Annotated in this window: 67 protein-coding genes and 1 tRNA gene (2 of these 68 only partly in view); 57 read left to right on the top strand and 11 right to left on the bottom strand. The window is 55.0% G+C overall.

Going from position 1 to position 56149, the window contains the following annotated elements; all coding sequences use genetic code 11:
- Both H7B90_RS33580 and H7B90_RS00975 read left to right on the top strand, forming a co-directional pair.
- A protein-coding gene (locus H7B90_RS33580; protein WP_185133987.1) for a hypothetical protein crosses the window boundary here: on the top strand, window positions 1-107 show its 3' portion. Its footprint begins 184 nt before the window's first position; only the last 107 of its 291 coding nucleotides appear in the window; its start codon lies beyond the left edge, outside the window; it ends in the stop codon at window positions 105-107.
- A gap of 355 nt (window positions 108-462) precedes the next feature.
- Window positions 463-1461, top strand: a complete 999-nt coding sequence (locus H7B90_RS00975; RefSeq protein WP_246578596.1) for a phosphodiester glycosidase family protein — start codon at window positions 463-465, stop codon at window positions 1459-1461.
- Between the two features lie 138 nt (window positions 1462-1599).
- Here H7B90_RS00975 and H7B90_RS00970 read toward each other — a convergent pair whose 3' ends face one another.
- The 5 genes from H7B90_RS00970 to H7B90_RS00950 all read right to left on the bottom strand — a co-directional run bounded on the left by H7B90_RS00970 (window position 1600) and on the right by H7B90_RS00950 (window position 8101).
- Complete coding sequence (locus H7B90_RS00970; RefSeq protein ID WP_185133985.1) at window positions 1600-2208, bottom strand: DUF3298 and DUF4163 domain-containing protein; 609 nt, start codon at window positions 2206-2208, stop codon at window positions 1600-1602.
- Between the two features lie 220 nt (window positions 2209-2428).
- Entirely contained in the window at window positions 2429-3382 is a 954-nt protein-coding gene (locus tag H7B90_RS00965; RefSeq protein WP_185133984.1) for an SPL family radical SAM protein, read from the bottom strand.
- Window positions 3383-3458: 76 nt separating this feature from the next.
- Window positions 3459-5381, bottom strand: coding sequence for a sensor histidine kinase (locus H7B90_RS00960; RefSeq protein WP_185133983.1), 1923 nt, complete (start codon window positions 5379-5381; stop codon window positions 3459-3461).
- Window positions 5378-7366 (bottom strand): sensor histidine kinase, encoded by a 1989-nt coding sequence (locus tag H7B90_RS00955; RefSeq protein WP_185133982.1) that lies wholly within the window; start codon window positions 7364-7366, stop codon window positions 5378-5380. The genes H7B90_RS00960 and H7B90_RS00955 overlap by 4 nt, the downstream gene beginning before the upstream one ends.
- 72 nt (window positions 7367-7438) lie before the next feature.
- Window positions 7439-8101 carry a response regulator transcription factor gene (locus H7B90_RS00950; RefSeq protein WP_185133981.1) on the bottom strand — a complete coding sequence of 221 codons (663 nt, stop codon included), beginning with the start codon at window positions 8099-8101 and terminating at the stop codon, window positions 7439-7441.
- Window positions 8102-8392: 291 nt separating this feature from the next.
- Here H7B90_RS00950 and H7B90_RS00945 point away from each other — a divergent pair, with 291 nt between their 5' ends.
- Window positions 8393-9628 (top strand): HD-GYP domain-containing protein, encoded by a 1236-nt coding sequence (locus tag H7B90_RS00945; RefSeq protein WP_185133980.1) that lies wholly within the window; start codon window positions 8393-8395, stop codon window positions 9626-9628.
- A 76-nt stretch (window positions 9629-9704) separates the two neighbouring features.
- Window positions 9705-9780 (top strand) — tRNA-Thr (locus H7B90_RS00940).
- A gap of 120 nt (window positions 9781-9900) precedes the next feature.
- Here H7B90_RS00940 and H7B90_RS00935 read toward each other — a convergent pair.
- Window positions 9901-11373: a site-specific integrase gene (locus H7B90_RS00935; RefSeq protein WP_185133979.1), complete on the bottom strand. Its 1473-nt coding sequence runs from the start codon at window positions 11371-11373 to the stop codon at window positions 9901-9903.
- A gap of 134 nt (window positions 11374-11507) precedes the next feature.
- Here H7B90_RS00935 and H7B90_RS00930 point away from each other — a divergent pair, with 134 nt between their 5' ends.
- Complete coding sequence (locus H7B90_RS00930) at window positions 11508-11669, top strand: hypothetical protein (protein WP_185133978.1); 162 nt, start codon at window positions 11508-11510, stop codon at window positions 11667-11669.
- Here the strand turns inward: H7B90_RS00930 and H7B90_RS00925 are convergent.
- From H7B90_RS00925 to H7B90_RS00905, 5 genes are read right to left on the bottom strand one after another with little or no spacing between them, the layout of a single operon-like run.
- Complete coding sequence (locus tag H7B90_RS00925) at window positions 11653-12609, bottom strand: DUF6414 family protein (RefSeq protein ID WP_185133977.1); 957 nt, start codon at window positions 12607-12609, stop codon at window positions 11653-11655. The two genes, H7B90_RS00930 and H7B90_RS00925, sit on opposite strands and share 17 nt — an antisense overlap.
- A gap of 14 nt (window positions 12610-12623) precedes the next feature.
- Window positions 12624-12923, bottom strand: coding sequence for a hypothetical protein (locus H7B90_RS00920; RefSeq protein ID WP_185133976.1), 300 nt, complete (start codon window positions 12921-12923; stop codon window positions 12624-12626).
- A gap of 11 nt (window positions 12924-12934) precedes the next feature.
- Complete coding sequence (locus tag H7B90_RS33575; protein ID WP_376701709.1) at window positions 12935-13144, bottom strand: DUF2614 family zinc ribbon-containing protein; 210 nt, start codon at window positions 13142-13144, stop codon at window positions 12935-12937.
- Between the two features lie 47 nt (window positions 13145-13191).
- The gene (locus H7B90_RS00910) at window positions 13192-13887 is read right to left on the bottom strand and encodes an ImmA/IrrE family metallo-endopeptidase (protein WP_185133974.1); all 696 of its coding nucleotides are present in this window, start codon (window positions 13885-13887) and stop codon (window positions 13192-13194) included.
- A gap of 60 nt (window positions 13888-13947) precedes the next feature.
- Window positions 13948-14343 (bottom strand): helix-turn-helix domain-containing protein, encoded by a 396-nt coding sequence (locus tag H7B90_RS00905; protein WP_185133973.1) that lies wholly within the window; start codon window positions 14341-14343, stop codon window positions 13948-13950.
- A 139-nt stretch (window positions 14344-14482) separates the two neighbouring features.
- Between H7B90_RS00905 and H7B90_RS00900 the strand changes: the two genes are divergently transcribed.
- The 52 genes from H7B90_RS00900 to H7B90_RS00650 form a co-directional block, all read left to right on the top strand.
- Entirely contained in the window at window positions 14483-14719 is a 237-nt protein-coding gene (locus H7B90_RS00900) for a helix-turn-helix transcriptional regulator (protein ID WP_185133972.1), read from the top strand.
- Between the two features lie 13 nt (window positions 14720-14732).
- Complete coding sequence (locus H7B90_RS00895) at window positions 14733-14996, top strand: MerR family transcriptional regulator (RefSeq protein ID WP_185133971.1); 264 nt, start codon at window positions 14733-14735, stop codon at window positions 14994-14996.
- 23 nt (window positions 14997-15019) lie between these two features.
- Window positions 15020-15460 carry a DUF2538 family protein gene (locus H7B90_RS00890; RefSeq protein WP_185133970.1) on the top strand — a complete coding sequence of 147 codons (441 nt, stop codon included), beginning with the start codon at window positions 15020-15022 and terminating at the stop codon, window positions 15458-15460.
- A 122-nt stretch (window positions 15461-15582) separates the two neighbouring features.
- Window positions 15583-16089, top strand: a complete 507-nt coding sequence (locus H7B90_RS00885) for a helix-turn-helix domain-containing protein (protein ID WP_185133969.1) — start codon at window positions 15583-15585, stop codon at window positions 16087-16089.
- Between the two features lie 12 nt (window positions 16090-16101).
- Window positions 16102-16263 carry a hypothetical protein gene (locus H7B90_RS00880; RefSeq protein ID WP_185133968.1) on the top strand — a complete coding sequence of 54 codons (162 nt, stop codon included), beginning with the start codon at window positions 16102-16104 and terminating at the stop codon, window positions 16261-16263.
- Window positions 16264-16338: 75 nt separating this feature from the next.
- A complete protein-coding gene (locus H7B90_RS00875) occupies window positions 16339-16623 on the top strand; it encodes a hypothetical protein (protein WP_185133967.1) in 285 nt (94 codons plus the stop codon).
- Window positions 16589-16879, top strand: coding sequence for a hypothetical protein (locus H7B90_RS00870; RefSeq protein WP_185133966.1), 291 nt, complete (start codon window positions 16589-16591; stop codon window positions 16877-16879). Before H7B90_RS00875 ends, H7B90_RS00870 begins: the two co-directional genes overlap by 35 nt.
- Window positions 16812-18800 carry a hypothetical protein gene (locus tag H7B90_RS00865; protein ID WP_185133965.1) on the top strand — a complete coding sequence of 663 codons (1989 nt, stop codon included), beginning with the start codon at window positions 16812-16814 and terminating at the stop codon, window positions 18798-18800. Before H7B90_RS00870 ends, H7B90_RS00865 begins: the two co-directional genes overlap by 68 nt.
- 1 nt (window position 18801) lies before the next feature.
- Window positions 18802-19956 (top strand): hypothetical protein, encoded by a 1155-nt coding sequence (locus H7B90_RS00860; protein ID WP_185133964.1) that lies wholly within the window; start codon window positions 18802-18804, stop codon window positions 19954-19956.
- Entirely contained in the window at window positions 19953-20660 is a 708-nt protein-coding gene (locus H7B90_RS00855; protein WP_185133963.1) for an MBL fold metallo-hydrolase, read from the top strand. Before H7B90_RS00860 ends, H7B90_RS00855 begins: the two co-directional genes overlap by 4 nt.
- 14 nt (window positions 20661-20674) lie before the next feature.
- Window positions 20675-21289 (top strand): hypothetical protein, encoded by a 615-nt coding sequence (locus tag H7B90_RS00850; protein WP_185133962.1) that lies wholly within the window; start codon window positions 20675-20677, stop codon window positions 21287-21289.
- Between the two features lie 171 nt (window positions 21290-21460).
- Complete coding sequence (locus H7B90_RS00845; RefSeq protein WP_185133961.1) at window positions 21461-21628, top strand: hypothetical protein; 168 nt, start codon at window positions 21461-21463, stop codon at window positions 21626-21628.
- A complete protein-coding gene (locus tag H7B90_RS00840) occupies window positions 21615-21824 on the top strand; it encodes a hypothetical protein (RefSeq protein WP_185133960.1) in 210 nt (69 codons plus the stop codon). The genes H7B90_RS00845 and H7B90_RS00840 overlap by 14 nt, the downstream gene beginning before the upstream one ends.
- Window positions 21758-21970, top strand: a complete 213-nt coding sequence (locus H7B90_RS33570; RefSeq protein WP_376701708.1) for a DUF6906 family protein — start codon at window positions 21758-21760, stop codon at window positions 21968-21970. Before H7B90_RS00840 ends, H7B90_RS33570 begins: the two co-directional genes overlap by 67 nt.
- 13 nt (window positions 21971-21983) lie before the next feature.
- A complete protein-coding gene (locus H7B90_RS00835) occupies window positions 21984-22730 on the top strand; it encodes a hypothetical protein (protein ID WP_185133959.1) in 747 nt (248 codons plus the stop codon).
- Window positions 22717-23058 (top strand): hypothetical protein, encoded by a 342-nt coding sequence (locus tag H7B90_RS00830; protein ID WP_185133958.1) that lies wholly within the window; start codon window positions 22717-22719, stop codon window positions 23056-23058. The genes H7B90_RS00835 and H7B90_RS00830 overlap by 14 nt, the downstream gene beginning before the upstream one ends.
- A gap of 2 nt (window positions 23059-23060) precedes the next feature.
- Window positions 23061-24485 (top strand): replicative DNA helicase, encoded by a 1425-nt coding sequence (gene dnaB / locus H7B90_RS00825; protein WP_185134005.1) that lies wholly within the window; start codon window positions 23061-23063, stop codon window positions 24483-24485.
- Complete coding sequence (locus H7B90_RS00820; RefSeq protein ID WP_260410630.1) at window positions 24482-24892, top strand: RusA family crossover junction endodeoxyribonuclease; 411 nt, start codon at window positions 24482-24484, stop codon at window positions 24890-24892. Before dnaB ends, H7B90_RS00820 begins: the two co-directional genes overlap by 4 nt.
- 8 nt (window positions 24893-24900) lie before the next feature.
- Window positions 24901-25272 carry a hypothetical protein gene (locus H7B90_RS00815; protein ID WP_185133957.1) on the top strand — a complete coding sequence of 124 codons (372 nt, stop codon included), beginning with the start codon at window positions 24901-24903 and terminating at the stop codon, window positions 25270-25272.
- A gap of 11 nt (window positions 25273-25283) precedes the next feature.
- Window positions 25284-27041 (top strand): DEAD/DEAH box helicase, encoded by a 1758-nt coding sequence (locus H7B90_RS00810; protein WP_221481864.1) that lies wholly within the window; start codon window positions 25284-25286, stop codon window positions 27039-27041.
- Window positions 27042-27198: 157 nt separating this feature from the next.
- A complete protein-coding gene (locus H7B90_RS00805; protein ID WP_185133956.1) occupies window positions 27199-27588 on the top strand; it encodes a hypothetical protein in 390 nt (129 codons plus the stop codon).
- Window positions 27589-28125: 537 nt separating this feature from the next.
- Window positions 28126-30174 (top strand): DNA cytosine methyltransferase, encoded by a 2049-nt coding sequence (locus H7B90_RS00800; RefSeq protein WP_185133955.1) that lies wholly within the window; start codon window positions 28126-28128, stop codon window positions 30172-30174.
- Between the two features lie 13 nt (window positions 30175-30187).
- The gene (locus H7B90_RS00795; RefSeq protein ID WP_185133954.1) at window positions 30188-30997 is read left to right on the top strand and encodes a DNA adenine methylase; all 810 of its coding nucleotides are present in this window, start codon (window positions 30188-30190) and stop codon (window positions 30995-30997) included.
- 324 nt (window positions 30998-31321) lie between these two features.
- Window positions 31322-31678: a hypothetical protein gene (locus tag H7B90_RS00790; protein WP_185133953.1), complete on the top strand. Its 357-nt coding sequence runs from the start codon at window positions 31322-31324 to the stop codon at window positions 31676-31678.
- Between the two features lie 207 nt (window positions 31679-31885).
- Window positions 31886-32254 carry a hypothetical protein gene (locus H7B90_RS00785; RefSeq protein WP_185133952.1) on the top strand — a complete coding sequence of 123 codons (369 nt, stop codon included), beginning with the start codon at window positions 31886-31888 and terminating at the stop codon, window positions 32252-32254.
- A gap of 1194 nt (window positions 32255-33448) precedes the next feature.
- Window positions 33449-33793, top strand: a complete 345-nt coding sequence (locus H7B90_RS00780) for a hypothetical protein (protein ID WP_185133951.1) — start codon at window positions 33449-33451, stop codon at window positions 33791-33793.
- Window positions 33794-33837: 44 nt separating this feature from the next.
- Complete coding sequence (locus H7B90_RS00775; protein WP_185133950.1) at window positions 33838-35118, top strand: site-specific DNA-methyltransferase; 1281 nt, start codon at window positions 33838-33840, stop codon at window positions 35116-35118.
- 129 nt (window positions 35119-35247) lie between these two features.
- Window positions 35248-35499, top strand: coding sequence for a hypothetical protein (locus H7B90_RS00770; protein ID WP_185133949.1), 252 nt, complete (start codon window positions 35248-35250; stop codon window positions 35497-35499).
- Between the two features lie 24 nt (window positions 35500-35523).
- A complete protein-coding gene (locus H7B90_RS00765; protein ID WP_185133948.1) occupies window positions 35524-36138 on the top strand; it encodes a tyrosine-type recombinase/integrase in 615 nt (204 codons plus the stop codon).
- A 261-nt stretch (window positions 36139-36399) separates the two neighbouring features.
- Window positions 36400-36858: a hypothetical protein gene (locus tag H7B90_RS00760; protein WP_185133947.1), complete on the top strand. Its 459-nt coding sequence runs from the start codon at window positions 36400-36402 to the stop codon at window positions 36856-36858.
- Between the two features lie 28 nt (window positions 36859-36886).
- Window positions 36887-37663, top strand: coding sequence for a phage terminase small subunit (gene terS / locus H7B90_RS00755; protein WP_311772659.1), 777 nt, complete (start codon window positions 36887-36889; stop codon window positions 37661-37663).
- Window positions 37660-38922 carry a PBSX family phage terminase large subunit gene (locus H7B90_RS00750; RefSeq protein ID WP_185133945.1) on the top strand — a complete coding sequence of 421 codons (1263 nt, stop codon included), beginning with the start codon at window positions 37660-37662 and terminating at the stop codon, window positions 38920-38922. Before terS ends, H7B90_RS00750 begins: the two co-directional genes overlap by 4 nt.
- A gap of 16 nt (window positions 38923-38938) precedes the next feature.
- Window positions 38939-40432 (top strand): phage portal protein, encoded by a 1494-nt coding sequence (locus tag H7B90_RS00745; protein WP_185133944.1) that lies wholly within the window; start codon window positions 38939-38941, stop codon window positions 40430-40432.
- Window position 40433: 1 nt separating this feature from the next.
- Window positions 40434-41489 carry a phage minor capsid protein gene (locus tag H7B90_RS00740; RefSeq protein ID WP_185133943.1) on the top strand — a complete coding sequence of 352 codons (1056 nt, stop codon included), beginning with the start codon at window positions 40434-40436 and terminating at the stop codon, window positions 41487-41489.
- Window positions 41482-41709: a hypothetical protein gene (locus H7B90_RS00735; RefSeq protein WP_260410629.1), complete on the top strand. Its 228-nt coding sequence runs from the start codon at window positions 41482-41484 to the stop codon at window positions 41707-41709. The genes H7B90_RS00740 and H7B90_RS00735 overlap by 8 nt, the downstream gene beginning before the upstream one ends.
- A gap of 48 nt (window positions 41710-41757) precedes the next feature.
- Window positions 41758-42519, top strand: coding sequence for a hypothetical protein (locus H7B90_RS00730; protein ID WP_185133941.1), 762 nt, complete (start codon window positions 41758-41760; stop codon window positions 42517-42519).
- Window positions 42520-42617: 98 nt separating this feature from the next.
- Window positions 42618-43331: a scaffolding protein gene (locus H7B90_RS00725; protein ID WP_185133940.1), complete on the top strand. Its 714-nt coding sequence runs from the start codon at window positions 42618-42620 to the stop codon at window positions 43329-43331.
- Between the two features lie 15 nt (window positions 43332-43346).
- Complete coding sequence (locus H7B90_RS00720) at window positions 43347-43724, top strand: head decoration protein (protein WP_185133939.1); 378 nt, start codon at window positions 43347-43349, stop codon at window positions 43722-43724.
- Between the two features lie 27 nt (window positions 43725-43751).
- Window positions 43752-44891, top strand: coding sequence for a major capsid protein (locus H7B90_RS00715; RefSeq protein ID WP_185133938.1), 1140 nt, complete (start codon window positions 43752-43754; stop codon window positions 44889-44891).
- Window positions 44892-44946: 55 nt separating this feature from the next.
- Window positions 44947-45252 carry a hypothetical protein gene (locus tag H7B90_RS00710; RefSeq protein ID WP_185133937.1) on the top strand — a complete coding sequence of 102 codons (306 nt, stop codon included), beginning with the start codon at window positions 44947-44949 and terminating at the stop codon, window positions 45250-45252.
- 10 nt (window positions 45253-45262) lie between these two features.
- Window positions 45263-45649, top strand: a complete 387-nt coding sequence (locus H7B90_RS00705) for a hypothetical protein (RefSeq protein ID WP_185133936.1) — start codon at window positions 45263-45265, stop codon at window positions 45647-45649.
- Window positions 45646-45978 carry a hypothetical protein gene (locus tag H7B90_RS00700; RefSeq protein ID WP_185133935.1) on the top strand — a complete coding sequence of 111 codons (333 nt, stop codon included), beginning with the start codon at window positions 45646-45648 and terminating at the stop codon, window positions 45976-45978. Before H7B90_RS00705 ends, H7B90_RS00700 begins: the two co-directional genes overlap by 4 nt.
- Entirely contained in the window at window positions 45956-46408 is a 453-nt protein-coding gene (locus tag H7B90_RS00695; protein WP_185133934.1) for an HK97-gp10 family putative phage morphogenesis protein, read from the top strand. Before H7B90_RS00700 ends, H7B90_RS00695 begins: the two co-directional genes overlap by 23 nt.
- A gap of 1 nt (window position 46409) precedes the next feature.
- Window positions 46410-46814 carry a minor capsid protein gene (locus tag H7B90_RS00690; protein ID WP_185133933.1) on the top strand — a complete coding sequence of 135 codons (405 nt, stop codon included), beginning with the start codon at window positions 46410-46412 and terminating at the stop codon, window positions 46812-46814.
- A 3-nt stretch (window positions 46815-46817) separates the two neighbouring features.
- The gene (locus tag H7B90_RS00685; protein WP_185133932.1) at window positions 46818-47369 is read left to right on the top strand and encodes a hypothetical protein; all 552 of its coding nucleotides are present in this window, start codon (window positions 46818-46820) and stop codon (window positions 47367-47369) included.
- Window positions 47370-47441: 72 nt separating this feature from the next.
- The gene (locus H7B90_RS00680) at window positions 47442-47849 is read left to right on the top strand and encodes a hypothetical protein (protein ID WP_311772656.1); all 408 of its coding nucleotides are present in this window, start codon (window positions 47442-47444) and stop codon (window positions 47847-47849) included.
- A gap of 299 nt (window positions 47850-48148) precedes the next feature.
- Window positions 48149-51952, top strand: a complete 3804-nt coding sequence (locus H7B90_RS00675) for a hypothetical protein (protein WP_185133931.1) — start codon at window positions 48149-48151, stop codon at window positions 51950-51952.
- A complete protein-coding gene (locus H7B90_RS00670) occupies window positions 51945-52769 on the top strand; it encodes a distal tail protein Dit (RefSeq protein ID WP_185133930.1) in 825 nt (274 codons plus the stop codon). Before H7B90_RS00675 ends, H7B90_RS00670 begins: the two co-directional genes overlap by 8 nt.
- A gap of 15 nt (window positions 52770-52784) precedes the next feature.
- Entirely contained in the window at window positions 52785-55232 is a 2448-nt protein-coding gene (locus H7B90_RS00665) for a hypothetical protein (RefSeq protein ID WP_185133929.1), read from the top strand.
- Window position 55233: 1 nt separating this feature from the next.
- Window positions 55234-55419 (top strand): hypothetical protein, encoded by a 186-nt coding sequence (locus H7B90_RS00660; protein WP_185133928.1) that lies wholly within the window; start codon window positions 55234-55236, stop codon window positions 55417-55419.
- Entirely contained in the window at window positions 55412-55561 is a 150-nt protein-coding gene (locus tag H7B90_RS00655) for a hypothetical protein (RefSeq protein ID WP_185133927.1), read from the top strand. Before H7B90_RS00660 ends, H7B90_RS00655 begins: the two co-directional genes overlap by 8 nt.
- Window positions 55542-56149 carry the beginning of a phage tail spike protein gene (locus H7B90_RS00650; RefSeq protein ID WP_185133926.1) on the top strand. The gene runs 2470 nt beyond the window's last position, so only the first 608 of its 3078 coding nucleotides appear in the window; the start codon lies at window positions 55542-55544; its stop codon lies beyond the right edge, outside the window. Before H7B90_RS00655 ends, H7B90_RS00650 begins: the two co-directional genes overlap by 20 nt.

Below are 56149 nucleotides of genomic sequence, written 5' to 3'. Positions count from 1 at the left end.
TCGTATTCATCGCCTTCGCGTTCTATGCGCTACCGCTGCCCCGGCTGCAACGGAAGGAGGAGAACGTCGGCGGGGAGGGGGCGGGAATCGGCGCGAATAACGTCTGATCCGGCGGCATGACCGTCCGGATTTCCCAGGAAATGCTGTCGAACGGAATCGACGCTTGGAGCCGGAAGGGAGGATTGGCCTGATTCTCGTCGCGGTACGAAACATGTTGCGCGTCCGCTCCGTCTATTAGGTGTAATTTCGGGAACCTACGTTCAAAAGGAGCGTGCGTGAATGCCGCCGTTATCGACATCGACCTCATCGCCAACCCGAGCGCCCGCCGCCAAGCGATCCCCGAGCCCGACCGGCCCTCGACAGACGAGCCGTTCGAGGACGAAGAAGCGCCGTCGGCGTTTCGGTTTTGTGCGAGTCGTCGGGTTCTTGATTCTGCTCTCTCTGTTCTTATCCATCGCCTTCATGGTCTGGTTCTTCCTCACTCCGTCGGGCACGGCGCTGCGATATCGGGCGGCCGACACGATCATTACGACCCGGCACCGCGAATGGGCGAAATATCTCGTCGGAGAGCAGGGGCTCCGGGAGAGGGTCGCCGAGTATGCCCGACAGTTCGAGGAGATGGGCGAGGAGAAGGATACCCATACGATCGCCGTTCCCGGCGCGGATCCGGGAGATCCCGAAGCTTCCGAGGAGCCGAGGCCGCTCGCCCAGATCGAGACGATAGACGGCAAGGGCTATCACGGCTATCTGCTTAGCGTCAGCGATCCGAAGAAGATCCGGCTCGTCGTTCCGAATAAGGCGGGGCGGGGCGAGAAGGTTAGCAGCATGGTCGAGAGAACCGGCGCGGTCGCCGGGGTCAACGCGGGCGGCTTCGCCGATCCGAACTGGAACGGCAACGGCTTCCAGCCGATCGGGCTCGTCATCTCGCAAGGGCGGGTGTTCTACCGCGACCTCCCCATGGACAAGAGCACGCAGATCGTCGGCATCGACAAGGACGGGAAGATGGTCGCCGGCCGCTATTCGATCAACGAGCTGCTGGACATGGGCATCTCCGAAGCGGTCAGCTTCTCGCCGCGGATTATCGTGAACGGCAAAGGCTTGATCAAGAACCACAGCCAAGGATGGGGGATCGCTCCCCGCTCGGTCATGGGGCAGAAGGAGGACGGAACGATTCTGTTCCTCATTATCGACGGCCGCCAGCCGGGGTACAGCATCGGGGCCGACCTGTACGACGCGCAGCAGATCATGCTGGATCACGGCGCCGTCATCGCCGCCAACCTCGACGGCGGGTCCTCGACGGTTCTCGTCGGCGAAGGCGGGGAGATCGTCAACCGGCCGTCGACGAAGGGCGGGCGTTATCTGCCGACGGCGTTCCTCGTCTTCGACAATCCGGAATCGGTGAGCGTGCCGAACATCTGGGAAGGCTTGACGGCCAAGGACATCGACCCGGCTAAGTGGTAGAGAGGCAGCCAGCCTCCCTAATAAAGGGTGAAAGAAAGGGTGAGGATTCCGGCTTGGCGAGGCCTGTCGGCTGCGGAATCCGGCGCAAGCAAGCCGGAAGGCGGCGCGGGGAGAAGCTCCCTTGCGCCGCCTTCGCCGTTAATGAACCATCTGGCCGAGAGGCCCTTCCTCGTCGATGATGTCCTCGATCTCGTAGACGGAGATCGGGAAGTACGGGAATCCCCATGCGTAAGGAACGATCGCGTACAGGGGGAAGTACACGACGAGAGCCTTGTCGGCGATGTAGAAGTCCTGGTCCTCCGTGATCCCCGGATAATCCCCGAGCAGCGGAAGGTCGCGGGCCTTGATCTGGGCTTGAATGATCGCGTCCAGCCGCTGCCGGTAGTTGCTTCCCGGCTTGAACAGGTCTCCGAGCTTGTAGGAGCGCCCGTTCTCCACGTCGAACGTGAGCGATCGCTGCAGCGTGTTGCCGTGGGCGCCGCCGGTGAACGCATAGTTCAGCAAGGACAGGCTCAGCACCCCGCGCTGGTTGTTCTTGATCTCGAACGTGCCGTCCATCTCCTGAATATCGGGGCTCGGGTAGCCCTGAGCCTTCATCAGGTCGTGCGTCGTCTTCAGAATGTCGTCGTTCATGACCTTCCGGGCGGTCTCGTTCGTGCCGCCGGCGATGACAGGCACGTTCACCTTAATATGCGGTTCCGCGATGCGGTGAATCTCGATCGGAACCATCAGAGTCTGTCCGTTCATGCGTCGCTCCCCTTCGTCGCTGGGCGTTTGTCGTCACAGCTTATGCGGAAGGAGCGGCTTAGGTTCGAACGGGCGAGCCGACCGGGGCGGAGCGGCGGAGAGGACGGACCGGATGGATTCGATCGGAAGGCTCGGGCCGGTCAAGATCGATCGAAGGCTCGGGCCGGGCAAGGAAGGTCGGAGCTCCAAAGGGGCGGGAGGGCCGGAAGCCGCCGGAGGATCAGAACAGCGTCAACTGAACGGGGGCGGCATCGTCGCAAGCCGCCGCCGGCTCCTTCGCCTTCGGGCGCGAGGGAGGGCCGTACAGCGAGGGGCCGCCCGCCTGCCGGGCAAGCCCGTGGCGGGCCATCTGTTCCGCGATGCGCGCCTTGGCGGGCCGCGTGTACGAATCCGGCAGCCGGGAGGAGCGCCAGAACAGCCGGCCGTAGCGTTCGGTCAGATGGGGATGCGACTTGGCGAGGACGGAGAAGAACCAGCTCTTCACTTCCGGCGTCTCGAGCCGGAGGTAGGAGGGCATCAGCTCCCGCACCCCGGCCTGCGCGCATTCGGAGATCAGCTCTTCGGTGAGCTCCGGCGTATCCGTCAAGTAAGGCAGAATCGGGGCCATGAACACGGTCGCCGGCACTCCCGCTTCCAGGAGGCGCCGGGCGCAATCAAGGCGCAGCCTGGGCGACGGGGAAGCGGGCTCGAACGTGCGCCAGATATCGGCGTCGAGCGAGTGGATGCTCAGATTGACGGAAGAGCCCGGCATCCGGCTGAGAAGGTCCAGGTCCCGCAGCACGAGCGGCGAGCGCGTCGTGATGCTGGCGGCGACGCCGAACTCCGCGAGGGCCTCCAGGCAGCCCCGGGTCAGCTTCATCTTGCCTTCCAGCTGCTGGTACGGGTCGGTCGCGGTGCCGATCGCGACATAGGACGGCAGCCGGCCGGAGCGCGCCATCCGCTTCAGCTGGGCGCGGAGAACCGCGGAAGCGTCCTCCTTCCAGAAGATGTGGCGCTGGAACGCGTCGTCCGCCGATTCCCCGAGGTAGGCGTGCGTGCTTCTCGCGTAGCAGAAGCTGCAGCCGTGCTGGCAGCCGCGATACGGATTGATCGACCAGTCGAACGGCATGGACGGGGCCTTCACGGCGTTCAGGACCGTCTTCGCTGCCATCGGTTCGTAAACCGTCTGTCTCATCCCAAGCTCAACCCTTCCTGTTGCTATCGGTTGAGCTTAAGTATACCAAACAAATGTTCGCGTATCCAATGTTAAATTAAGCCGGAAGCGTCAGCTCCAGGATGCAGCCGGGCTCGCCGGGCTCGACCTTCATGCGGCCGCCGAGCTGGGCGACTCTCTCGGCCATCGCCTTCAGGCCGAAGCCGAATTCCGACGGCGAATACGTCCGTCCGTCGTTCGCGAGCCGGAACCGGATTCCCTTCTCGTCCGCCGACAGCGTGAACTCGAACCGCTTCCCTTCTCCATGGCGGATCCCGTTGGTCAAGCCCTCCTGGAGAGCTTGGTACAGAACTCTTTTGTGAACGGTGGACAGGTCGCCCGGCAGCTCCCCGATCCGGCTCTCGATGGAGATGCCGGTCAGATTCTTCGTATCCCGGATCAGCTCCTGCATGGCCGTGGACAAATCGAAGGTCGACGAGCCGTTCTGCAGCAGGGCGGACAGCCGAATCTCGTCCAGTCCCTTGCTCACCAGCTGCTGGGACGCGTTCATCTTCTCCATGGAGAGGGCGTCGTCCCGTCCGATCAGCCGTTTGGCCGCCTCAAGCTGCACCAGAGTCGCGGTCAGCACATGCCCGACCGTATCGTGGATCGCGCCGGTAATCCTTCTTCTCTCCTCGAGAACCATCGTCTCGGCCATCGCTTCCGCCGTCTCCTTCATGGACGAGGACAGCTTCTCGTTGGCGGCTTCCAGTTCGGTCGAGCTCTGCCGCAGCTCCGCGGTCCTCTCCGCGACGAGCAGCTCCAAATCGCGGTTGAACTCCGCAAGCTGCCGGTTCATGCGTCCGAACCGATGAACGATGACCCGCACGATGCAGAACACGTTAAGAAGCAGCCCCCAGAAGATCAGGTCGGTCGGCATGCGCTTCAGAGCGGGAACGAGCATCCGAAGCCAGTCCGACAGAAAGGGCACCTGCATAAAGTGAAGGACGTGAACGCACGCCACCCCCGTCATCGTCGAGAATCCGGCCAGCATCCAGGCGGATTCGACGTCCCGCCCGTTCCGGTAGGCCCTCCAGACCGTATGGAACAAAGAGACGATCACCAGGAAGAACAAAGGGTAGAAGACGAACGTCAGGGCGTTATAGCCGTTCAAACTGACAAGAGACACCCCGAGGGTCACCGACGACAGCCCCAGCATGACGCGCTTCAAGATTCTCGCGGATCGGCCGCAAGCACGCGGGAACAAGGCTTCCACCACGCCCATAAACGCCGCTACCCCGAACATAAGGCCGACGGTCTGGAAGTAGGACAGCCAGCGATAATCCCAGAGGATCTTGAGCGTGAAGTTGCGAATCAGCGAGGAGCCTCCTCCGATGAAGCAGAGCAGGAAGAAATACAAATAGAGCTTCTCGCGCCGCACCGCGAAGACGCCGATCGAGACCAGGCCGCAGAACAAGAGGAGCGCCGCGATCAGCAGGTTGTCGGTATCCCGCCGGATCATGAATTCCAGAAGATCGGCGCGATTCCCGATCATAATCCAAGGAAGAAGATCCTGTCTCGGCGTCTTCAGAAGCAGATAGGCATCGCTGGGGAGAGGCTCGGGGATCTTGGCCAGGTTCCAATGATACCCCATGTTGATCCGGTCGCGGCGCTTCTTCAGATCGTACTCGTACGTCCATTCCCCCGACGCCCATACCCGGACGCTGGAGACGTTGTTGATCATGAGATAAGGATCGTTCCAGTTGTCCTCCTTAAGGGGGATGCGGAGCCAATAATAGGGGGCTTCCGCGGATTCGGAACGGGAAGGCATCGGACTGTCGCTTCTCCAGCCGCTCTCGGGCGGAGCCGGCTCATATAACGACGAAGCGGGAGCCCAATCCCAACCGTCGTTCCGAAGCCGGAGGAGGTTGTCGGGGTCCCGTATCAGGTTCAGTATGGAACTGATCGTACAGATGGCGGCGAACAGAATCATAAGCGCGCGAAGCAGAGGCCAATGATGTCGCCAAGAGGCGCGCGTCACAGATCGATCCCTCCCAGCGTGTTCCATGACGGATGGGGCTCCAGGGTCGGCGATGCCTCGGGCGCGTAGGGCAGGCTGACTCTCAGGATGCAGACGGTTTGGCCTTCGAGCACCTGAAGCGTTCCGCTTAAGCGCTCGACGCTCTCGGACAGCGCCCGCAGCCCGCTTCCGGAGCCCGGCGGGACGAACGAGGTTCCGTCGCCCGACAGCTCGAATTGGACCTCCCGTCCATTCGCTTCCATCCGCAGATGGAACTTCCTGCAGCCTCCGTATCTCTGTCCGTTGCTGAGCCCCTCCTGCAAGGCTTGGAAAAACACCCTTTTCTGCAAGGTCGTAAGCGTACTCGGAAGGGAGGCGATGCTGCTGTCGACGACGATTCCCGAAGCGTCCGCCGTATCGCGGATCAAGGCGCCCATCGCCGCGGGCAAGTCGTAATGATTGGCGTCTTCCTTCAGCAGCCGGACCGACAGCCGGATCTCCTCCAGCCCCTTGCGGACCAGCTGCTGCGAAGCGACGACCTTGTCTTCGGCATGGCGCGGATCCTTGTCGAGCAGCCGCTTGGCGGCCTCCAACTGCACGATGGTCGCCGCGAGCACGTGCGCGACGTTGTCATGGATGGAGCCGGTAATGCGGTGGCGCTCCTCCAGAATCATCGATTCGGCCATCACCTCCGCCGTCTCCCGCATGGAAGCGGCGAGCCTGGCGTTCGTCTCCTGCAGCTGGGCGGTCCGCTCGTGCAGCTCTGCCGTCCGGCTCATCACGTTCTGTTCCAGGGTGCGGTTGAACTGGGTCAGCTGCTGATTCAAGACGCCGAACCGATGAATGATGACGCGGATCAAGCCGATCTGGAAAAGCAGAAGGCCGATCTGGAGCAGGTCGAAGGGCATCTCCTTCAACAAGGGAATTCTCTCCGCGAGCCAGTCGTACAGATAGGGCATGAAGTTGCGGACGACGTGGAAGGTCGCGACGGCGCTGATGACGTTGCTCCCGGCCAGCATCCAGACCGACTCCAGGTCCCTTCTCTGGAGGAAGGCCTTGATCAGCACGCGGAAGATCAGCAATCCGGTCAGAAGATAGAACGGCGGCAACGGGTAACGAAGCAGCCAGTCGTAGAACCAGGGATCGATCAACGCGGCGGCTCCCGCGGCGACGGAGAACCCGAGCATCATCCAGCGAAGGCGGTTCAGGAGCTTCTTCTCCAATGGGTAGAACAGCTCGTAAAGCATGGAGATGAACGAGAATACGCCCAGAGGGAAGACCGCGTTCTCCAGGTAGCCGGGCCACGGCTGATCCCAGAACATCTGAAGCAGCGAGTTCCGTACGGCCGACGCGTACGCTCCCGTTATGGCCAACAAGAAAAAGTATAAATAGAGCTTGTCTTTGCGCGACCAGAACAGCCCGAACGCGATCGCCGAGCAGAACAGGTGCAGGCTCGCCAGAATGAAGGAATAGCTGTCCTTGCGGAAAAGATGGGCGAGCAGGTCGCCGCGGTCGATCAGCCGAATCTCGGGCACGGGCTGATAGGCGGCGCGGTTCTCGATCAGAACGTCGACTCGGGCCGGAACCGGGATCGGGAGCTTGGCCAGATTCCAACGGCTCAGCAGATTAATCCGATGACCGCGCTCGGCGGGGTCGTAGCCGTATAACAGGGAGCCTGCGTCGTCGTAGACCCGAACGGCCATGACTCCCGTTAGCCATAGCCGCGGCTCCCGGGAATCGGTCGCCGGCAGGGGAATCCGCAGCCAATACGCCTTCGATTCGACGTGCAAATTCGGCTTGGAGGGATAAGGGATCCAGCCCGACACGGGAGGAGATTCGTCCGCGAAGGAACCGGCTGCCGTCCATTCCCAAGTCCGACTGTCGAGGGAATCGCCCTCGAACCGTCCGTATTGGATCAGCCAGCCGCATATGAGGACGAGCAGGCCGAGCAGCAAAAATAACGGCCGAATCAATGGAACCTGCTCGCGCCAGAACCGCCCCTTCACCGCCATTCCTCCCACGAAGTTGAAAGTGTCTCTATTGTAGCCCGGCGGCTTAACTCCTCCCAGTGACTCTCGTCACGTGACCGTCATATCCTTGAGCCAGATCACGGCCTGGGTGCGGTCGTTCGTGCCGATCTTGTCGTAGATCGTGCTGATGTAGTTCTTGACGGTCCCTTCGCTCATGAAGAGCAGCTGCGCGATCTCGCGGTTGGTCCGGCCCTCCACCATCAAGGAGATGATGCTCATCTCCCGGTCCGTGAACTTGATGTCGGACGACCGTCCCCTCGTCCGGGTCGGCGCGGGCTTCGTCCCCGCCGGCGCGGCGGACAGCCGCGCCGCCAGCTTGGCGGCGATGGCCGAGGGAAGCATCATCTCCCCCTTGGCGGCGTCGCGGATCGCCTGAAGCAGCTTGTCGCTGGGGATGTCCTTGAGCAGGAAGCCGACGGCCCCGCTCGCCAGCGCTTCGATGATATATTCGTCTTCGTCGAACGTCGTCAGAACGAGCACCTTGGTGGAGGGAGATTCGCTCTTCAGCTTCCTCACCGCGTCGATTCCGTTCATGACCGGCATGCGGATGTCCATCAGCACCAGATCCGGTTGGTGAAGCAGGGCGAGCTCGCACGCTTCCAGCCCGTTCTCGGCGGTCGCCACGACCTCCATATCGTCTTCGAGCTGGAGAATCGTCTGCAACCCGTCTCTCATGAGGGTCTGGTCGTCTGCGATGATGATTCTGAACATAGCGCCTCTCACTCCTTCTTCCTTTCATTATAAAGGAAATGCTTCCATTTGCCATCCTATCCCCGGACCGTAAGGGCCGAGCGGGACGAGGAGCCGGCGCCGTGACGATATCGGTGACGCTTGTCACTGGTCATATGACTCGGAGGGCTTGTATTCTGGAATCAACAGACGGAGGGCGCGGGTCCGCTCCGGCGAATGGCGCGAATCGGGAATGACATCGTGAAGCCGCCTAACGGTATCGCTTAGCGCGAAGGTCATAGAAGTTCAAGGTAGACATGGAGGCTGCGGAAAATGATTATTATGCCTACCCTGCATTGCAAGCCAGGGATGAAGCTGGGGCGTTCGGTCTATTCGGAGCAGCGGCAGGTGCTGGCCCGAAGGGGATTCGTCTTGTCGGAAGGCATTATTAGGCGGTTCCACGAGATGGGCTTCCCGTTCCTGCACGTGGAAGAGGAGGGAACCGAGGACATCACTCCCGAGCAAGCGATCCGGGACGAGACGCTGATCGTACTGCACAGCGCCATCGCTCTCGTCATGGAGGAGGCTTCCGCTCCGGGCCGGGAGTCGTTGTCGTTCGAGACGGTACGCTTCTGTCACGACGCGGCCGCCATGCTGGTAAACGATCTGCGGAGCCGGAAGGACCCGGTATGCCTGCCGATTCATCTGACGACGATGATGCAGGACGGAGGCCGCAGGCAATTCGCCGAGCATGCGCTGAACGTCGCCGTGTGCTCGACGAGGACCGCCATCGAGGCCGGCCTGCCGGGCGAGGAGCTGATCGCTCTGGCCATGGGAGCGATGCTTCACGACATCGGCCGGCTGCGCACGCGCGAGGGGCAGGAAGGTCCGGCCGCGCTTGGCGAAGACGACGGAGCCCATGCCGAGGCGGGGTACCTGCTGCTCCGCGACAGCGGATTCCCGCTGCTCGCGGCCCACTGCGCGCTGTTCCATCACGAGCGGATGGACGGAAGCGGCTATCCGTTCGGCGTCGGCGGCGCGAGAATTCACGAGATGGTCCAATGGGTCGGAATCGTCGATGCGTTCGACACGCTCGTCCACGGACGGATCGACGGCCGTCCGATGCTGCCGCACGAGGCGATCGAGGTTCTGTACGCCGGAGCGGGCACCTTGTATGATTTCGACAAAATCAAACGGCTCCGCGACCGGTTCGCTCTGTTCCCGGTCGGCACGGTCGTCCGGCTGAACACGGGCGAGATCGGCGTCGTCTCCCGCCTTCACGAGGACAACAAGCAGCGTCCGGTCGTGAGAGTCTTCAGCCATGCCGACGGCAGCCGGGTCGCGAAGCCGTTCGAGCTGGATTTGAAGCGGCATCTCCATCTCATGATCGGCAGCCTGGACGGAGGGAAGGCTCCGGATCCATCCCCAGCTTGCGGGGGAGCGGGCCTGAAGACGGCGAACGTCGAGCAGCAGCCGGAGAAGACGGCGGCCGGCGCACGCCGGGAGCCGGTCACGGTCGGTCCGCAATGGCGGAGATATTGGGGCAAGGATTGGTTCCAATTCGTCTGATATTTAATGCCAAAAAAAACCTGTCCCAAAACGCTTGACTTATCGGGGGCAAATCAGTAAGATATAAAAGTGTCGCGCTGATGTAGCTCAGCTGGTAGAGCAACGCATTCGTAATGCGTAGGTCGGGGGTTCGAATCCCTTCATCAGCACCACTTAACTTCTCAAGCGTAGCGCGGTTTCCCGGGGTTTCGGGAGCCGCGCTTTTTGCTTTATGTGGGCCGATCTTCTAACAATTTTCTAACCTTTAATGATTTAAAGTGTTAAAGTTTCTATTATTTTACCCTCTCGAACTCCTTTTCGTCCTTCTCAAAATCAATCCTCAGATGAATATTTTTCTGCGGGTCGCGTTTAAGGTCCTCCATATATTGAGATACCGATGGCAATTGGATCGCGTTCGGATATTCGAGGACCACTTGGCCATAATCACGATAGAAGTCTCCGGAGTTAAAAATGACCTTGTCCCCTTTTACGAGCACTTCGATGCCGCGATAAGTTTCTGGTTTGAATGCTTCGTACTCGACCGCAACGATCGGGCGTCCTTCATCCGGATCCACCGGTGCTTGATTAAGTGTTCTAGCCGCTTTTCCTTTTCCTCCGATAATCGACGATCCGATCGATTTCAGAATGGACTCCTGTAGGTTCGGTATAACGTGGGAGTACGTGTTGAGCGTCACTTGAATCGATGAATGGCCGAGCCGTTCTTGGACGATCTTAGGGTGGACTCCATTTTTGAGCAGGATCGTAGCGTGAGTATGGCGCAGCTCATGGAATTTAATACGCTTGAATGACACGTAAGGCTCGCCGGCCGCTTTGAGAGCCTCCTGCTGCCGCATGACATTCCGGATGATTCGGTCGTAATTGCGAAGCAGATTTCGGGGGCTCACTGGCGTACCAACGCTTGTCTGGATGACGAGGCCGTGATCTTTATATCCTTCTTGCTCCCGCTCGACTTTCTGCTTCTCCAGATGCTCCCGAAGGCTGATGACTGTATTCTTAAACAATGGGACCGGTCGGACGCTGGAATTGTTCTTCGTATCGTCGATGCCATAACCTTTTTCTGCTTTCGTATACGCCTGTGTTACAGAAAGCAGAGCTTGGTCTAAATGTACACCATCGCGTGGGAGCCCGCAGATTTCCGATTCCCGCATACCTGTTTCTGCCGCAAGCTCGAAGGCAATCGCGTATTGATCCTTCCGAGCTTCCTCGAGGAACAGTTCGAGCTGCTCCTCAGTCCAGACATCAAATTTAGGCCGTGTCCCCTTAGGCAACTCGACTCCCTCAGCTGGATTGATGGCAATTTGTCCCTCATAGCGAGCCTCATCCAGCGCCGCAACGACAATCACATGGAGCTTACGGATCGAGGCAACGGCAAGGATTGGGAGGAGCTTTTTGTGATAGAGCTCGTGAAAATGTTCGCGTTTCAGTTTGGGCAAGGTCGTCTTGCCCATGTTTGGAATAAGATGCGAATTAACCAACCAGGCATATGAACTCCAGGTGGCCGGCTTCACGGATGTCTTCTTCTTTTCAAGCCAGCGACCTATATAGTCTCCCAGCGGTTCGTTACGCTGCTCAATGTACGGGCCTTCTTGAAGCTTTTTGAGAATGCTCGGCAGTGCATTCTCGGCGTCCCGTTTCTTCTCGTAACTTCCGGGCATCCACTTTGGCTTGCTCTTTCCCGTCAGTTCGTCCTCGACCCTTACGACGATATAATATCGATTTCCCTTTTTAGCGATGTGTCCACGCATGTTGCGATCTCCTTTGCGAATGTATGTTCGGTGATGGCTGGAAAAGAAAAGCCCGAGAAAGGGCTTGACAAACTGTACAGTAAAAAATACGTAGTGTATTATGAAACCAAAGGACGTACTCACGAGGTGAAATAATGAGCGCTTTAGATCGTTTTATTAAAGATGGACTAAAGAAACTAAATAAAAGCGCTACTCAATTCGAACAAGAGTATAAGGATCATTCAAAAGAAATAGAAAGAACAAAAACAGAAATGGAAGAATGGTCTAAGAAGAGAAGAATTATTCGAAATAAATAGCAATTGGTGAGATGATTTTGTCCCCCTTCTTTAATATCCCCATGCTTGAAAATAACTCATCAAATGATTCGAGGAAAGATACGATACCCCCAATAGGCGATTCTTTAGTTGAGTCTTCAGTGTTTATAAAATTGTCGAATATTTTTGTGAATTTACCTAGTAAAGTGATTTCTAGACTGCTCTTTCCGTATTTAAACACTAATTCTTTAGAAGACTCCCGAAGATGTTCTTGTTTTAAAGGTGCAATAAACGAGCCGATTCTCAAGAAACTTGAATTTGGGAGTACGTTTTTGAGATAAGAGAGAACACCGCTCACTTGCTCAAGAGATTTTTTCATATCCTTGCTTTGAGATTTCAATTTTTCCTGTTCGCTTCTTATATGGTTTTTAATTTTGTTGTCATTCGTTGTTGCAGCGACTTGCAATAAAGTTTGAAGTTGTGCATGAGCCGCAAGCTCTATTCCAAAAGATATCTTTTCGGGGTCCATTACATCACTCAAATGGTCAATATCAAAGATAGTAAATCTTCCTTTAATCAATATAAAATCTCCTGGTTCCGACTTGTTTCCCGCAACAACAAGGAGATTATTCTTATTTAAGTAATCTTCGAACTGATTCAGCGCATCATCGTGAAGCTGCTTTGATATTATCTCTTTACCTGCTTCCAACTGAGTAAGTGAGATTGATGAATTTGTTGTTCTTATATTTCCAAGTTTATATTTTAGCTTACCAGATGGTGTGCTTAGAATGTGTGGAATATTGAATTCACCTGAGGATGCTTCCACTTGTCCTTCATTTACAAGTTGGTTATTCTTACCTGTTTGATTCGATTTTGTTTCTGACTCCTGGTATTCAGAGCTTGAAGTCGTAGGTAGCCCGTTATTCTCTTGAGCGATGAATGAATGGAGGAAGGCAGTGTCCAAATAAATAAACTCTTTCATTTGAATTCTCCTTATTATTTATTGTTGTCATTCTGGTCAAACATGAACCGTCTGAATGTCTCTGCGGGCATAATCAGCGGGCTCAAGTTAGAATGTCCTAAGCGAGCTTCCAGGCGGCTCAGATCGACGCCTACGCGATTCCCTTCTGCGAACAAGTCATCCGGTTGAAGGAAGTCGGTTGGATCGTCTCCCAGGAAGCCCATTGAGACCTCCGTGAAGTATGTCTTCTGGTTGTCGGGCAGCTTTGCCTCGTCCGGCCGGAAGATGACGATCTTGGTCATGGGACTGCGTTCGACCTGGATGCGGAAGCGCATGGGAAGACCTCCTATCTTCGAACCATATAGGTTCCGTCGGCATGCTTAAATAACTTCGATTTACACTTATAACACACAGTCGAGTTACCGTATACCTTAATTGAACGCCCGCAAGCAGGACAAATAGTAGATGGTGATGCAAGCCCCCTACCGGCTTTGTAGAATGCAAATATAATGAATGAACCAGCGAAAATAACACAAAAAAATACGAATATCAACATATGAACACCTATAGTTTCCCGATCGGATCGGGGATTGGCTAATGCCATCATTCGTAACCATAAATTCTTCGCCATCTATCTACCATTTCTTGATTCCGTTCGCGCTGGGCTTCAACTGCCCGCAATCGACTCCTAGATTCAATCTCCCGCCTAAGTGACTCGTTTCTCTTCTTTCGCTGCTCCTCTTGCTGCTCACGCTGAATACGAGCTCTTTCAACAGAAACGGCGATTTCATCGATTGAATGGAAGTATTCGTTGCGAACAAATTCGGCTTCGATCATCCGCAGTCCGAATTGGGAGCACCTAATTGCGACAGCGATAGGGGAGACGCGGAACCATATGGCTATCTCTCTAATAGAACGACATTCTTTATGTACGTTGTACAGTAGCTCGTCCGGCATAAGTAGACAAGAGGCATATTTATTCGCTTGTACCTCTTCCCATCGGTCTTGATCGTGGAAAATCGAAATGTCGGAGTCATGTCCTAACATATAGTGTCCAATTTCGTGGGCGCTGGAGAACCTTCTGCGGGTATATGGATGATTCTCGTTGATGACAATATAGGGACCAATATTACTTCGTACTAACATCCCACCAGTATTCTGGTGAAGGGGCATTTTTTTGTATCTAAGACCAAGTTTTTTTCCGATTTTGCTTAGGGAAATAGGTGAACTGGATCTCCGAGTATAGATATCGATTCCCGCAAACTTGAGAAGCCTCTTCGCATCAGATGAGTAGGACATAGGTGAGTATCCTTCTTAAATAGTATAGTGACACTACTTAATTGGGCGTTATTCTGAACTTCATTGTTTGTCCTTTTCGATCATTTCGAACACCTTGAGAATGTCCATCAATTGCTCTTTATTCATCTTTGAAGCAGAACGAAGCAGAGCTGTCGCCTCGAGAGCAATTCCTTTTTGGCGTATTTTCTCCAGCAGTTCATTAATTTCTGGATCAATACCATGGGGTGAATTTTGCTCCATAACAACATTTGAAGTTCTTGAGTTTGATCTCCCCATTAGGTAGTCAACAGATACACCGAAATAATCTGCAATCTCATTAATTAATTGAAATGAGGGTTCGCGCTCATTTCTCTCATACATACCCACAGCACTGTCGCTTATTTTAAATAGTTTACTGAACTCTGATTGTGTCATTTTTCCGCGTAATTCCCGGAGTCTTTGTCCGAAACTACTCATTTTTATCACCACCTGCCCATAGAATATCACGAAATGTGTGATTTGATGTTGTGCACCACAAAACGTGTTGACACCACGTATTGTGGCATGCTATTCTTTAAACAAGAACACAATATGTGGTTGAAGGTGGTGAGAAAGCATGAACGATTTGATTGCAAAACGCTTGCTTGCGTTACGTGGTTCTCAACCAAGAGAAGTCGTTGCAAAAGCAGTTGGAATTAGCCTCAGTGCTTTGCAGATGTACGAAACGGGAAAGCGCGTTCCACGCGATGACATCAAGATTCGAATTGCCGATTACTACAATAAAACGGTTCAGGAAATTTTTTTTAACAATCAAAACCACGAAACGTGCGATTTTAAACTTAACACCGCATAAGGAGGCGAACACCTTGCCGAAGACAACGACGAACAGCGCAAAGACCTTACCGAAGGCACAGACGAAAGAAGCTAAGGCAGCACAGCCGTATAGTGAGGTCGACGTCCTGACGATCAACGAGATGGCCCGCCGGTTGCATATCAGGACGAGGGAGGCGTACAACCTCATCGAAACTCCTGGCTTTCCGCTTATCAACCTTGGAGGCGAACGTCAGAACCGCGTCATATGGGGCGACGTGCTCCAATGGATACGGCAAAATCGTGGCGGAGCCGCCTAATCTGACCAGAAAGGAGTAAATCAATGCTCGATATCTTCTTCGCCAACAAACAGCACCAGCAGAACTTTGGCAAGTTGAAGGTGAAATTCCCGCTTTGCGAAAGGGATTCCTATTATCGCGCCGCCTGTTATCTTGCCGCACACCCTTCAATCTTCAAGTGCTTCAACGCATTTCGGCAAAAGCACAGTCCCTTCGATTGGATCTTCGACTACCTGGAAGATCCGGATAACTTCATTGCTCGCCGTGACCGCGGACAAACCACTGGCGATACTGCTCCTCTTACCAGCCAATCGTGGCAGCTCCTCGAGCTCGGCCTGAGCCTCTGGAACGGCCATAAGTGCGACATGTCGTTCGTGATGGATCTCGATACGGAATTGTATCTCGTAGCCCTCCAAGCCATTGATTTGAAGCGACGCAGCCCGGCAATCAATTTCGAATACGTCGCCGAAGACCTCGGGCTCTAAAAAGAAAGCTCACCCGAAGGTGAGCGAAAACAGGGTGTTGGGCTGCTGGGTACAAGGTAATTCTACCCCGTACGACTGTCCAAAGTCAGCGGAACATACGGACAAGGAGGTGAGAACACGACATGAGTTTTGGACAAGCCCTTCAAAAGAAGCTGGACGAGGCTGGCCAAACGCAAGGCGCTGCTGCAAAGACGGCGAACGTCAGCGGATCATTGATCAGCAAGATCAGCCGCGGGACCCGCAAGCCGCCAAAAGACGTTATGCGGACCCTGACCATCCACTACGACGACCCGGAGCTGGCGGTCGCGGCCGCCAACGAAGCGACGGGCGGCGCATGGGTGCCCTGGCTCAACAACGCCGACCTGCATCCATCGTCCGTCGCTTGGAAGACGCGGGAGGAAGTGTTGGAAGCCTACGAGGCGACCGGGGCTGCACCGCTGAGTAAACGAAGGGATCAGCTCACGGAGTCCGACATGGTCAAGATCAAGGAGGCGATCCGCGAGGCCGTAGAGGCCATTACTGCCCTCGTCCACATGGTCGCGACAATGTGCAAAGCCTACAAGATCAGTTGGACGCATGTTTGGAAGATGCACCGAATGAAGCTCAAGGAGAGCAAGTATCTGAAATGAGGAGGGAAGGGCATGCGCCAGATGGCAGCTATCGATCCGGAAACGGAGCGAGCGGAGAAGCTTTATCGGTACTATCGTCACTTCAACGTAATGATTCGGTACAAGCTCACGTTCCGCGAGTTCGTGGCAAAGGTTGACGCCGGTACGTGGAACCCGTATCTTGCCGGACAATGAAAAAGACCCCTTGCCAGAGGGGCCCTTGGAAAAACAATGTGTCTTAATTCTACCACGAAGGGAGCTATTACGACAATGGAAGTCTCCTTGGATATCTCTGAGAAGGGCGCCAGCTTCCGCATTAAGCCCGCATTGACCTTCTGCCCGCCGGTCCTGATGATCGAATCTCAAGCCGGGACGGTCTCCATGACGGCATCGGACGATGCCCTTGCGGAGCTGGCAGACGCCCTTCACCGACACCTACAATTCGTCGGCTACTACGAGCAGCCTGATAGCGACCGTATCCTTGCGGCCGAATGTGAAGCCACAATTGAGGCAGAAAGCCATGAGCTTCCGCTGGATCAGCGCCGGGTCGGATAAGGCCGCCGCCGCGATGGTCGTCGCTCGGATCTGCTTCAAAGGAGCAGACAAGGAAGCCGCTATTCGTGAGACCTTGTACAACGGCCACCTCTGCCATTTCCCCCAGGACATCCCGGAACGGGAGATGATCCGCTTTCGGATGATGGTCGAGGAGGGGCTTTCCAAAACAATCGAACGGAGGAAATCTATTGAAACGCATTCAACTGTTGCGCGAAGGTCTGAGCAACTTCAAGGGGATCAGAAGCTTCACGCTTGACGCTAACGGACGTGAGGTTCGCGTCTACGGAACGAACGAGGCCGGCAAGACGACGCTCGCCGACGGGTTCTTCTGGGTCCTCTTCGACAAGGACTCGCAGAACAAAAAGGACTTCGGCATTAAAACACTGGACGCCAGCGGAAACCCGATCCACAACCTCAATCACGAAGCGGAGGTATCGCTTCTCGTCAATGGTCAGCGCCGGACGTTCCGGAAGGTCTACCGCGAGAAGTACACCCGCAAGCGCGGGTCCACGGCGCAAGAGTTTGACGGCCACACAACGGACCACTTCGTCGACTGCGTTCCGGTCGCCAAGAAGGAATACGACGGCGAAGTTGCGGCCCTATTAGATGAAGAAATTTTTCGGCTGCTCACGGACCCGACGTATTTCTCGGAAAAAATGGACAAGAATCAGCGCCGAAAGATCCTGCTCGACATCTGCGGAGACATCGCGGACGACGATGTCATTGCCGAGAACAAGGCGCTCGCTGGGCTGCCGGCCATCCTCCAGGGGAGGACGATTGATAAGCATAAGGCCGTCATCGCCGCCCGCCGCAGGGAGATCAACGAGCAGCTCGAGAAGCTGCCGGTCCGGATCGACGAAGCATCCCGCAGCATCCCGGAGACGGACGGACTCAACAAGGCGTGGATCGAGTCTCGTATCACCGATCTGACCATCCAGCAGGAGGAGAAACAGGCGGAAATTTCCCGGATTAAGTCCGGCGGGGAAGTGGCGGCGAAGGAGCGGCGCCTGCAGGAGATTGAAGGCGAGCTGCAGCGGCTGAAGAACGAGCTTCAGGGAGACACTCTCGACCGGATCGCGGCCAAGCGCCGTGAGGAAGCGCGCCTGCGGCAAGAGGCCGACGACATCCGCTTTGAGATCGAGACGCTTGATCGCCGGATCAAGAGCCGCGAAGTGGCGATCGCCGAACGTCGGGCCGAGCGTAATCGACTGCGGGAGCAGTACGATGCACGGAACGCCGAGCAGTTCGCTGGTCATACGCACGACGAGAACTGCCCCGCCTGCGGACAAGCCCTTCCGGCCGAGCAAAGGGCCGCCGCGCACGAGAAAGCGCTGGCCGACTTCAACCACGCGAAGTCCGAGGCCCTGGAGTCGATCGCGACTCGCGGCCGGGCCGCCAATGCCGAGGCTGATCGGCTGGTGAAGGAGAACGAAGAGGCCGCCGAACGGATGGAATCGCTTCGTACCCTCTTGGATAGCAAGCGGGCTGCCGCCGATACCGCGGCGAAGGAACTGGCCGTTATTCAATCGAGCGTTACGGATGTCGATGCACATCCGTCCGTCATCGAGAAGTGTGAGGAGATCGCCGCCGTCCGCCGGGAGATTGCCGTCCTGCAGGAATCGGCCTACGATGCCGTCGCCGCCGTCCGGCGCGAGTTGGACGAGCTGGCCGTGGCGGTGTCCGGCTACAGGCAAGACCTCGCGAAGTTTGATCTTGGCGAAGCGACCCGCCGGCGTATCGCCGACTACGAGCAGCAAGAGAAGGAGCTCGCCGCGGAGTTCGAACGGCTCGAGCACGAGCTTTACCTCACGGAGGAGTTCACCCGGGCGAAGGTTGCCATACTCGAGTCTCGCATCAACAGCAAGTTCCGGCTTGCGCGCTTCAAACTCTTCAAGGAACAAGTGAACGGCGGCCTCGAGGAGATGTGCGAGGCGACCTACAAGGGTGTACCGTACGGCTCCGGGCTTAACAATGCGGCGCGGATCAACGTCGGACTCGACATCATTAATACCCTTTCCGACCACTTCGACGTATCGGTCCCGATCTTCATTGATAACGCCGAATCGGTCGTTGAGTTGATCGAGACGGTCGGCCAGAAGATTTGCCTGGTCGTAAGCTCTGCGGACAAGCAGCTCCGCGTCGAGACGGCCGGCCCGGATATGAAGGAGGCGGTGTAAGGTGAGCAACTTTTCGACAGCACTTGTGAAGGTAACGGAAACGTATGCCCCGATGATCGAGCGGCAGCTCAGCGGGAACGGGGTCCAGCTGGACCATTACGCGCGGCAATGCGTCGTCAACGCTATTTCCGCAATCAACACGGTTCTGGACTCTAAGGCTGTTTCGTGGAACGACGAAAAGCTCGACAAAAACAATATCACCCAAGTCTTAATGAACGTCGCCGCCCTGAAGCTGAACGCTGCGGCGAGCCCCCGTGAAGTCTACTTCCAACTCCGTAACGTAAACGTGAAGGCGAAGCCGTCCGATCCGGACAATTGGAGGAAACAGATCGAGATGGGGATTGAGGGTGACGGAAACGACGCCATTCTCGCTCGTTTCGGAAGGAACGTTGCGCAAGTCCGCCCCTACTGGCTCGTTCGAGAAAAGGACCATTTCGAATATCCCGGATTCAACGGCCTTGAAATGACGCCGCCAGTATGGCGCCCGACGGGTCAAGGGGACGTCGTCCGTATCGTCTATCCGATCATCTTCAAGGACGACAGCATCCAGTTCTTCATTGCCGAACGCGACGACGTTGCGCGGAATCTTATCGCCCACATGAGCAACAACATGATGAACGAGACGTTCGGCGTCTGCGCTGACCGTTTCAAGGCGACAGCCGACCAGAAGAAGCAGATCGCCGCGAAGAAGGCGGAGATTCTGAACAAGGCTAAAGGACTCGGACTTGGCGCCTTGGACGACCCCGAACTGCAGCAGTACATCAGCCCGGCGTGGTCGGAGTACCACAGCCGCGAGCAGATGCTGATCCGGAAGATGCGGAACAACATCGTGAAGAAGATCCCAAAGGACTTCGGTAGCGCATTCGTCGAGCTCTTGCACAACAGCGTCGCGGACGAGACGTACGCTTCGGTACAGCGGGAGATCGCGGAGAACGCCAACAGCGAGCCGATCGACATCAGAGCGGAGGTCAAGCCTGAGGCGTCGGAGCCGGCCGCCAAGGCAGCCGAACAACCTCGGAACCCGGCCGACGAGCAGTACGGAGCCGCCTCGGACATCGCTTCAGAACAGGGGGACCTGTTCGAACACGAGATGGCTAGTTTCCATGCCGAATCCGCTACGGGGGCCGGCGCGGGAGTTGGAGCGAACGACTGGTGATCGAGATCCGATCGTTCGGCAGCAGTTCCGCCGGCAACTGCTACCACATCAGCGACGGTCGGACGGAGCTCCTTCTTGAAGCCGGCCTCCGCTTCACGGACATCCGCAAGGCGCTGGAGTTTCGCGTCTCCCGCCTTGCGGGCTGCCTGATCAGCCATAACCACGGCGACCACAGCCGGGCCGCGATAGACCTGATGAAGGCTGGAGTGACCGTCTACGCCTCGCAGGGGACTTTCGACGCTATGAAGATCGGCGGCCACCGTGCGCGGGTCATTCGATCCAAGGAGACATTTGAGGTCGGCACGTGGACCGTGATGCCGTTCGATGTGGAGCACGACGTGGACGAACCGCTCGGCTTCCTTCTGGCGAACCAGGACAGCGACAAGCTGGCGTTCCTCACGGACACCTACTACTGCCGGTACACGTTTAGCGGGCTGACGCACCTGATGGTCGAATGCAACTACTCGCTTCGGATACTGGATGAGAACATCGCCGCCGGCCGTGTGTATCCCGCAATGCGGTCCCGGCTTCTCCGATCACATTTCAGCTTGGAGAACGTTAAGGACTTTCTCCGGGCGAACGACATAACCCGGCTGCAGGAGATTCACCTGCTCCACCTGAGCGACAGCAACAGCGACGAAGCGCTGTTCAAGCGCGAAATTCAATCTATCACAGGCAAGCCGGTCTACGTGGCCGGTAGATGAAAGGTCGGAAGCCAATGAGCCAATCGTTGAAGGAAGTAAAGATATTCATCCCGGAAATCCCGAAAGAGTGGACGCAACGGACCCGCGGGGGCCATACGAACATTTGGAACGATCAGTTTTTCAAGAATGGCTTACCGGAAGTAAGACTCGATCCTCCGGAGCGCGGGCTGTACGCAGAGCGGTTCGATGATGGGTGGTATTGGGTCTGTGGGTGCAATAAATGCCTCGGTATCCTTGGAAAATACTCTTATATCGTTTGCTACGAGCATGATCGTTGTGAGACGTGCGGCATTCATAGAAGCGAATTGAAAGAGGCCCCGTGGGGTATGGGCAGCGGGTGGCAATGCAAACCGTGTCACGAAGCAGAGCGGGCAACTCGTAAAGCCGAAGCATTAGCAGAAGCACGGGCACGTGGTCACTCCGAAGACGATTGTTGGCGACTGGACAAGGTTATCTGCCCTGTTTGCGGTTCAGAGAACTCGTCAGAAGACATGCACGAATCTTCCGAACATGAAGTGGAGTGCTGGGTGTGCGACGCGGAATTCCTCGTTGAAGTGGAGTACGAACCGAAGTATACGTCTCGTTTAAAACCGGAATCGGAGGTTGAATTCGATGAAGCCCAAGCATAGCAAGCCCGATTCCCGCGGTCTTCTCTTCGTAGCCTGCTCCGAATGCAACCGAGGCGGAAACGGCGACCAGAGCTGCAGTAATGGATGGAAAGTGAAGAGAGGCGGCCCTGAAAAGGGCGGTTGCTTCTCCGGTAAATTGCTGGACAAGTTCCAGACGGAAGGGTGACTGCGATGGATCGTCTTCTCTCACTGCAGATGAAGGACGTTTCCGACATGGAGGCGGTTCAGACGCTCGTCGATGCCGGCATCGATCCAGACGAAGCCGCGAGCGCCATGATCGGCGGATCCTTCCGTTTATCGGAGACGACGAGGGAAGCATTCCGCGATGCCAGACGTTGAGTTCCCGGACGAATTCGGGCAGCCGTTGCTCCGTTCCGGCATCGCCGACCACGTATGGCGGCTCAAGGAGACGGACCCGAAAGCTTTCAGAGCGAGGGTGAAGGATTACTTCGCCCTCTGTTACCCGGGGTGGCGTGTCGTAAACGCGAAGTACCCGGACATCTACCTGCAGGACGAAAGGGGGCGAGAGGCTTGAAAGGTAGGAACCCTACGATGCGCCAGAAGGCTGCAATCGACAAGGCAGGTCTCAAGGCGAGCGAGTGGCTCGTCATCAAGAACCTGAGCAAGGAATTGCACTTGAAGCATCGGTACAACAGTGAGACTAAGGTAATTCCCGCGTGAGAGGGTGAGAGAGTTGGACTTCATGGAAGAAACTAATGCCTTCAGCGATTGGCTCGAAACAAATCCATTGGAAGCATCAGCACAAACTTTGTGGTTTCACCTGATGGTGATTGCAAATAAGAGCGGATGGCCAGAGTGGTTTGCGGTAGCCAATCCCCTGTTACAGGCGAAGGTAGGAATCTCGGAAAACTCTCTCACGAAGCATCGGAACATTCTCGTCCAGAAGGGGCGCATCGAATACAAGAGCCAAGGCAAGAAGCAAAAGGGGCAGTACCGGATTATCCCCTTTACCCCCGAGATTACCTCAAATTATGAGGCAAAACGAGGGGTAAACCGAGGGGTAATGCGAGGGGTAATCGGAGGGGTAAAAGGTTCAGCATATAAAGATCTTAAAGATTTTACTGCTCCTCCTACTACCACAGCGCGCGAACCTCAATCCTTGACAGAAGCCTATTCGCTTGTCTTCGGCGGCGGGACGATGCCCGGTCTCTTTTCAAACTTCCTTTTCCCAATTTTAGAAGAGTACGGCGAGCGTTATGCTATCGAGCTGATTCTCGAATCCGGTGAGTCTGGCAAGAGCCCGAGCCTTCGGCACGTCCAGTCCATCCACGACGGATGGGTGGCCCGGGGAGTTCGGTCGCGCGAGGAAGCCAAAGCAGAACGCGTGACGGTCCCATTCAAGCCTCGGAACACGCGGGAAAGAGAACGTGACGAACTGCAGCAATTCATCGAGGAGGAACGATCCCGTGGAACTCGTTGAAATAGCCGAGCTTTATCAGCACATCAAGAAGTATTATCCCTTTTTCGACGCTTCCGTCGAGAGAGTCAAAGAGGACTTCAAGTACCTCAAGGACTTCCCGGCCAGCGTCGCCCGAGATAATATAGACCGTCACATTCTCACGGAGACGGTTACGCCCGGGATCGCACATATCCGAGGCCGTCTTGGAGAGCAGATCGATCGAGAACGGATGCAGTCAAAGACAGCCGAGCATGTTGAGAATCTGGAGCGCTGGAGCCAGTGCGATGCTCCGCCACCGACGGGCTACTGGGAAGAAATGAAAGCGAGATTGCGAGGTGACCGGGCTTGAACATGGAGGATTTTTTGGGCATCGAGACGCCGCGGGACCACGGAGCCGAACAGGCGGTTCTCGGAGCTATTCTTTCGGAGCCGGCGACGATTGAAGTCGTCCGGGAGACGCTGCAGGGCGGCGAGTTCTTCGATAAGCAACACGGGCGCATCTACCGGGCCATGCTCAAGGCTCACGACGGAGAGACTCCGCCAGATCTGGTTGCGGTGACGGCGAAGCTACAGGACAGCAAGGAGCTCGAGGACATCGGCGGTGTCGCTTACCTCGCGCAGCTTGCCGGCGCGGTTCCATCGACATCAAACGTCGGGTTCTACGCCGACCGGGTCGTCGACATGTTCCTCCGCCGTGAGGCGATCGAGACAGCGTTCGAGATGCTTCGCCAAGCAGCCAAACAGCAGGATGTAAATGGGTTCGTCAGCATGGCAGAAGCAGCTGTGGCGCGGCTCTCGGATCAGGCGACGCCAGCGAAGGAGTTCCGGGATATCCGGGAAGTGCTGGTCGAAGTGTTGGACCAAGCTGAACAGAGGTACAACAACAGAAGCACTTTCGGCGGAGTCACTGGGATATCGTCCGGATACCTTGATCTGGATCGGATGACGGCCGGATTCCAGCGAGGCGACCTTATCATCGTCGCGGCTCGGCCGAGCGTTGGCAAGACGGCGTTCGCACTCAACGTTGCTCAGAACGTCGCCGTTCGCACCGGCGAGACGGTGGCGATTTTCAGCCTTGAAATGTCGGCCGGCCAGCTCGTGCAACGAATGGTCTGCGCTGAGGGTAATGTAGACGCGAGCCGCATGCGAACCGGTTACTTCGAGGGTGATGATTGGGAGCGCATGAGCGGAGCCGTCGGGAAGCTTTCTGAGACGAACATCTTGATTGACGACACTCCGGCAATCACCGTCAGCGAGATCCGCGCCAAATGCCGACGGCTCAAGAAAGAACGCGGGCTTGGCATGATCCTCATTGACTACTTGCAGCTCATCCAAGGGCGCGGCCGTCGCGGTGCCAACCGTCAAGAAGAGGTATCCGAAATTTCCCGGACGCTCAAGCAGATCGCTCGGGAGCTGGAAGTCCCCGTCATCGCGCTCTCGCAGCTCTCCCGGGGAGTGGAGCAACGGCAGGACAAGCGCCCGATGATGTCGGACCTTCGGGAATCCGGGGCAATCGAGCAAGACGCAGACATCGTCGCATTCCTGTACCGGGACGACTACTACAACTCCGAGTCCGAGAAGAAGAACATCATCGAGATCATCATCGCCAAGCAACGGAACGGTCCAGTCGGCACGGTTGAGCTCGTGTTCCTGAAGCAATTTAACAAGTTCGTCAGCCTGGACCGTAGCCATGAAAGCGAGCCGAGCTCGCCGCCCCCGACGCCGCAGAACCGCGGCCGGAACATCCCCGACATGTACGGAGGTCGAGCATCTTGATTAAAATTACCGTCCCCGGCGAGCTGCCGACGCTTAATGAAATCATCGATCTAGCGAAATCCCATTGGGCAAAGTACCGGGAAAGCAAGACGCTCTACACGGAGCTCGTCGCCTGGTCGGCGTTCCGCCGGCCGAAGCAAGACAAGGTCAACGTCATTATCCATTGGTTTCGCGCCAATAAGCGGCACGACAAAGACAACATCATGGCCGGTCAAAAATATATATTTGACGGTCTGAAAGAAGCTGGCATCATCGGTAACGACGGATGGAAGCACATAGGGGACGTGGCCCATCGGTTCGACGTGGACAATAATAACCCGCGAGTCGAGATCGAGCTCTATCCTGCCGATCGGTACGATTTCCATTACGAAATAATCGACAAGCAGAAAGTCGTCTGCATGGACTGAGGTGCGAAATGGACGCGATTCAGAGGACGGAGAAGGCAATAAGGTCCATCCGGATCCAGCCCGTCAATTACGAGGTCGAGATCCACGCCGCGATACGCAAGGCGCTGCTCGCTCATGAGATCGGATTCGACTACGAGGTCCGATTGGCGCCTCGCAACCGAATCGACTTTCTCACGCACGAGCGCGTCGGAATCGAAGTGAAGAAGGGCAAGCCGAACGAGTTATCCGTCCTTCGTCAACTGAACCGGTACGCGGCCTTTCCAGAAGTCGAAGCTATCATTCTCGTAATTCAGCGGTACCAGGACGTCCCGAGCGAGGTCAACGGAAAGCCTTGTATGTCGATTGGACTTAATAAACTATGGGGCATCGCCAGTAGATAGGAGGAGCCAGTTTGGGAGCAGCGGAACAGATTCCGGATTATCTCATCCGGCCGACGCCGTCGGATTACTATTACGGCACTCTGGAATACGAGGAGGAGACCGACTCTTGGGTCGTCCGCGGAGACCCGGCCGTCTGTCAGATGGCAAAACGTCTCTTCCCAGGGGCAGAGGGGCGCGGGGCCGGCATTGCTCGATTCAAGAGCAACAAGCGGACGAACGGCGACCTTAATTGGTTGATGATGCGGTATCCGCTCGAGGTCATGAACGCCGACAAGTGGGAGGCCGACTACCAGTCCGCCGTCAAACACGTCATTAAGCGGAATCAAATCAGGCGGGCGCCGAGCAAACTGGAGCCGTCGTCGCTCGTGTTCAACGGAAGACTCAGTGGGTTTCAGCAGGAGGGCGTCGCATATCTGAACAATAACGCACCGACCCTCTTGGCCGACGACATGGGCCTTGGGAAGACGGTACAGGCACTCGGATGGATTGCAACGATCAATCGGTTCCCGGGCCTCATCGTAGTCCCGACAAGCGTACGCGTTCAATGGGCGTCGCAGATTCGGAAGTTCATCGTGCCGCCGCCGCCGACCGAAGGACAAATCGAATACCCGCCGGACACGAGCAAGATGGTTCACATCATTAAGGGCCTCAAGCCTTATGAATTGCCGGAAGCCTCGTTCTACATCATCCATTACAGCCTGCTGCGGGGCTGGAAGCAGTATCTCCCCTCATTTGGATTCGAGTTCGTCGTCTTCGATGAGATACAGGAACTCCGGCACGACGGAACCGACAAGTACGCCGCGGCGTCGCAGCTTGGGCAGAGCACAGAGAACGTGATCGGCCTGTCCGGAACGCCGATCTACAACTACGGCGACGAGATCCGCAACGTCATGAACATCATCGACTACCAATGCCTCGGCGACAAGGAGTCGTTCGCGCGCGAGTGGTGCGGCGGCGGAAAGATCGTTCAGAAGCCGGCGTTGCTTTACGAGTACCTGAAGCGAGAAGGGCTCATGTTGCGGCGAACAAAGGACGACGTGCTCCATGAGCTGCCGGCGAAGCGGCGGATCGTGCAGGATATCGACTCCGATCATTCAGTGTTCTCGGAAAACATGAAGACAGTCCTCAAATTGATCGGGCAACACGACACGAGCGCCGACCACTTCGAGCGTGGCCGGCTGAAAAGGGAGATTGGGCAGGAGGTCCGGCGGGCGACCGGCGTCGCGAAAGCTCCATACGTGGCCGAATTCGTGAAAATGCTGCTCGAAGCGGGTGAGGCGGTTGTCCTCTATGGCTATCACCACGACGTCTACGAGGTTTGGCGGGAACAGCTTAAGAAATACGATCCCGTCTTTGTGACGGGGCAAGAGTCGTCCGCACAGAAGGAAGTAGCCAAGGACGCATTCATCAAAGGCAAGACGAAATTAATCGTCATCTCGCTCCGGGCGGCGGCCGGTATCGACGGGCTTCAGCACCGCGCAAGCGTCGTCGTCAACGGGGAGCTGGACTGGTCCCCCGGCGTCCACAGTCAATGCGAGGACCGGCTCCATCGGATCGGGCAAAAAGCGCAGGTCATTATCTACTATCTCGTCTGCAGTCAAGGAAGTGACGAGCAAATGATGGAGGCTCTCGGTCTGAAAACGTCGCAGTTTGTGGGCATCATGGGCGGCGCGGAAGAGACAGAGGAGGACCGGGAGCTGTCGCAGATTGAGGTTGGCAAGCATCTGGACAAGATCATGGAGCAATACCGCTCGAGGGTGAGTGCATGAAGTGGCGCGATGCAACCCGCGAGCAACTGGTGAACATCGCCTTTGTCGACGAGGGGGCTCCGTTGCAGTATAAGGCTGACGCAGTGGCGGAGCTTAAAAGGCGGAATCGGAAGCGCTATGGTCGGAAGAATGTTCGGCGTAAGGAGGTTTAGCCGAGATGACAACACCACTCAAGGTATGGCGCCTGCCTCCGGAGAAGGTTGCAGCTTACGCGCCCCGTATGGATCTCGGCGAGCCGGACGAGATCAAAATCCCGGAATCGATTGTTGACAATGACGAGATCTTCGTCGTCCGTGCTTCGATGGCGCAAAAGCGAAAGAAGGAAGGAACGATCGGTGGAAAACGGAAGTCGAAGCTCAGTCTCGATGCCTACCTCGAATTCCGGCGGGAAGGACTTAGCCGGGACCAGATCTGTGAGAGGGTCAATCTTTCCCGGAGCGCCTTGAACGCGAATCTTCGTAAGTGGGGGATTTCCAAGACTGCGCAGGAATGTGAAATGATACGACAAATCGGACAAGAGGGCGACACGATTGAGTCTACCCATTAGCCGAAACATGCTTCTCCCGGCATTGAACCAAGACAAAAATGCCCGTGATAAAAGCGGTCAATCGTCGTCAAATTCCACAAAGTCACGTTCCTTCCTATACAATTTTCCGTCGATGAAGACTAATGTGTATTTGGGTCTGGACCAGAAAGTAGACCAAGTAAGATTTTCAATATAATAAAAATCTTCTTCATAGCCCCAGATCGTGTTTGCGCTATATAATCGATCGCCGTAATGCCCAACTAAATCAATAACCTCGTCTTCACTCATCCCGATATAAAGGCTTTCATATTGTTCTTCAGTCATGGAAGGGAGGTAAAAGTAATCCGGAGCCCAAATGGACCAAAGGATGCCAAATAGTATTCCTAGTACAAGTGCATATGCCCAAATATAACCCCATAGTTCCTTAAGAAATTTTAGTATTTTCAAAAGTATCACCCAGCAGATTTAATATCCAACATTTTACTACGTTAAGAGTTGGATGAATAGGTAGGAATGGTAAATTGGACCTAATTTATTTGATAGAGAGGGGATGTGCGGATGAGAGAGATCATCGTTGACAACTTCGCGGGCGGTGGCGGCGCGAGCACTGGGATCGAAATGGCGACCGGAAGGAGCGTAGACATCGCGATCAACCATGACCCGTCGGCAATCGCCATGCATGAGGCCAACCATCCGGAGACGGAGCACTATTGCGAATCGGTGTGGAATGTTGACCCGCGCAAGGTAGCGGCTGGACGCCCAGTTGGGCTTTGCTGGCTTTCCCCGGACTGCAAGCACTTTTCGAAAGCCAAGGGCGGCAAGCCTGTTGAGAAAAAAATCCGCGGACTCGCTTGGGTGGCGCTCCGTTGGGCGGCTACTGTCCGGCCACGGGTGATCATGTTGGAGAATGTTGAGGAGTTCAAGACGTGGGGGCCGCTGGTCATCGGACCAGACGGCAAGCACTGGCCGGACCCGAAGCAGAAGGGACGGACGTTCAACAGCTTCGTGAATGCCTTGCGCCGGCAGGGTTACGACGTAGACTGGCGCGAGCTGCGCGCTTGTGACTACGGCGCACCGACTATCCGCAAACGGTTCTTCCTGATCGCCCGCCGCGACGGCCGCCCGATTGTATGGCCGGAGCCGACGCACGGCGACCCGGAAAGCGAGGCGGTCAAGTCCGGCCGGCTGAAGCCTTGGCGGACGGCGTCGGAAATCATCGACTGGTCGATCCCGTGTCCGAGTATCTTTGAACGGACCCGGCCACTCGCGGAGAACACGATGCGCCGGATCGCCCGCGGCATTCAGCGGTTCGTGATCGAAAACCCGCGGCCGTACATTGCACCGTACGTCATCAAGGTCAATCACAAGTACGACCAGTTCCGAGGCCAATCGATCGACGAACCGTTCCAGACCGTTACGGCAGTGAACGGATGGGGCGTCGTTACGCCGTACATTGCACGGATCGGGCAGACGGGATTCGGCGGCGACCGCCTTCAATATGAAGCGGACGAGCCGCTTACAACCATCACAACCAAGGCGGAGCACCTGCTAGTTACCCCGGTCCTCGGCGTCAATACGACAGGGCATCCCGGCAGCTCGCCGGACGAGCCCCTTCGGACAGTTACGACAGGCAGGCATCACATGGTGATCAGTCCGACGCTCATCCAGATGGGGTATGGCGAGCGTCCGGGGCAGGAACCGCGCGTTCTCGACCTGGAGAAGCCGGTCGGAACGGTGACGGCCGGCGGGAATAAATTCGCGGTTGCGGAGGCTGTGCTTGCAGTACCGCACATTACCAAGTTCCGCGGCGGGGCGACCGGTCACGAAATAGACGAGCCCCTTCACACAGTGACGAGTGGTGCCGGATCGGCGCGGCCGGCCGGGGCCGCTCATGCGATGGGTATGGTGACGGCCTTCTTGGCTAAGCATTTCGGTGGAAATTACACCGGCCCCGGAAACGGCACGGACGAGCCGCTGTCCACGATTACGACGACGGACCATAATGCACTCGTCACTGCGCATGTCGCCCGACATTTCGGCGAGTCAATTGGCAGCCCGGCTGACGCTCCAATCGGTACGGTGACGGCGGGCGGCGGCGGGAAGTCGTCACTCGTGACGAGCCACCTGGTCAAGTTTCGCGGGACGTGCGCGGATGGTCAGCCGGTGACGGAGCCGATGCCGACAATAACCGCCGGCGGGATGCATGTCGGGGAGGTCCGCGCCTTCTTGCTGAAATACTACGGCAGCGCGGACAACGGCCAGCAGCTGGACGAGCCTTTGCACACGGTTACGACGAAAGATCGCTTCGGCCTCGTCACGATCGAGGGGACCGAGTACCAGATCGTCGACATAGGCATGCGGATGTTGGAGCCGCACGAGCTGTTTGCCGCGCAGGGCTTCCCGCGGAGATACATCATCGACCGGGACGCCGACGGCAATCGCTATCCCAAATCGGCGCAGGTCGCCCGCTGCGGGAACTCCGTCCCGCCGCCGTTCGCGGAAGCGTTGGTCCGGGCGAACCTTCCGGAGCTCTGCACGGGATCGGGCCGCGCATTGACGTTCGAGCGGTACCGGGAGACGGCCGGGCAGTTACAGCTTTCGATATGAGGGGGAACACAGCATGAGCGCGCCGAGAATCCTGCACTACCCTGGTAGCAAGTGGAGCATGGCCGAATGGATCATCAGCCATATGCCGCGGCACAAGACGTATCTGGAGCCATTCTTCGGCAGCGGCGCCGTTTTCTTCAACAAGGCACCGTCAGAGCTAGAGACGATCAACGACCTGGACGGCGATGTCGTCAATCTGTTCCGGGTGATTCGGAACCGTCCGGAAGAGCTGGCGCGGGGAATCCGGTGGACACCATGGGCGCGTGAAGAATTCTACACCAGCAGCCGGCCAGGGGGGGGCGAAGACGAACTCGAACGTGCCCGGAAGTTCCTTGTTCGTTGCTGGCAGAGCATCCGCGTGAAGACCGGATCTATATCGGGGTGGAAATGCCGAGCGACTGCAGACGACGCCTACCGGGTGAAGCAATGGAACGAGCTCCCGGAAAAGATAGTCGAAGTCGCTGAGCGATTGAAGGATGTACAGATTGAACAGCGCCCGGCGCTGCAGGTGATTGCGAGGTATGCCCGGGAGGATGTCTTGATATACGCTGACCCGCCTTATATGGCAGAGACGAGGAATGGTGCGATCTACACGAATGAGATGACGGACGAGGATCATGCACTGCTGCTCGAAGCCTTGGACAATCATCCGGGTCCGGCCTTTTTGAGCGGCTATGACAATCCTCTCTATAACGAACGGCTGCAGCATTGGCGGCGAGAAGAGCGTAGACAGATCATCGAGACGGGGCAAGGCCGAACCGAAGTCCTCTGGATCAACCCGGTCGCGGCCGAGCATGCTGGCAGGCAGTTAACGCTATTCTGAGGAGGAGACCATGTTTGGCGAACACGGAATTTGCGCTGTATGCCGAAGACGTCCCGTAGAGCGATGGTGCGACTATGTAATCAGCTATGACAACAGCTTGGTTTTATTTCGCGACTACAAGAGCTTCGTAGAGATCAACAGGTCAAACCAATATGAGACGTGCGATCTGCCCATGTGTAAAGAGTGCGCTATTAACGTGTCCATCGACCGCGACCTGTGCCCGTATCATATGAGCTTGCATCGAAAAGTGAAGCTTCCGGACGATTACCAGCAGCGGAGGCAGGGACATGAGAAAGTAAAAATGTTCAGGGAGGCAACCAATCAATGAACGAAGCGGAGAGAAAGCTCCTTCAATCCTACACCGACCAGGTTGCTTGGCTGGAAGTTCAGCTGCGGGCGGCGCGGGCCGATAACGATCGGATTCGTGAGCTCGCCAGTCTGGAGCGATTGACCGCTCGCGACCAGAAAGAGAACATCGTGTACTTCCGAGACGGGGATGTGCTGGTGCGGGGTGTTGCTGGCCGGATGGTTCAGAAAAGCGAGATGACCGCGCGACACATTCACGAGAAGTTCCTGATCTTGGATAAGGTGTTGGAACGTCTCGCGCTGTATGAGGACGTCGTCTATGCTGGATTGAGAGGTGAAGAGCCAGATGAAAGCAACATACGTTCTTCATGTTGAGGCTGAACGAATCGACACCGAGCTGCTCAGGCAGATATTGAATATGTCGCTTTCGGTTGCCAGCGGAACATATAAAGAGATGACTGGGCAAGAATGTAAGATTTTCTGGACCAAAGCATAAAGAACGCCCCCGGCATCGTTGGGGAACGGGGACCGGGGGCGAATGAATGTTCTCACGTCAATTATACCATAAGGGGCGTGAGGGGTGTGGGTATCTTGCAACTGGAATTTTATGATATGGCGACGCCGGAAGAAATAAAACAGGCGAAGTCGCTGCTGTCCAGGTACAGACGGCACAAAGATCTGATTTCAGAGCTTGAAAAAATAGAAAACCTTGCTCCGAAACAGAGAAAGGCGTACAATGCGTACGTAATAGCGAATCAAGCCATAGAGCGATCGGTCCGACTGATCATGGATCCAGACATCAAGAAAGCTGTCCAGATGCGATATATTGAGGGAGTTCGGCGTAAGGATGTCGTGACACACTATCGTTTTCTCGATCCATCGACGGTCGATCGTCGCATTAACCGCGGTATTGAGTCGGTCGCGAATAGTCTCAAGTTTTTTGAGGGATAAAAAACGCGTGTAAAGTGCGGGCGGAACGCCTGCAAGATGCGCGTCAAATGCGTTATTTATAGGGGTACAGTGGAATCACATAGAGCGGAGACGCTCGGGTGATCGCCGCTGTACCCCTTATCGTATGCGGCACCCGGTCATGCGGTGGGTGAGCTGGAACCTATTCAGCTGGGCCTTAGACGCGGTCGTCGAAGTTGGGCGACATGTCGCCAAGCGTATGAAGATGGGGGCCGGTTCAAGACCGGAGGAGAAGGATATTTGTTCCTTCTTCGCTGATTCGGAACTCTCCGGCGCAGCGAAGAGGGTGCAAACCCTCTAAAGAAGGTGTGCGCGCATTCGCGCATGGGTATACGCTCCGTAGGTGGCCAGGGTGGGGGCCGGGGCGACGACACTCCGATGATGCATGGTCAGTATATTGTGTGCGCAATCGCTGACGATCGGAGGGGATGGGTGAACGTCATGCGTGGGGTGGAGGCCCCGTTAGTTTGCTACGCATGGCGAAATGGACGACTATCGCATGTCCTATGGCGGGACCGGCGCGGTAGTCGTCTTTTTATTTCTTAAGAGGTGATATCGATGTCTCTGGCGTACAAACAGCCTCCGGATCTGGTGCTGCAGCCGGATAAGTGCAAGGGATGCGTATGGGGATGCTGGCGCGAGACTCGACAATACTGCAGCCTGCAGAAATGTGCAAAGGATGTCGTTGGACATGTTCAGAAAGCTCGGGAATTGGCTCGCACGTAAGGTGCAGCCGCTCGCGTTGGCGGCGCCGAAGAATCGCAGAGAACGTAGAGAACGGAGGCGGACGAGATGAGTTTCTTTAGAGGCTGTCTGATTGCTCTGCCGATCAGTGTGATCCTGTGGGCTATCTTGATCTACACAATCGTTTGGTTGAAATAACAGAAGCGACGGTTCACCGGATATAGAATACGTATTTATCACGGGGGTACCAGTCGTTTCCGATCCGAACGAACCGATCATTGACGCTAACTATAACGCCGACGTTTCGTTCGTGGTCGCCATCGCGGTATGTCGCTACAACGGGGGAACGGTTAAACATGGCCGCCCGTAACTTTTCAGATGAATCTAGAACGAACCCGGTTTTAAACATGAGACTGCACCTCCAAGTCTATCAATAGCATACATTGGCGAATTATGGAAGATGCTGTATGATAGATTTGGGAGGCGATAGTATTGGCTGATTGGCGCGATGAGTTAAAGGACCATCTCGATGCTTATTTTGAGAAGAGAATTAAGGTCGGTAAAGAGATTCACGAATGCATTGCTAGCTTAAGCGCGTACAACATCAAAGGCGTAGTTGAAAGTTCGGCTCGAGATCCTTGGCTTTGGGAAATTAATTTGCGAACAAGTAGTCCCCAGGTTAACATTAGTTTTACAATTTCGCTGGAAGAGATCGAATACTTTTTAGGCGAAACAACTGGCTACGGTGAACCGGTTCGTAAATTTCCAGAGGATTTAAAGTCTGTGGTTACTGGGTTAATCTTACAAAAAGTTAAGGAAGAAGTACCGTTAGATTGAAGCACCTTCGGGTGCTTTTTTTATTTTCTCCGAAGGAGGCAACCATGGACATTCAACGAATCTCGATTGGCCAGATAAATCCAGCAGAATATAATCCGCGCGTCGATCTGCGACCGGGCGATCCGGAATACGAGAAGCTTCGTTGCAGTATCGAGACGTTCGGCTATGTCGAACCAATTGTTTGGAATAGACGAACCGGCAATCTTGTTGGCGGACATCAGCGTTTTAAGATCCTGGTGGATCGCGGGGCGGTGGAAGTTGATGTATCGGTCGTTGATCTGGATTCACCCATGGAGAAGGCGTTGAATATCGCTCTTAACAAGATTTCGGGCGCTTGGGATGAAGAGAAGCTCGCCACTTTGCTGACTGAACTGCGTGAGGAGATTGACATCTCTTTAACGGGGTTTGATAGTTCAGAAGTGGACGAGCTTCTTTCGAATCTCGCTAACGATGTCGATGTTCACGAGCCAGTGATAGATGACGGCTTCGACGTTCAAAGCGCACTGGACAGCATTAATCACCCTGAAACAAAACGGGGAGAGATATGGCAACTGGGGCGACACTTGTTAATGTGCGGAAGTGCGACCGACAAAGATGAAGTCGCTCGTTTGATGATGGGGAAGAAAGCCAACCTAATTGTCACGGATCCACCGTATAACGTCGCCGTTACGAGTGACTCGGAACGTTTGGCTGCAGACGGCCGCGACAGGATCATGAATGATGATATGTCATCCGAAGACTTCATCGCATTTCTTGACCAAGTTTTCCAGCGATATTCGGAAATCATGGACCCCGCTGCAGCGATTTATGTCTTCCACCCCTCTTCTTATCAGCGTGAGTTTGAAAACGCGATGAACGCAGCGTCTATTATTGTTCGAACTCAATGTGTATGGGTGAAGAACGCGGCATCGTTCGGCTGGTCCCAATATCGATGGAAGCATGAGCCGGTCTTCTATGCACATTTGAAGGGAAAGGTGCCTACCTGGTATGGTGATCGCTCCCAGACGACAGCTTGGCGGGCGGGCTTGCCTGTAGAGCAGAACGAGCCCGAGACTGTATGGGAAGTATCTAGAGGTGATGTGACGAAATACGTCCACCCGACACAAAAGCCTCTCGACTTGCTTGAGATTCCAATTCGAAACAGCAGCAAGAGAGAGGATCTCGTGGTCGATTTCTTTGGCGGTAGCGGCTCGACACTTATGACATGTGAGCAGATGGGGCGGGCATGCCGAACTATGGAGCTGGACCCAATATTCTGCGATGTCATTAAGAAGAGGTTCAAAGAGGCGACGGGTATCGATCCAATTCTTGTATCTGAAAAATGAAAAGAGGGCGCAAGAACGCCCCCTTTACCAACCGAGTCTCCCCGGCTGAGATAGCGGAACCGCCACGCGTGGCATTTCGCAAAGCCGCTATCTCGTTTCCAATTTTAACGGAAGCCGAGGAGATCAGCAATGGCAGAAGTCAACAAAGAGGAATCTGGTAACGAATACGCACTTCTGGGAGAGCTTATCGACCAGAAACAGCAATACCGGAAAATCATCAAGGCTGCCGTCGCGAAGTGGGTCAAAGACTTTCAAGATGGCAGAGTGCAAGTTAATACGGTTGACGATCTGAAGACGTTGTTAGAGATAGATATGGAGCTGCAGAAATCTGTTCGCTTCGATCAAACCTTGAGAGACCGAAAGAGAGGGAGCGAGGAATGATCAAGTGGTTAAGAGGTGGTGGTTATGAAGTTTGTCCAACCGATCCGGGATAAAGCAATCATTATCCAGATCAAGAACTACCTTAAAGTTCGATCGTTCAGAGACTACCTGCTATTCTCGATGGGGATTCATAGCGGTCTTCGCATCGCTGACTTGCTTAAACTCCAAGTCTGGCAGGTTCGCGATCAAGTGCACGTTACGTTTATTGCGGAGAAGACGAAGAACCGACGGCGGAAGCGCCGGAAGGAAAAGAAATTCATTATTCACCCGGATTATCGCGAGGACTTAGAAATCTACATTCGCGACATGCCGGATGATGCATATTTATTCGTATCCAGGCAGCGTAAGAGGAAGTCGGGGGCGGTTGGAGAACCGATCCGCCGGGAAACGGCTTGGAAGATGCTCAGCCGGGCGGCAAAGCATTTCGGCTTGCAGGAAATCGGCTGCCATTCGCTTCGGAAAACGTGGGGCTACCACATGATAACAAGTACGCCGCCAGAGCAGGCCGCTTACGTCATGGCGTTACTAATGGAGGCTTTCGGGCATGAGACTCAGGAGGAAACTTTGCGGTATTTAGGTCTCACGCAAGACGCTCTGGACGCCATGATTTTGCGAATGAGTTTCACACAAACCGGCTAATGTTGCACTCGACCGTCGAGCGATCAAGAATCCCGAAATATCAAGCATTCTGAAATTTTATGAGTGCAACAGAAACAGGTTTATGTTACTCCCTGCTGACAATCTCTAGGAGAATCGCAGAGAAAAAAATCTCAACGGTTCGCGCGCAGAGTCACGAAATTCAATGGTAACGCGAGGCCGCCGCGTTCCATTCAAACACAAATACCTGATGCTTGCCGAAAAATGGAAGATGCTATAAGCTTTCATTGGAGGCGATCATCATTGAGTATTGGATTCGATTTGGGCGGCTTCATGGGAGGAATTATAGGGACGTTAGGTGCTTACTGGGTCGCACGATACACCATTAAGAAACAGCGAGAAGCTGAGAGACCAAAGCAACGAAAGACAGTTTATGTCTGCGCGTCTCGCGTAGGAGATGCGTTATATAACTTCTCGTGGGAAATTGTTTTAATGGAGAATACGGAGTATGGTCCCTTGTTTGAAAAGATGATTCAGTTTCGAGGAAAACTACTTGAAATGCTACCTGAAGCTATTGAAACGGATGATAGATTGGTTGTCCTAATAGAAAGGGTGAGGACCGAACTATTCAAACTCGGGAATCACTATTCTAAGATAGAAAATCGGAATGACTATGGAAAATTCCTAAAAGATGTATCGAACATTCTAGATAAAGAATTCCGGGTATGTAAATCTATTATGACGCAAGCAAAGGGCACATAATTTTTCGGGGTGCTCTTTTGTTTTGGAGGTGGGGTGGTATGTAGTGGTTAGGCCACGCAGCACGAACCGAACAGAAGCGCTCAAGATATGGATCAAGAGCGGGCGAACGAAGCCGTTGAACGAGATCGCGCTCGAACTCGGCGTGTCGGACTCCCTTATTCGCAAGTGGAAGTTCCTCGACAAGTGGGACGAGATCCCGACCAAGCGGCCCCGCGGCGCGCCGAAAGGCAACAAGAACGCGGTAGGTAACAAGGGCGGAGGAGCCCCGGCGGGGAATCAGAACCACCTCAAGCACGGGCTGTACAGCAAGTTCTTACCTCAGAACGAGGAGTTTCAGGACCTCATGGCGATGATTCAGAGCCTTGACCCCTTGGACATGCTCTGGCAAAGCGTGGAGATTGCCTTCGGGAAGCTGCTGTGGGCACAGCGGATCATGTTTATCCGCGATAAGGAAGACCAGACGAAAGTCCTCAAGAAGCAAAAGGAGGGCGAGACGTCGTTCGAGCAAGAATGGGAGTATCAGCACGCGTGGGACAAGCAATTTACCGATATCAAGGCGTACGCGACCATTTCCCGCGAGTTCCGGGCCGCTGTGAAGCAGTTCTTGTCCGCGGCACCTGAGAACGACGAGCGGCGCGTCAAACTGGAGCTTATGCAGCAGCAGGTGGAGAAGACGAAGGCCGAGGTCAAAAAGGTTGAAGCGGAAGCGAAGAAAGCCGGCAAGAGCGATGAGAAGACGCCGCTCCGCATCGAGGTCGACTATGGTGAAGACAGCGACTACGAAATGGGCGGCGATGTCGAATGAGCTCGGCCGTTAAAGTCCAGTTCAACCGCCACTTCCGCCAGGTCAACAGCACCAAGCGACGCTATCGGGCGCTCCGCGGCAGCGCGGGCTCGGGAAAGTCCGTCAACATCGCTCAGGATTATATCCTGAAGCTTGGCGATCCGAAGTATGCCGGCGCCAATCTGCTGTGTGTCCGCAAGGTCAACGAGACAAACAGGAACAGCACCTACTCGGAGCTGGTCGGTGCTATCAACCGAATCTATGGTGAGCGGGCGGAGGAATACTGGGAAGTCCTAAAATCACCTTTGATGATCCGCAGCAGAATAACCGGCAACGAGATCATCTTCCGCGGCATGAACGATTTCCGGGACCGAGAGAAGATCAAGTCGATCACGTTCACCAAGGGGAAACTTGTTTGGATATGGGTGGAGGAAGCGACGGAGCTGCAGGAATCCGATGTCGACATCCTCGACGACCGACTCCGTGGCATACTGCTGAACCCGAACCTGTACTACCAGATTACGTTTTCGTTCAACCCCGTTTCGGCACAACATTGGATCAAGCGGAAGTATTTTGACCGAGCAAGCCCCGACGTACTGACGCATCACTCGACCTACCGACAAAATCGCTTCATCGACCCGGCGTACTATCGCCGGATGGAGCGCCGGAAGATCGAGGACCCGGAAGGGTACATGATTTACGGCGAGGGGGAATGGGGCGAACTCGGCGGCTTGATCCTGAAAAACTTCGTCATCCACGACTTCGACACCTCGTACGAGATGTTCGATACAATGCACCATGGGCAAGACTTCGGCTTCAATCACGCGAATGCAATTCTCACCGTTGGCGTCAAGGACGGTGAGTTTTTTATTTGCAATGAAATTTACGTCCATGAGATGGACACCGGTCAGATCATCGAGATTGCAGATCGGCGGGGTTTGAGTAAGTACCTGACCATGTACTGCGACTCCGCAGAGCCAGATAGAATCCAAATGTGGCAGAACGCCGGCTACAACGCGACGGCCGTCGTAAAGGAGCCGGGAAGCGTTCAGGCGCAAATCGACTATTTGAAGCAGCGGAAGATTCACATTCACCCGGACTGCGTGAACACGATCAAAGAGATTCAGCAATGGTCGTGGCGCAAAGACAAGAAGACGGGCCTTTACTTGGATGAGCCGGTTGCCTTCATGGACGATGCTATGGCGGCGTTACGGTATGCTGCGGAGCCGCTGAGACGGCCGGAGATGAAATATTCGAACGAACGGCCCGCGGGCTGGTAAGGAAGGAGAGAAGGCATTGACCATCGTCTATTCCAAGCAGCGGTTTCCGCCGCCGCCATTTGACAAGGATGTCACAAGCATGGCTTACTTCCGAGCCCTATACGACGGGGATCATGCCGAGATTTTCCCCCGGGCGAAAATGATCGCGAAGGACGTTCGGTACGGATGGAAGCGAACCGGCGTTAAGAGTTGGGCGCAGACGCAGGAGATCGTTGACGTCAATAGCATGTACGTCGTTGCCAACTTCTCGAGCCTCGTTGCGGAGGTGCCGGCCGACCTGATAAACCGTGCACTTGGAAATATATCGGCTGACACAGAAAATGATAAGGCACTGCTCGACTTTGTCTCTGCTGTCGTCACCGCCAGCAAGCCGAACGAGAAGATTTGGGCTGCGGTCACGCAACACCAGGTCGACGGCTCTATCGCCTATCGCGTCCGCCGCGACGGCAAGGGCAAAGTCTGGTTCGAGTGGATTATGGGGGACAATTACTTTCCGCACGATGACGGGCAAGGCGCAGACTTGGCATGGATCGAGAAATGGAACGAGTCAACGAACCCGCAAAAGTTTCTCCGAGTGGAGCGGCAGCGCTTGGACGCCGCCGGCCTTACGGTCCAGCAGATGGTGTTCAAGATGGAGGGCGACACGGTTGGCGATGAGATTGAAACCGCGTCATACGCGGCACAATGGGGCGTGGAGATCCCTGAAGACGTGATCCTCGCCAATGTAACCGAGCTGCTGTGCGGATTCATAGCCAACGATGAGACGCTCCGACATAAGCGAGGCAGGTCGGCACTGCGGAATATCGACACGATCCAAGAGGAAATCAACTGGACAATCACCCGAGACTCGATCGTCTTCGATAAGCACGGGAAGCCAAAGCTTGCGATCCCTCGGGGGCTGTGGGATAGCGTCGCCCAGGAGAACAACCGCCATTATGGGCAACGCTTCGTCCGGAATGCCGATCTCGAGGTCGTCAGTTACGATGAAAGCAAGGGGGCAATTCCGCAGTACATCACCTGGGACGCCAAGACGCAGCAGAGCTTCGAGCACGTGACTCGGCTGATCAAGTACATGCTGGCGATAAGCAAGACCTCGCCGCAGGCGGCTGGGCTCGAAGAAGGCAAGGGAGACACCGGTGTCGCGCTGCTTTACCTCTGGATTCAATCCGTCATCAAGGCAGAAGCGATCAAAGAAAAGTTCGATGCCGGTATCAAGGACGCAATCCGCAAGTGCATCGTTCTGGAGAATGCGATTGGCGGTAGTGACTACAAGGTTCAGGCACCGGCGATCGAGTGGGGCGATATGCTTCCGAAGGCTGACAGCGAGAAAGATACCGAGGAGATCGAGAAATACGGTGGCGGCGTCCAGTCGCTCGAGACAACGGTTCGCCGGATGCATCCGGATTGGTCTGAGGAAGCGATCGCTGCGGAGATCCAGAAGATTCAGGATGAAAAGGCCATGGACTCGATTAACCCGACATACACTCAGCCTCCAAAGGTGACGGTGTGAGATGGCGACCGTCGAGCAATTAATCGCACTTTACGTCAACGCCGATGAGCGGCTGCGGCTTCTCGTCCAGTCTCTTGAGGATGGAAGTGTTTCAAGGCGTCGAAAAGAGCAGCTGCTCAATCAGATCGAGTCGATCATCGCGGAGCTGACTGGTCAAGCAGGGCAGCAAATGGCCGAAATCGTTGGCGATGAATACCGCACCGGAGCCGCGGCGGCTGTCGAGCAGATGACGGCGGCCGGAATTACCGTAGACGTGATTGATCAGACGTTAAAGCCGCATATCCACAAGCGGGCAGCACAGGCGATCATGAACGAAGCCTTTTACTCTATCCTCGAGGCGAGCGACAACATGAGCGCAGACGCCAAGCAACGGATTGAGCAGGCCGTCCGGACCGCTAATGAACGCTCACTTGTCGAAGGGGTGAGCCGCCGCGAAGCGACGCGACAGGCGATCGCCGACATCAACAGTAGAGGAATTACCGGTATCATCGCTCGCAACGGCGCGCGGATCCCGGCAGACAAGTACATGGCCGGGGTCGTCCATTACCATCAGCGCAAAGCGCACGTCACCGGGACCGAGAACATGGCCTCCCAAAACGGACAGGACCTCGTTTACGTCAGTGCTGTTGGCATCACATGCGAGCTCTGCGCAAAGTACCAGGGGCGTGTCTATTCGATCAGCGGCAACGATAAGCGGTTCCCGAAGCTTGAACTGCGGCCGCCGTACCATTCTTACTGCGTCCATTCGCTCTCTGTGTGGGTGGAAGAATATACGTCGATCGACGAGGTTGAGCGTATGATTTCCGCTTCGAACCGACCGTTCGTCGACAACCGGACGGAGCGCTACAAACTGCGGTACGAGCAAATCCAGCGTGAGAAGTCGCGAAAAAACGAGACGCGAAAGCAATGGATGCGGTACAAGGCGGCGATCCCGGGCACGCCGGACCTGAAGACGTTCGCTCGTGCAAAGGCCTGGAATACGCAGGCATACAAGGACCTGCAGGAGGATTATCGAAAGATCAATGCCAAGGTGAAGGGGGATGAGTCCATTGGATGAAGTATTGGAACAACGCGCCAAACGCGAAGGCAAGGTGACGCCACGGGCATGTATCGAGAATCTGCTGCAGGCGATCGAGCGTGGGGAAGTAGAGTCGGTTGTATTTGTCGTCCGACAGCCTGACGGGCTGATCAAGACCGGTTGGAGCAATACGCTTCATACGGAATTGCTTGGACTGCTGGAATGCGGAAAGAATCATGTACTTGAAGAAATGTGGTGAAGTATAATTTTCCTTGGTGTCGAAATTTGAACCCAAGGAGATAAATGTATGAGCATTAATATAGATCCAGTAAGCTACACTATCTCTTCAACCGCAATTCTTGTTGCGTTAATCGGTGCTGGGTGGGGTGCTATCAAGTACTACACAAAAAAACAAGTGGACAATCGATTTAATAAAAAAATTGAAGGCTTTAAAAACGAATTACAAATTGTACTTGAATCGAAGAAATTTGACTTTCAAAGGCTAACATTCGACTTTAACCTTTATAGAAATAAAAAACATGAGTGTTACCCAGAGCTCTATAAATTAATCATGAAAGCTGTTTTTGGAACGCAGAGTTTAATTAACAATTGGGATTTCCCTGAATTTGAAAAATATTCCGAAGACATGTTGAGGAAATACCTAATAAATAAGGGGGTGGCCGATGATAAGATTGACGAACTTTCACTTCAATTTAAAAATGGAATCATTAATGAATTTGTTAAATATGAAGTTAAGATGGCAGAATGGTATAGAGTAAATGATGATTATAAACGTGCACATGAGTATTTTTGGACAATAGAGATTTTTATCTCTGATGATATTGTAAAATTATCAGAAGCCCTTTTTACCGCAGGTGATAGCATAATGAGGAGCCTTGCGTGGGATATTATGGGGAATGCGTACGGAAATCATGAAGAAATAAAGAATATCCGTCCTCCCTTTGACAGTAGAAAGTTGTTTGAAATTATCTATGAACAAAGTCAGCTAATAAAAAATAATGTGAAGAGAGAGTTATCTATTGCAGATTACGAATCTTCTCATTCTTAGTCGCTCAATGAGCGGCTTTTTATTTTGTCCAAAACGCCCTGAAGACGTTAAAAGCTGCGGCAGGATTAGCCAACCCGGGCTTAAAACAGGAGGTCACTATGTTCGAATTGATGGCAAGACCCTACAGGCTCCGCATGAATCTGCAACTCTTTGCCGGAGACGGAGGCGGCTCCGGTGGTTCTGGCGGTGATGGTGGCAGTTCTGGCGGTAGCGGTGGAGACGGCGGCGGGGAGAAGACATTTACCCAGGCCGAACTTGATCAGCACGTTCAAACGCGCGTAGCGCGGGCCGAGAAGGCGGCACAGAAGGCACTGGCAAAGGAATTGGGCTACGACTCGGTTGAAGCCATGCAAGCCGCGCTGAAAAAGCCGGAAGGCGGCAAGGGCAAAGACGGCGACGGGGCAACGCTCACGATTGAAGACGTCGAGAAGCGCGCCAAGGAGCTCCTCGAAGCCAGCCAGAAAGACCAAGCGGAGAAGACGTTCCAGCGTCTGCTTCGTGCCGAGGTGAAAGTTCTGGCGAATGAACTCGGGTTCGCCGATTGGGAAGACGCCGCGGCTCTCGCTGACCTGTCCAAGGTCAAAGAGAACGACAAGGGTGAGCTCGAAGGCGTCAAGGAAGCATTGGAAGAGCTGCTGAAGAAGAAGCCGCACCTGGGAAAGCAAAAGCCCGGAAGTGGCGCTTTTGGCGCAGAGGTCCGCGGCGGCGGATCCCCTGACGATCGAAAGAAAGCGCTGGATCATATGGCCGAACTGGCGAAAAAAGAAGGTACTCATACGGTCGCTGCAAATGACCCGTGGGGCCGAAAATAAGGAGGTCACGAAACCATGCGACTGCAACCGAAAAAACTGTTCGAGGTGCAGGATGACTACGAGATCCTCGCCTCTCACGAAGTCATACGCGAAGTAACGAACGGCATCACGATCGATTCCGCTTCGATCACCGCGGACTCCAACGGCGACAAGATCATCAAAAAGGGAATGCCGATGGCGAAGCTGACGGCCAGCGGAAAGTTCGTACCGTATAATGCGGCGGGCACCGACGGCAGCCAAAACCCGACGGTTATTCTCAAACGGACCGTCAACGTCAAAGACGGTGATGCTGTCGTCGGCGGCTTCGAGGTCGCGAAAGTCATCTCGACGCGCATCCCTGTCACTGTTGACGCGGCACTCAAAGGCAAGATGCCGAACATCACGTTCGCCTAAGTTACTCTAGAAAGGGTTGATAACAAGATGAGCACGAGCAAATTCCGGTTCAAGATGAACCTTCAAACGTTCGCCGCCGGAGATCCGGAAGAGATCAGTATGCTGGAACAAGCGTTGTCGGGAGAAGAACTCCTGACGTATGCGTCGAACCTCACCGTCCCGAACGATTACTGGCAAAACATCTTGTTCCCGGCACGCCAAACGGACGAGCTGACGGTCGACGTGATCAAAGCCTCGTCCCGCCTGCCGGTCATGGCGCAGATCGCCGATCTCGGCACCGAGACGCGGTATGGTTCCCGCGAAGGCACGAAGGGCGATCGGGTAGAAATCCCGAAGATTCAGCGCGGCCGCTGGATGGATGAGAAGCTCATCCGCCTGTTGCTGATCGCCGGCCAGAATCTTGGCCTCCGAAAGCAGGAAATCCAGCAAATCATTCGGGACCAACTCGACGATGCCAAATACGCAGTCGACTCCATCCGCGCTCGGCGGGAGTGGGTCGCGATGCAGGCCACTGCTACGGGCACCGTGTCCTATGCCGAGGGCGATGTCAAACTCTTTGTCGACTACGGCTTCACGAACGATCAGAAGCCGGTGCTGACCGGAACGGATCGCTGGAGCGACACGGAAAACTCTCGTCCTCTCGAGGACATGCAGACATGGTTCCAGTTTCAGGCCGATCGTGGCGTGCGTCTGACCCGGGCATTTACGGCGCAGGCGATTATCTCGCTGCTGCTGCGCAACAAGTCCGTTCGGATTGCATATCACGGCGATCCGTCGGGCAGCGCCAACCCGCCGCAGCTTACCATGGCTCAACTGGATTCGGTCACCGATTCCCTCGGGCTGCCGCGTATCGCCGCGTATGACACGCAGGCCCGCGTTGAGAACGATGCGCTCACAAACGGAAAACTGGCATTCACGACGGTTCGCATGGCTCCAGCTGATCGCTTTGTCATGCTGCCGGCCGATCCGCTCGGCAACTACCTGTGGGCAACGACCACGGAAGAACTGATGGGCGGCTACGACGGTGTCGGTTCCGGCGACAATGGTATCTTTGTCTTCCGCGACGTCACCAGTCGGCATCCGCTGCGCGTGCGCACGGTGGGCGTCAACCTGGCGTTCCCGGTGTTCCCGTATGCGGACTCGGTAATGTCGGCGACGGTTATCTAATCCACAAGAGAGGGCGCCTTCGGGCGTCCTTTCCCATTACGAGAGGGTGAGTGTAGTGAAGGTTAAGATCACGGCAGTGACCAAGGTCAACGGATCGTGGAAGGGCCCCGGCGCTGAGGTCGAAGTCGGCGAAAAACTCGGTGCGGAGCTGATCGCTAAGGGACTCGGGGTCGAGACCGAGAAGACGGCAGCCGAGAAGGAAGCCGAGGAGCAAGCAGCAGCAGCTGCGAAGGCCGCGGCTAAGGCGGAGAAGGAACTCAAGGCGCTCCGCAAGAAGGCGACCGAACTCGGCATCGAAGGCGCCGACGAGAAGGGCGCCGAGACTCTCAAGGCCGAGATTGCTGCTGTCGAGCAAAAGTAGGTGATCGATCATGGACCGCCAAGAAGTAGCGGACTGGATTGCTGCCAATATGCTTGATACCTACGCATGGGATCGGGCGAGCGAACATAAGCAGACGGTCGCGATCGTCCAGGCTGAGCGCAATTTGGCCCGTTGGTATCCTTCGACTGACCTTGTAGTCTCCCTTGTCGCCTATCAGGCTGTATGGGAGCTTCAGGGCGTCGATCCGGCGTTGAAGTATCTCAAGCACAACGTCAAGTCGATCGGGGACAACGGCGAGTCGATCTCCTACAAAGACGGAGAAAGGGATAGCGTCGCACCTGACGTGCGGGAACTTCTTGGCGCAACTGCGGAAGAAGTCGCCAAGCAAAAGGCCGTGGAAGCCGCTCAGCAGCAGTACGGTGGTGCATTGGTATGAGTCTCTTCGGGTACCCAGCAAAGGTGACGCATTATCACTCCGAAAAGGATGACTGGGGTCGGCCGTTGCCGCCTATTTCAATCGACAAGAGCGCCAAGGTCGTTGAAGAGCAACGTCTAATCAAAAATGCCAAGGGTAAGGAAGTGCAGATCGCATATACGATCTACCTCGAAGGCGTCAACGCGGTTAACTTCGATGACTATTTCGAGTACGTCAACGCCCTTGGCATTATAGTCCGTTGTGGTGTCGCCCATATCGAGGTGCGAAAGTACCTCGGGACCGATGACGTGAAGGAGGTCGTCGTGTATGGCCGACCGCAAACTGTTTAGATTCGGGATCGAGGGTATCGAGGCGATGACGGCGGCGCTGGATAAGATCGGCGACGATCTCGACCGAGGTCTAGACGAGGTGCTGTTGAAACTTGCTCTGAAGATCGCTCAGGACGCCAAACGACTAGCTCCCGTTGATTCCGGCGACCTGGAAGCAGCAATCAATGTCGATGAGGTGAAAAAGCTCATTGGGATGTCCTATATCGACATCGGGACAAGCCCAGAAGTCGACCATTACGCTGTCGTTCAGCATGAAGGTTTCCGGAAGACCGCCAACGGTTCCATCGTCGAACTGAGGCCCGGCGAGAAGACGCTGAGCAAAGGCGCGTACAACGGCTATATGCCGGGTAAGAAGTTCCTCGAGAACGCCTTAATGATGAACGAGAAGCTCATCACCGAGGAGTTGAAGAAGGTCTTGGGGGTGGGGTAAAGTGCTGGCGACCGAGTTGATTCAATATCTGACCGCGGCCGGCTACTCCGTTTACCCGGATCCGAATTTCATTCCGGCCGATCTACCGGAGGCGAAACTGCCTTGCCTGTTCGTCATGGGCACCGGTGGGTACGAGCCACATGCGTATGTTCCGACTGAGCGACCGACATTCCAGGTTATCGTCAAAGGCAAATCCTACAAGACGATACCAGATAATATGGCCGCGACCGAAGCGCTTGCGAAGGGGCTCATCAAGCATCTGCACCGCCGGGTGAATTACGGGGTCGGCGAGACTCATGTGTTCTCGAGCATCGCGATTCAATCGTCACCGATTCCTCTTGGCTTGGACGACAAGGACCATCCGATGTTCTCGACCAACTTTATGTTTTACACGAAGGAGGCTTAATCAATGGGAGACGTAACCAAGGTTTACGCCGGCCCTGGCATTTTCGTATGGGGCGTCAGTGCGACCGGTGCAGCGGAAACGGATGCCGTCACGATTGATCTGACGCAGGGCGGCATTAATTTCGCGACAACGACCACCTATTTTGAACCGACCGTCGATCAATTCGGCTCGGCGCCTGTGAAATCGATCATCACAGGAATCACAGGAACCATCACCTTTGAGACGCCGGACATGGACTTCGAGAAGGTCGTGAAGTTTAATCCGAACACAGACAAGATCGTTGATGGGACAACGCCCACGAAGGTCAAGTATGAAGTCTCGGGATTGGCGGGGCAGGAGCTTCCTCGAAAGCGTGCTGTCATTAAGCCGCTTGGTATCATGGACCCGAACCGGTTCATCTACATTGAGGCGTGCGCAGTAAAATTCGATCTCAACGCCGGCTACCAGTTGGACAACAATCAGCGAATGGCTATTTCTGCTGCAGCGTATCCGAGTACGGATCCGGATCATTACGGGCTGCTGTATACCTGGGGTGACATCGCGGCAACAGCATAAGCCGGAAAACACATACAGAGGGGGCCGTTCGGTCCTCTCTGTTTCTATTTCAAGACCATAGGGGGAATTATCGTGTTCAACTTCTTTCGCAAGGATAGAGTCCAATTGGGCAACAAACAAGTGGAGATTCCTAAATTGACGCGTGCGCGTCTCAAGAAGCTGACCGACCATATTGGAACGATCGGTGAGTTCCTCGTAAAGCTTTTCCTGACTCCCGAACAAGACCGCGCGGTATTCATTGTGGCTGCCGCTGACGTGACGATAGATGAGATTTACGAATTGACATCTCTATTGAGCGACATTCCTGTTGACTACCTGGATAAGCATGCAGGCATCGCAGAGTGCGCCGAATACCTCCGACTTACATGGGAGAAGAACGACGTCAACGCCGCCTTGGGAAACTTAAGCGGCCTGATCCCTCCGATGGCTCAGCAGTTCGTTCAGAGCATTCTCATACGGGTGGAACAGGCCAAAGAATAACAATAGAGGAGTTTGTCCTGCGCTGTTGCGTTGCTCTCGGGAAGACACAACGAGAGATCGAGAACGAATATGCTTGGATCGACCTTCCGCAGCTGATACACCTCGTTGGTGAACACCGTGCGTGGGAGCTGATTGAGAACATCCAAGTGTCCTCGTTCCCCCACTATTCGGACGATAAGGCGCGGGAAGCGATCATGAAGGGGCTGCAAGCGCGAATGCCGCAACCACCGACGGAGCAGCCGAAATCGGCGGAAGAACAATATCAAGCGCTTCTTGCGCGAATGAAGGCGGGTGGGTAAATGTCTATACAAATTGGCGAACTCCGGGCCCGCCTGACGGCCGAAGCGTCGCAGATGAAGCAAGAGATTCAAGCGGTCAAGAAAGAGCTTTCGGCTCTCAAAGAAGAAGGAAACAAGACGTCGAAGTCGTTTGTCGATCTCAGCGGCGTCATGGAGAAGATTGGGGCCAACACGGACCAGCTCAAGAAAATCGAAGCTGTGCTGAAGAATATCGACTTAGGCCGGTTGGAGAAAGGCCTCGAGTCCATTGTCCAGGAGCTCCGGAAAATGGGCGTGGAGAGCAAGCAAGTCGAAAAGGTTGAGCACGAGCTGAAGCAAGTCGCCAACGAAGCGGAGAAGTCAGAGGAAGCCGTTAATGGTGTTCGCGGCTCGATGGAGGGGCTGGGCTCGGTGGTGGCGACCATTGGCGCCGGCGCTGGTTTTGTGAAGCTCACATCGACGATCAAGGCACTCGCCGATGAAGCGCAAAAGCTCTCCATGGCATACTCTGGTCTATCAGAGGTATCGAAGGCGCTTAACGTTGATGTCGAAAAATCGGCTACACTTGCCGATGAACTGGCCGATCGTTGGGGGCTCAGTCGGACGGAGATGGCCAATACGGTCAAGACATACTTGACTGCCGGGCTGACGTTGGAACAGACCAGGGATATCATGATTGCGACGGCGGACGCCGCAGTTTATAACCGTGAGTCTCATTTATCTTGGGCTGAGGCGATCTATCAAGTCGCTCAAGGTATAAAAATGGGCAACTCTGAGCTGACCGACGCAGCCGGCATCACGACGAACCTCTCAGTTATGCAGGATCGCTATGCTAAATCGATCGGGACGACAGCGGCAAAACTGACCGAGGCGCAAAAGATCCAAGCAGCTTACAACGGGATTATATCTGAATCCGCCATGTTCGCGGGAAACGCTGACTCAGCCATGACGGGCTATACAGGCACGCAAGCGACTTTTAACCAGACGATGCAAGAAGCGCGAGTCGAGCTCGGAGAATCGTTTATCCCTGTCCTTCAAGACCTGATGGAGACGTTGACGCCGACCATTCGCCATTTTGCGTTGTTCGCGGATGAGAACAAGGAAGTGGTTGCGGGGGTGGGAGCCGCTTCAGTGGCGTTTACGGGCTTCATAGCTATTGTTGGGGCGCTTACGGTAACATTTAACGCTCTTAAAGCAGCAATGGGCCCATGGTCTCTAGTCTTGACAGCTCTTGGCGCTTTAGCTACCGGGTTAGGGGCATATGCTTTCGCTGCTCATTCCGCCTCGGAAGCATCTAAAGAATTCGCCAAGAATCAACAGGAACTAAACGCGGCTCTTGCTACTTCACCGGCGAACATTACAGCTGATCAATACCAGAAGATGCAAAAGAACATTGAGCAGCTAAACGAAGTTCTCGAGAAGCGAAACGAGCTGGAGAAGGAATACAATGACCGCCTAGAATCCGCACAAAGTGGTCAAGGATCTATCGAGAACACGCAGGCCATGATGGAACTTGCAGATCAGATCCGTGCCGTCGACAAAGAATTGAAGGACATGGACTACTCCAACGTTGACGAGGCAAAGGCATCCCTCGATAAGATGAAAGAAGCTTCGAAAGGAGCTCTCGGCGCCCTTGTAGATCTGACCAGATCGCAGATGCAGCAGACGGTTGCGCAGGTCGACAATGTGTCGCAAATGAAAGACCTGATCAAACAATACGACGAGTTGAACAAGAAGGAAAAGCTGTCTGAGCAACAAAAAGCGCAACTCGCGGAGATCACAAAGAAACTGAAAGCGGAGTACCCGGATCTGCTCGTTCAACTGGACGAAGAGAACCGATGGCACATCAAAAATAAAGAAGCTCTCGATGCGTACATTTCCGGTGAGCGGAATCGCGTAAACGCCGCGGCGGATGCAGCCAAGAGAACATTGGAAATTGCTAAGAAAGAAGCGAATGAACGGATTCGTATCGCACAGGAGACCATTGATTTAATCGATAAGACCGAAAAAGATGCGAAAACAGCCAAAAAGCCAGACTATGTCCCCCAAGAACTCTATGACAGCTCAACAAAGTTATGGGGAGATACCTTTAATAGGGAAAAGAGGCGCTTGACTGAGCAAATAAATACGGATCGTTTCAACATAAACGAGGCAACAAAAGAAATCGATGCTTTGACCGTTAAGGACTGGGATCAGTTCCGAGCAAAACCGGCATCAGCAACGAGCGGGGATAAGGGCAAAACAAAAAAAACGAAATCCCTTGCCGAGATTCAGCAAGAGGACTATCAGCGCTCACTCAAATACATTCAGTATAAGCGCGACATGAACCAAATGACCGAACAGCAGGAGCTTGCATCTTTGCAAAAGCTGGAGGAGCGCTACAAGAAGAATGGCGAGATCCGGATGGATGTCGAAGTCCGAATTAAGAAGCTAAAAGATCAGATGGCCGATGATGAGAAAAAGCGGATTGAAGAGCAAAAAAAGAAAGATGAGGCTGCCGCGAAAGCCCGATATGAAGCATCAACCGAGTGGATTACGCAGGAAGAACGGCGTATGACGCTGGCCGGTAAGAGTGAGGACGAAATCACTCAAATGAAGCTGGAGGCGTGGACACGGGTCCGGAACCGTTATGAAAAGGACTCGGAATTCTACAAGCAGGCGGATACTCAGGTTTACAACCTCAAGGTGTCGCTCATGAAGGCCGCAGAGAAGGCGCAGGAGGAAGCCGCCAAGCAGCAGGAGCAAGACGCCAAGGATCTGCTCAAGACGACGACCGACGCGATCAGTAAAGCCAAGAAGGCCGAGCTCGATGCGCTCGACGAGCGCCGCCGGGCCATCGAAAAGTTTTACGACGACCAGCAGGAAGCGATCGACGAATCCGAACGGCAACGGGAGCGGGGAAGCCTACTCGACGAGATCGCCAAGTACAAGAACGCAACCTCGGAGGCTGGTCAGAAGCATTTGCAGGAGTTGCAAGAGAAGCTCCGTCAGATGGACGTCGATGACCAGAAGAGGGCGCTTGACAAGGAGCGGACGCAGAAGCTTGAAGCGCTGGACCGGCAGAAGGAGGACATTGAATCTTGGTACGACGACCTTGAACAGCTCATCGATGATTACAAGGGCAACGCGATTAAGCTTTACCAACTGCTAGAGGACGACCGGTATAAAGCGTTCAGAGCCACGAACGATAAGATTCGGACAGAATTGCAGGCGCTGATCGCCGAATACGCGAAACTGAACGGCATGAGCGTTCCTTCTGCGCCGTCTAGCGGTTCATCCGGAGGAGGAGGCAATTCGCCATCGCCTTCGATTCCGAACGGCACCTTGGGTTCGGCAGCAGCATCCGCGGCTTCGTCGGTTAAGACGTCGACCATCGCGAAGATGCAGGCCAATAGCGACGCCTGGAAAACGGCGTCCGCCGCCGAGCGGAAGGCTCTTGAGGCGGCAAACGAGAAGTTAGGGGCATCGATTGGGGCAACCAAGAATAGTGGGACAGGTGTCTGGAGCGATGCGAGCGGCAAGCCCCTCTATCATACCGGCGGGATTGCAGGGGTCGCCAACTTCCGGAGCGAGGATCGGTTATTACCTGACGAGCTGGCCGCCATTCTTCGCATCGGCGAGCCTGTGCTGACGCCGAAGCAAGTCGGAAGCCTCGTTACCGCAGGCGCGGGTGGCGGGGATACGATCCACAATTATTACGGACCGTTGATCGAGCATAGCGGAGACGTTCTGCTGGAAGACGAGGCTGACATTAAGACGTACAATCGGGAGCAAGAGAGCCTGGCGCGGAAGCTGTATGCGAGGGGAGGGCGCTTGGATGATTGATAATGGAGGGGCCACGTTCGGTGGCGTGGCCTTTTCGTCGTTGGGACTGCTGGTGACGAAGGCGAACATCCCTTTGCTCCCCGAGACGCGGCAGTCCGAGGAGGAGATTCCAGGTCTCGACGGCACGATCGATCTGCTAACCGAGTATGGACCTCGAATGATCGAACTCGAAGTGACGATGCTCGCTTCTGACGAGACGGACTATCAGATCCGATTGCAGAAGATCGCCAAGGTGTTCAATGCCCGAGCTGGCGTCAAGCCGCTCATCCTCGACCGTATGACCGGGAAACGCTGGATGTGCAAATACAACGGCCAGATCCCGATCGAAAAAATGGCGACGCTTGGGACGTTCACGCTGCCGTTCAAGGCATTTTTCCCATTTTCAGAGTCCGTTACGGACACTGGGACGCCGATTGCCTACGGTCAGGGCTACACGTACGGTATGGGCTTCAGGTATGGTGGCGGGAGGTATTCGTTCCTGGTTACGTCTTCGCCAAAAGCGCTCGTCGTCTACCATGCCGGAACCCACGAAGCATATCCCGTCATCCGACTAACCGGCTCCGGCTCAAATATTACCATCCGCAACGAGACGACCGGGGAGCAATGCACATTATCTGTCATAATGGCCGCCGGGGATGTAGTGGAGGTTCGCTGTGCGCCGCTGGAGCAAGTTGTAATCCGGAACGGGACAGATATCACCCGCGCCCACTCCGGTATCTTCCCGCGCCTCGTAGAAGGCGACAACAATATATCCATCACCGCGACCGCCCCTAGCCTGACGGTCGCTTTTATTTTTCGTCATACCTACTTGTATTGAGAGAGGGGATGCACCGTGGCAAACGGTAGATTTGAAACGATCCCATTGACGTTGGAAGTCGATGACGCGGAGAAGCACAATCGAAACTGGAAACGGGCCGATTCCGACCTCGCGTCCTTGCAAGCACAGCTCACGGCAGAGCAGCAGGCGCGGATCGCGGCCGATGCCGCCCACGCGACCGCCCCGGTCGCCCATACCGCGGACCAGATCCAGTATGTGCCCGGCCAGAGCGTCAAGCAGAAGACGGACATGCTCCAAGCTCAAGTCAACAACATCGTCGGCCAGTCGGGCAGCGGCAATACGGCGATCGACGATATGCGGCTCGGCGCTGATGGGGTATCGAGGCAGACGCCGGGCGTGCTGATCCGCGAGATTCACCGCCAGCAGATCGACGAGGCCGGACAGGCTAAGGCAATCGGGCGGGGACCGAACCTGATTACGACGGACCGGGCGTCGGGGGCTGATGTAGTAATTCCCGGGCGGACGCTGGTCAACTGGTTTGGCAAGGACGGGGGCTTTGGGGTAGATATTAACGGCGACGGTCTCGCAGATGGCTGGTTTTATAATTACGCAGGAACGGTCGGGGTAAGCCTTAACAACGACGTTAAAGAGGGCGTGAAGTCGCAAAAACTGAGCGCGACTCTTTACTCGTCGATTTACAAAATCATCTCTTATAGGCCGAGTGACTATTTTCTCGTTCTGGTTTGGGCAAAAGTTGAAAGCGGCGGTAGCGCGCAAATCATTGTTTATGATGACACCGTAGGCAAAGCACAAAGTCAAGAACTAAGGACCACCGGCGACTGGAAACTGCTCTATGTTAAGTTCACGGGCGCTGTTTTTTCCGGGAGCGCTGGAATTAGCTTGCATCAGCACAACCCGACCCCCGTCTATTTCAGCGGAGCCCGGTTGTTCAAAGTTGATGCCACCACATACGCAAAGATTGACGTTGATCCGGAATACACCGGGGCCAAGCTGGCGGAGAAATATCCGTATGTCGAAGGCGTCAAGCATCTCGAAGGAGTTGGGCTGTCGCTGGTCGGGATCAATCAGATTCCGCCGGTAACCGATTCCGCATGGACGCTCCATCCTCATGCTAAAGTTCTGGAGCCGTATGAATTGCAATTGGCTGCGACTGGAAACGCTGAGCATTCCACCTGCACTCTGCCGGCCCTACCCAACACGACATACAGTTTTGGGTGGGATGGCAACGGGAACTTAATGTATGTTGAAGAGCTTGATTCAAACGGTGGGTTCCTTAGATCAGCACCGCTCCCCACTTTTACCACGCTGGCGGCAACTAGGAGCATCAGAGTCTTCGCTTCGAACCATCAACAGGGGGCAGGGACATTTGTTTTTAAAGACCCGATGCTTGTTCTCGGTAACGTGATTCCGGAATCCTTAGTCCCGCGGAACGACGATTATCTTTACCTCCCGACTACGCTGGCCGAAGGGGACACGTTCGACTCGCGTCTTGGGACAGTGACGCGTGGGGCAAAGACAGGCGTTATTTTGGATGGGTCACTCGGTTGGTTTGGCGGTGTAGTAGATCAGCATCCAGACTTATACAAGGTGGTTTATTGCCCCGTCATTGGCAAACCGGACACGGCGATTGTGGAAAAGTACACTGGTCAAGTACTCGAAGCAGTCTATGCGGGAGTCCCAGGCTCAAAGGCCGACCAAGCTGCCCTTGCGCCCGATGGAAACCTCTATGTAAATGTCAGTCTGTCAGAATCCGGGTGGGTAGCCTCAATTAATCCGAGCGCTAATGCCGTGAAGGCACTTTTCAACGGGTGGAGGGCTACAGCCAATGACGGCGGTAACTATACGTCTTGGGTATCTGTCCTCGACGGAAGTACTCCGGTAACCAACACGTTATCGTGGGTCTCGGCAAATAAGGCTCCGGGTTGGTCAGGTTGGGGGACGCTCTCTTACAAACTTGCCAAGGCCGAGGCGCAGGTCGTCGTGCCGGAGGGAGCGATCGGGCTGCACACCGGCGGCAACATGGTCGAGTTGATCGAGGGTATTGTCGTGCGAGAGAAAGCCAATCCACAACTCGATACAGGGAACTACTGGATTAACCATTCATCCATTAACGGGGGCGCCGGAAACTTAAAAGATCGCACGAACAAGATCATCAACGTATTTAAAAACGGCGTTAATGATACTAAGAAATGGATCATCAGGAGCGACTATGCGAATAGCGAGTCAGCGAACGGTGGGGCAACAGCCTACTGCCCTAAAGCTGAATACGATCGGGAAGCCGAGTACACCGTCATATACATTTCCCTGGACAAGTACAAGCGGACGGTCAACGCGATCGCCGCGACTATCAACTACAATACCAACGCCAAGACGGTAACGGACGGCCTCGTCCGTGACATGGCCGACGCGGAGACGCAAATCTCTATTCACGACCGAATTCTTGCCGAGCATACAGCCAGGTTGCTTGCGCTGGAGGTGTAACATGGACCCGTTGCAAAATGCAGTTGACTATCTCAAAACCAAAGGGATTGAGGTAGAGCCGAAGAAGAGCCTGTTCCAAGTCAACCAGGAGATGGGCGTCATGCTTTTAACGCTGCTTATGTCCGAGGTTGACTCGCTCAGGAACAGAGTCAAGGTTCTGGAGGAAGGGGGTGCTACCGGTGAATGAGCTTAATGAGGTTTATCTGAACATGTACCGGGTTGCTGTTCAGACCGGGCGGTTGCTGATATCGGACGTTCCAGTGAAATATAGGGAGGAATTGATAAAAGAACAGACTGGCGGTGATGGCAATGAGCCGGTCACGCCTTGAATTATGGGATACCGTGGAGCGGTTGGCATACTTGCCGGCCGCTTTTTCTGTTCGTATAAGAGAGGTGCTAAGCGGCGAGTATTTCGTCACCTTCCAATATCCGAAGCTCGCTGGCGATGGCCGTTACGACTTGCTCATCACGGGAAATGAGATCCGTTTCCCGAAAGACATCGAGTACGGCCAGCATTTCGTGATCAAACGAGTTGAAGAGGTTCGAGAGGGCGGAAAGATCAGCAAGACAATTGAGGCCCATCACGTAGCCTTACAGTTAGGCCAATACTTCTTCGACCTCTATATCGATTTTCGGGCCGCCCAAACGCCCGAGGCGATGCTGTCGATGCTGCTTGTCGGCACTCCGTATACCTATGTCGTGTCCGGCTCGTTCGGCGCCCGGGATATCTCGGAGTGGGGGGAGAAGTCTCGCCTTGCGCTGCTGTACGAGCTATGCGACGTTTTTGGGGCCGAGCTGTCCTTTAACAATTACGAAATCACGTTCGCGATCCGGAAGGGCGCGGACAACGGGAAACAGGTCCGGTACCGCAAGAACATGAAGGGCATCCGCCGTACAGAGACGGATCTCGAACGGAT

The sequence above is a fragment of the Cohnella xylanilytica genome (assembly GCF_014212175.1).
GTDB lineage: Bacteria > Bacillota > Bacilli > Paenibacillales > Paenibacillaceae > Cohnella > Cohnella xylanilytica.
This window is presented reverse-complemented; position numbering and strand designations above follow the sequence as displayed.

Bases quoted from the DNA above. Each gene is read 5' to 3' on its own strand.
- H7B90_RS00685 (WP_185133932.1), top strand. From the start codon at position 46,818: ATGGGAGACGTAACCAAGGTTTACGCCGGCCCTGGCATTTTCGTATGG.
- H7B90_RS00700 (WP_185133935.1), top strand. From the start codon at position 45,646: ATGAGTCTCTTCGGGTACCCAGCAAAGGTGACGCATTATCACTCCGAA.
- H7B90_RS00890 (WP_185133970.1), top strand. From the start codon at position 15,020: ATGCTCGATATCTTCTTCGCCAACAAACAGCACCAGCAGAACTTTGGC.
- H7B90_RS00765 (WP_185133948.1), top strand. From the start codon at position 35,524: ATGAAGTTTGTCCAACCGATCCGGGATAAAGCAATCATTATCCAGATC.
- H7B90_RS00965 (WP_185133984.1), bottom strand. From the start codon at position 3,382: ATGAGACAGACGGTTTACGAACCGATGGCAGCGAAGACGGTCCTGAAC.
- H7B90_RS00790 (WP_185133953.1), top strand. From the start codon at position 31,322: ATGAACGAAGCGGAGAGAAAGCTCCTTCAATCCTACACCGACCAGGTT.
- H7B90_RS00660 (WP_185133928.1), top strand. From the start codon at position 55,234: ATGGACCCGTTGCAAAATGCAGTTGACTATCTCAAAACCAAAGGGATT.
- H7B90_RS00720 (WP_185133939.1), top strand. From the start codon at position 43,347: ATGCGACTGCAACCGAAAAAACTGTTCGAGGTGCAGGATGACTACGAG.
- H7B90_RS00840 (WP_185133960.1), top strand. From the start codon at position 21,615: ATGCCAGACGTTGAGTTCCCGGACGAATTCGGGCAGCCGTTGCTCCGT.
- H7B90_RS00975 (WP_246578596.1), top strand. From the start codon at position 463: ATGGTCTGGTTCTTCCTCACTCCGTCGGGCACGGCGCTGCGATATCGG.
- H7B90_RS00950 (WP_185133981.1), bottom strand. From the start codon at position 8,101: ATGTTCAGAATCATCATCGCAGACGACCAGACCCTCATGAGAGACGGG.
- H7B90_RS00805 (WP_185133956.1), top strand. From the start codon at position 27,199: ATGACAACACCACTCAAGGTATGGCGCCTGCCTCCGGAGAAGGTTGCA.
- H7B90_RS00875 (WP_185133967.1), top strand. From the start codon at position 16,339: ATGGAAGTCTCCTTGGATATCTCTGAGAAGGGCGCCAGCTTCCGCATT.
- H7B90_RS00910 (WP_185133974.1), bottom strand. From the start codon at position 13,887: ATGTCCTACTCATCTGATGCGAAGAGGCTTCTCAAGTTTGCGGGAATC.
- H7B90_RS00675 (WP_185133931.1), top strand. From the start codon at position 48,149: ATGTCTATACAAATTGGCGAACTCCGGGCCCGCCTGACGGCCGAAGCG.
- H7B90_RS00670 (WP_185133930.1), top strand. From the start codon at position 51,945: ATGATTGATAATGGAGGGGCCACGTTCGGTGGCGTGGCCTTTTCGTCG.
- H7B90_RS00715 (WP_185133938.1), top strand. From the start codon at position 43,752: ATGAGCACGAGCAAATTCCGGTTCAAGATGAACCTTCAAACGTTCGCC.
- H7B90_RS00750 (WP_185133945.1), top strand. From the start codon at position 37,660: ATGAGCTCGGCCGTTAAAGTCCAGTTCAACCGCCACTTCCGCCAGGTC.
- H7B90_RS33575 (WP_376701709.1), bottom strand. From the start codon at position 13,144: ATGTTGATATTCGTATTTTTTTGTGTTATTTTCGCTGGTTCATTCATT.
- H7B90_RS00970 (WP_185133985.1), bottom strand. From the start codon at position 2,208: ATGAACGGACAGACTCTGATGGTTCCGATCGAGATTCACCGCATCGCG.
- H7B90_RS00775 (WP_185133950.1), top strand. From the start codon at position 33,838: ATGGACATTCAACGAATCTCGATTGGCCAGATAAATCCAGCAGAATAT.
- H7B90_RS00885 (WP_185133969.1), top strand. From the start codon at position 15,583: ATGAGTTTTGGACAAGCCCTTCAAAAGAAGCTGGACGAGGCTGGCCAA.
- H7B90_RS00795 (WP_185133954.1), top strand. From the start codon at position 30,188: ATGAGCGCGCCGAGAATCCTGCACTACCCTGGTAGCAAGTGGAGCATG.
- H7B90_RS00850 (WP_185133962.1), top strand. From the start codon at position 20,675: ATGAGCCAATCGTTGAAGGAAGTAAAGATATTCATCCCGGAAATCCCG.
- H7B90_RS00705 (WP_185133936.1), top strand. From the start codon at position 45,263: ATGGACCGCCAAGAAGTAGCGGACTGGATTGCTGCCAATATGCTTGAT.
- H7B90_RS00905 (WP_185133973.1), bottom strand. From the start codon at position 14,343: ATGAGTAGTTTCGGACAAAGACTCCGGGAATTACGCGGAAAAATGACA.
- H7B90_RS00725 (WP_185133940.1), top strand. From the start codon at position 42,618: ATGTTCGAATTGATGGCAAGACCCTACAGGCTCCGCATGAATCTGCAA.
- H7B90_RS00935 (WP_185133979.1), bottom strand. From the start codon at position 11,373: ATGCGTGGACACATCGCTAAAAAGGGAAATCGATATTATATCGTCGTA.
- H7B90_RS00900 (WP_185133972.1), top strand. From the start codon at position 14,483: ATGAACGATTTGATTGCAAAACGCTTGCTTGCGTTACGTGGTTCTCAA.
- H7B90_RS00770 (WP_185133949.1), top strand. From the start codon at position 35,248: ATGGCAGAAGTCAACAAAGAGGAATCTGGTAACGAATACGCACTTCTG.
- H7B90_RS00870 (WP_185133966.1), top strand. From the start codon at position 16,589: ATGAGCTTCCGCTGGATCAGCGCCGGGTCGGATAAGGCCGCCGCCGCG.
- H7B90_RS00695 (WP_185133934.1), top strand. From the start codon at position 45,956: ATGGCCGACCGCAAACTGTTTAGATTCGGGATCGAGGGTATCGAGGCG.
- H7B90_RS00845 (WP_185133961.1), top strand. From the start codon at position 21,461: ATGGATCGTCTTCTCTCACTGCAGATGAAGGACGTTTCCGACATGGAG.
- H7B90_RS00815 (WP_185133957.1), top strand. From the start codon at position 24,901: ATGGACGCGATTCAGAGGACGGAGAAGGCAATAAGGTCCATCCGGATC.
- H7B90_RS00800 (WP_185133955.1), top strand. From the start codon at position 28,126: ATGAGAGAGATCATCGTTGACAACTTCGCGGGCGGTGGCGGCGCGAGC.
- dnaB (WP_185134005.1), top strand. From the start codon at position 23,061: ATGGAGGATTTTTTGGGCATCGAGACGCCGCGGGACCACGGAGCCGAA.
- H7B90_RS00930 (WP_185133978.1), top strand. From the start codon at position 11,508: ATGAGCGCTTTAGATCGTTTTATTAAAGATGGACTAAAGAAACTAAAT.
- H7B90_RS00880 (WP_185133968.1), top strand. From the start codon at position 16,102: ATGCGCCAGATGGCAGCTATCGATCCGGAAACGGAGCGAGCGGAGAAG.
- H7B90_RS00920 (WP_185133976.1), bottom strand. From the start codon at position 12,923: ATGCGCTTCCGCATCCAGGTCGAACGCAGTCCCATGACCAAGATCGTC.
- H7B90_RS00945 (WP_185133980.1), top strand. From the start codon at position 8,393: ATGATTATTATGCCTACCCTGCATTGCAAGCCAGGGATGAAGCTGGGG.
- H7B90_RS00730 (WP_185133941.1), top strand. From the start codon at position 41,758: ATGAGCATTAATATAGATCCAGTAAGCTACACTATCTCTTCAACCGCA.
- H7B90_RS00740 (WP_185133943.1), top strand. From the start codon at position 40,434: ATGGCGACCGTCGAGCAATTAATCGCACTTTACGTCAACGCCGATGAG.
- H7B90_RS00925 (WP_185133977.1), bottom strand. From the start codon at position 12,609: ATGAAAGAGTTTATTTATTTGGACACTGCCTTCCTCCATTCATTCATC.